General features: G+C 71.4%; 52 protein-coding genes and 1 tRNA gene (2 of these 53 only partly in view). 24 read left to right on the top strand and 29 right to left on the bottom strand.

The window, feature by feature from the left end; translation table 11 throughout:
- A protein-coding gene (locus ACIBO8_RS13555; protein ID WP_396115439.1) for a hypothetical protein crosses the window boundary here: on the top strand, nucleotides 1-243 show its 3' portion. Its footprint begins 189 nt before the window's first position; only the last 243 of its 432 coding nucleotides appear in the window; its start codon lies off the left edge, out of view; its stop codon occupies nucleotides 241-243.
- Nucleotides 244-790: 547 nt separating this feature from the next.
- Here the strand turns inward: ACIBO8_RS13555 and ACIBO8_RS13560 are convergent.
- From ACIBO8_RS13560 to ACIBO8_RS13575, 4 genes are all read right to left on the bottom strand, one after another.
- Nucleotides 791-1,321, bottom strand: coding sequence for a hypothetical protein (locus tag ACIBO8_RS13560; protein WP_396115440.1), 531 nt, complete (start codon nucleotides 1,319-1,321; stop codon nucleotides 791-793).
- A 149-nt stretch (nucleotides 1,322-1,470) separates the two neighbouring features.
- Nucleotides 1,471-3,687 carry a hypothetical protein gene (locus tag ACIBO8_RS13565; RefSeq protein WP_396115441.1) on the bottom strand — a complete coding sequence of 739 codons (2,217 nt, stop codon included), beginning with the start codon at nucleotides 3,685-3,687 and terminating at the stop codon, nucleotides 1,471-1,473.
- Nucleotides 3,688-3,887: 200 nt separating this feature from the next.
- On the bottom strand, nucleotides 3,888-4,208 hold the full coding sequence (locus ACIBO8_RS13570; protein ID WP_396115442.1) for a type VII secretion target: 321 nt from the start codon (nucleotides 4,206-4,208) through the stop codon (nucleotides 3,888-3,890).
- Nucleotides 4,209-4,404: 196 nt separating this feature from the next.
- The gene (locus tag ACIBO8_RS13575) at nucleotides 4,405-4,590 is read right to left on the bottom strand and encodes a hypothetical protein (protein WP_396115443.1); all 186 of its coding nucleotides are present in this window, start codon (nucleotides 4,588-4,590) and stop codon (nucleotides 4,405-4,407) included.
- 409 nt (nucleotides 4,591-4,999) lie between these two features.
- Here ACIBO8_RS13575 and ACIBO8_RS13580 point away from each other — a divergent pair, with 409 nt between their 5' ends.
- The 3 genes from ACIBO8_RS13580 to ACIBO8_RS13590 are packed head-to-tail and all read left to right on the top strand — an operon-like array spanning nucleotide 5,000 to nucleotide 8,045.
- Nucleotides 5,000-5,410, top strand: coding sequence for a hypothetical protein (locus tag ACIBO8_RS13580; RefSeq protein ID WP_396115444.1), 411 nt, complete (start codon nucleotides 5,000-5,002; stop codon nucleotides 5,408-5,410).
- The gene (locus ACIBO8_RS13585; RefSeq protein WP_396115445.1) at nucleotides 5,410-6,879 is read left to right on the top strand and encodes a hypothetical protein; all 1,470 of its coding nucleotides are present in this window, start codon (nucleotides 5,410-5,412) and stop codon (nucleotides 6,877-6,879) included. Before ACIBO8_RS13580 ends, ACIBO8_RS13585 begins: the two co-directional genes overlap by 1 nt.
- Nucleotides 6,876-8,045, top strand: a complete 1,170-nt coding sequence (locus tag ACIBO8_RS13590) for a S8 family serine peptidase (protein WP_396115446.1) — start codon at nucleotides 6,876-6,878, stop codon at nucleotides 8,043-8,045. Before ACIBO8_RS13585 ends, ACIBO8_RS13590 begins: the two co-directional genes overlap by 4 nt.
- A 294-nt stretch (nucleotides 8,046-8,339) precedes the next feature.
- Here ACIBO8_RS13590 and ACIBO8_RS13595 read toward each other — a convergent pair whose 3' ends face one another.
- Complete coding sequence (locus ACIBO8_RS13595; protein ID WP_396115640.1) at nucleotides 8,340-8,687, bottom strand: SAM-dependent methyltransferase; 348 nt, start codon at nucleotides 8,685-8,687, stop codon at nucleotides 8,340-8,342.
- Nucleotides 8,688-9,154: 467 nt separating this feature from the next.
- Nucleotides 9,155-9,227, bottom strand: a tRNA-Lys gene (locus tag ACIBO8_RS13600).
- A gap of 156 nt (nucleotides 9,228-9,383) precedes the next feature.
- On the opposite strand from ACIBO8_RS13600, the gene ACIBO8_RS13605 reads away from it, so the two are divergent.
- The gene (locus ACIBO8_RS13605) at nucleotides 9,384-10,655 is read left to right on the top strand and encodes an Ig-like domain-containing protein (RefSeq protein WP_396115447.1); all 1,272 of its coding nucleotides are present in this window, start codon (nucleotides 9,384-9,386) and stop codon (nucleotides 10,653-10,655) included.
- A 160-nt stretch (nucleotides 10,656-10,815) separates the two neighbouring features.
- Complete coding sequence (locus tag ACIBO8_RS13610) at nucleotides 10,816-12,054, top strand: Ig-like domain-containing protein (protein ID WP_396115448.1); 1,239 nt, start codon at nucleotides 10,816-10,818, stop codon at nucleotides 12,052-12,054.
- A gap of 9 nt (nucleotides 12,055-12,063) precedes the next feature.
- On the opposite strand, the gene ACIBO8_RS13615 is transcribed toward ACIBO8_RS13610, so the two are convergent.
- From ACIBO8_RS13615 to ACIBO8_RS13635, 5 genes are all read right to left on the bottom strand, one after another.
- Nucleotides 12,064-12,462 carry a hypothetical protein gene (locus tag ACIBO8_RS13615; protein ID WP_396115449.1) on the bottom strand — a complete coding sequence of 133 codons (399 nt, stop codon included), beginning with the start codon at nucleotides 12,460-12,462 and terminating at the stop codon, nucleotides 12,064-12,066.
- 27 nt (nucleotides 12,463-12,489) lie between these two features.
- Nucleotides 12,490-15,234: a tetratricopeptide repeat protein gene (locus ACIBO8_RS13620; protein ID WP_396115450.1), complete on the bottom strand. Its 2,745-nt coding sequence runs from the start codon at nucleotides 15,232-15,234 to the stop codon at nucleotides 12,490-12,492.
- A gap of 110 nt (nucleotides 15,235-15,344) precedes the next feature.
- Nucleotides 15,345-15,707, bottom strand: coding sequence for a nuclear transport factor 2 family protein (locus ACIBO8_RS13625; protein WP_396115451.1), 363 nt, complete (start codon nucleotides 15,705-15,707; stop codon nucleotides 15,345-15,347).
- Nucleotides 15,708-15,717: 10 nt separating this feature from the next.
- Nucleotides 15,718-16,059, bottom strand: coding sequence for a PRC-barrel domain-containing protein (locus ACIBO8_RS13630; protein WP_396115452.1), 342 nt, complete (start codon nucleotides 16,057-16,059; stop codon nucleotides 15,718-15,720).
- Nucleotides 16,060-16,101: 42 nt separating this feature from the next.
- Nucleotides 16,102-16,533 carry a response regulator gene (locus tag ACIBO8_RS13635; RefSeq protein ID WP_396115453.1) on the bottom strand — a complete coding sequence of 144 codons (432 nt, stop codon included), beginning with the start codon at nucleotides 16,531-16,533 and terminating at the stop codon, nucleotides 16,102-16,104.
- 147 nt (nucleotides 16,534-16,680) lie between these two features.
- On the opposite strand from ACIBO8_RS13635, the gene ACIBO8_RS13640 reads away from it, so the two are divergent.
- Nucleotides 16,681-19,362 carry a transglycosylase domain-containing protein gene (locus tag ACIBO8_RS13640; protein ID WP_396115454.1) on the top strand — a complete coding sequence of 894 codons (2,682 nt, stop codon included), beginning with the start codon at nucleotides 16,681-16,683 and terminating at the stop codon, nucleotides 19,360-19,362.
- On the opposite strand, the gene ACIBO8_RS13645 is transcribed toward ACIBO8_RS13640, so the two are convergent.
- Nucleotides 19,340-19,696, bottom strand: coding sequence for a DUF2750 domain-containing protein (locus tag ACIBO8_RS13645; protein WP_396115455.1), 357 nt, complete (start codon nucleotides 19,694-19,696; stop codon nucleotides 19,340-19,342). The genes ACIBO8_RS13640 and ACIBO8_RS13645 overlap by 23 nt on opposite strands.
- Nucleotides 19,697-19,727: 31 nt before the next feature.
- Nucleotides 19,728-20,342, bottom strand: a complete 615-nt coding sequence (locus ACIBO8_RS13650; RefSeq protein ID WP_396115457.1) for a DUF2238 domain-containing protein — start codon at nucleotides 20,340-20,342, stop codon at nucleotides 19,728-19,730.
- 70 nt (nucleotides 20,343-20,412) lie between these two features.
- Between ACIBO8_RS13650 and ACIBO8_RS13655 the strand changes: the two genes are divergently transcribed.
- Complete coding sequence (locus ACIBO8_RS13655; RefSeq protein WP_396115458.1) at nucleotides 20,413-20,901, top strand: GNAT family N-acetyltransferase; 489 nt, start codon at nucleotides 20,413-20,415, stop codon at nucleotides 20,899-20,901.
- A gap of 9 nt (nucleotides 20,902-20,910) precedes the next feature.
- Nucleotides 20,911-21,333 carry a hypothetical protein gene (locus ACIBO8_RS13660; protein WP_396115460.1) on the top strand — a complete coding sequence of 141 codons (423 nt, stop codon included), beginning with the start codon at nucleotides 20,911-20,913 and terminating at the stop codon, nucleotides 21,331-21,333.
- A gap of 45 nt (nucleotides 21,334-21,378) precedes the next feature.
- On the opposite strand, the gene ACIBO8_RS13665 is transcribed toward ACIBO8_RS13660, so the two are convergent.
- The 3 genes from ACIBO8_RS13665 to ACIBO8_RS13675 form a co-directional block, all read right to left on the bottom strand.
- Entirely contained in the window at nucleotides 21,379-23,967 is a 2,589-nt protein-coding gene (locus tag ACIBO8_RS13665; protein ID WP_396115461.1) for a lipopolysaccharide biosynthesis protein, read from the bottom strand.
- Between the two features lie 170 nt (nucleotides 23,968-24,137).
- Complete coding sequence (locus ACIBO8_RS13670) at nucleotides 24,138-24,644, bottom strand: GrpB family protein (RefSeq protein WP_396115462.1); 507 nt, start codon at nucleotides 24,642-24,644, stop codon at nucleotides 24,138-24,140.
- On the bottom strand, nucleotides 24,641-25,774 hold the full coding sequence (locus ACIBO8_RS13675; protein ID WP_396115463.1) for a magnesium and cobalt transport protein CorA: 1,134 nt from the start codon (nucleotides 25,772-25,774) through the stop codon (nucleotides 24,641-24,643). The genes ACIBO8_RS13670 and ACIBO8_RS13675 overlap by 4 nt, the downstream gene beginning before the upstream one ends.
- Before the next feature lie 101 nt (nucleotides 25,775-25,875).
- On the opposite strand from ACIBO8_RS13675, the gene ACIBO8_RS13680 reads away from it, so the two are divergent.
- Both ACIBO8_RS13680 and ACIBO8_RS13685 read left to right on the top strand, forming a co-directional pair.
- Nucleotides 25,876-26,859, top strand: a complete 984-nt coding sequence (locus tag ACIBO8_RS13680; protein ID WP_396115464.1) for a helix-turn-helix transcriptional regulator — start codon at nucleotides 25,876-25,878, stop codon at nucleotides 26,857-26,859.
- A gap of 189 nt (nucleotides 26,860-27,048) precedes the next feature.
- Entirely contained in the window at nucleotides 27,049-27,597 is a 549-nt protein-coding gene (locus tag ACIBO8_RS13685; RefSeq protein ID WP_396115641.1) for an NADAR family protein, read from the top strand.
- Nucleotides 27,598-27,603: 6 nt separating this feature from the next.
- On the opposite strand, the gene ACIBO8_RS13690 is transcribed toward ACIBO8_RS13685, so the two are convergent.
- Both ACIBO8_RS13690 and ACIBO8_RS13695 read right to left on the bottom strand, forming a co-directional pair.
- Nucleotides 27,604-28,404, bottom strand: coding sequence for an ATP-binding protein (locus tag ACIBO8_RS13690; RefSeq protein ID WP_396115465.1), 801 nt, complete (start codon nucleotides 28,402-28,404; stop codon nucleotides 27,604-27,606).
- Between the two features lie 311 nt (nucleotides 28,405-28,715).
- Complete coding sequence (locus ACIBO8_RS13695; protein ID WP_396115466.1) at nucleotides 28,716-29,255, bottom strand: GNAT family N-acetyltransferase; 540 nt, start codon at nucleotides 29,253-29,255, stop codon at nucleotides 28,716-28,718.
- Nucleotides 29,256-29,367: 112 nt separating this feature from the next.
- Here ACIBO8_RS13695 and ACIBO8_RS13700 point away from each other — a divergent pair, with 112 nt between their 5' ends.
- On the top strand, nucleotides 29,368-30,834 hold the full coding sequence (locus ACIBO8_RS13700) for a beta-N-acetylhexosaminidase (RefSeq protein WP_396115467.1): 1,467 nt from the start codon (nucleotides 29,368-29,370) through the stop codon (nucleotides 30,832-30,834).
- Here ACIBO8_RS13700 and ACIBO8_RS13705 read toward each other — a convergent pair.
- Complete coding sequence (locus tag ACIBO8_RS13705; protein WP_396115468.1) at nucleotides 30,831-32,045, bottom strand: cytochrome P450; 1,215 nt, start codon at nucleotides 32,043-32,045, stop codon at nucleotides 30,831-30,833. The two genes, ACIBO8_RS13700 and ACIBO8_RS13705, sit on opposite strands and share 4 nt — an antisense overlap.
- Nucleotides 32,046-32,481: 436 nt before the next feature.
- Here ACIBO8_RS13705 and ACIBO8_RS13710 point away from each other — a divergent pair, with 436 nt between their 5' ends.
- A complete protein-coding gene (locus ACIBO8_RS13710; RefSeq protein WP_396115469.1) occupies nucleotides 32,482-34,308 on the top strand; it encodes a M48 family metallopeptidase in 1,827 nt (608 codons plus the stop codon).
- A 197-nt stretch (nucleotides 34,309-34,505) separates the two neighbouring features.
- Nucleotides 34,506-34,988, top strand: a complete 483-nt coding sequence (locus ACIBO8_RS13715) for a hypothetical protein (RefSeq protein ID WP_396115470.1) — start codon at nucleotides 34,506-34,508, stop codon at nucleotides 34,986-34,988.
- Here ACIBO8_RS13715 and ACIBO8_RS13720 read toward each other — a convergent pair.
- From ACIBO8_RS13720 to ACIBO8_RS13735, 4 genes are read right to left on the bottom strand one after another with little or no spacing between them, the layout of a single operon-like run.
- Entirely contained in the window at nucleotides 34,985-35,401 is a 417-nt protein-coding gene (locus ACIBO8_RS13720; RefSeq protein ID WP_396115471.1) for a nitroreductase/quinone reductase family protein, read from the bottom strand. The genes ACIBO8_RS13715 and ACIBO8_RS13720 overlap by 4 nt on opposite strands.
- Nucleotides 35,398-36,396, bottom strand: a complete 999-nt coding sequence (locus ACIBO8_RS13725) for a helix-turn-helix transcriptional regulator (RefSeq protein WP_396115472.1) — start codon at nucleotides 36,394-36,396, stop codon at nucleotides 35,398-35,400. Before ACIBO8_RS13725 ends, ACIBO8_RS13720 begins: the two co-directional genes overlap by 4 nt.
- A 29-nt stretch (nucleotides 36,397-36,425) precedes the next feature.
- The gene (locus ACIBO8_RS13730) at nucleotides 36,426-37,370 is read right to left on the bottom strand and encodes a hypothetical protein (protein ID WP_396115473.1); all 945 of its coding nucleotides are present in this window, start codon (nucleotides 37,368-37,370) and stop codon (nucleotides 36,426-36,428) included.
- A gap of 11 nt (nucleotides 37,371-37,381) precedes the next feature.
- On the bottom strand, nucleotides 37,382-38,026 hold the full coding sequence (locus ACIBO8_RS13735) for a hypothetical protein (protein WP_396115474.1): 645 nt from the start codon (nucleotides 38,024-38,026) through the stop codon (nucleotides 37,382-37,384).
- Between the two features lie 268 nt (nucleotides 38,027-38,294).
- Here ACIBO8_RS13735 and ACIBO8_RS13740 point away from each other — a divergent pair, with 268 nt between their 5' ends.
- The 4 genes from ACIBO8_RS13740 to ACIBO8_RS13755 are packed head-to-tail and all read left to right on the top strand — an operon-like array spanning nucleotide 38,295 to nucleotide 42,538.
- Nucleotides 38,295-41,168: a nitrate- and nitrite sensing domain-containing protein gene (locus ACIBO8_RS13740; protein WP_396115475.1), complete on the top strand. Its 2,874-nt coding sequence runs from the start codon at nucleotides 38,295-38,297 to the stop codon at nucleotides 41,166-41,168.
- A complete protein-coding gene (locus ACIBO8_RS13745) occupies nucleotides 41,169-41,585 on the top strand; it encodes a roadblock/LC7 domain-containing protein (protein WP_396115476.1) in 417 nt (138 codons plus the stop codon).
- The gene (locus tag ACIBO8_RS13750; RefSeq protein ID WP_396115477.1) at nucleotides 41,575-41,961 is read left to right on the top strand and encodes a DUF742 domain-containing protein; all 387 of its coding nucleotides are present in this window, start codon (nucleotides 41,575-41,577) and stop codon (nucleotides 41,959-41,961) included. Before ACIBO8_RS13745 ends, ACIBO8_RS13750 begins: the two co-directional genes overlap by 11 nt.
- Nucleotides 41,942-42,538 (top strand): GTP-binding protein, encoded by a 597-nt coding sequence (locus ACIBO8_RS13755; RefSeq protein ID WP_396115478.1) that lies wholly within the window; start codon nucleotides 41,942-41,944, stop codon nucleotides 42,536-42,538. The genes ACIBO8_RS13750 and ACIBO8_RS13755 overlap by 20 nt, the downstream gene beginning before the upstream one ends.
- Before the next feature lie 11 nt (nucleotides 42,539-42,549).
- Here the strand turns inward: ACIBO8_RS13755 and ACIBO8_RS13760 are convergent, their stop codons facing one another.
- A complete protein-coding gene (locus ACIBO8_RS13760) occupies nucleotides 42,550-43,329 on the bottom strand; it encodes a ComEA family DNA-binding protein (protein WP_396115479.1) in 780 nt (259 codons plus the stop codon).
- An 82-nt stretch (nucleotides 43,330-43,411) separates the two neighbouring features.
- On the opposite strand from ACIBO8_RS13760, the gene ACIBO8_RS13765 reads away from it, so the two are divergent.
- Nucleotides 43,412-44,479: a lactonase family protein gene (locus ACIBO8_RS13765; RefSeq protein WP_396115480.1), complete on the top strand. Its 1,068-nt coding sequence runs from the start codon at nucleotides 43,412-43,414 to the stop codon at nucleotides 44,477-44,479.
- Nucleotides 44,480-44,723: 244 nt separating this feature from the next.
- On the top strand, nucleotides 44,724-46,421 hold the full coding sequence (locus tag ACIBO8_RS13770; protein ID WP_396115481.1) for a substrate-binding domain-containing protein: 1,698 nt from the start codon (nucleotides 44,724-44,726) through the stop codon (nucleotides 46,419-46,421).
- A gap of 49 nt (nucleotides 46,422-46,470) precedes the next feature.
- Here ACIBO8_RS13770 and ACIBO8_RS13775 read toward each other — a convergent pair whose 3' ends face one another.
- Nucleotides 46,471-47,601, bottom strand: coding sequence for a PP2C family protein-serine/threonine phosphatase (locus ACIBO8_RS13775; protein WP_396115482.1), 1,131 nt, complete (start codon nucleotides 47,599-47,601; stop codon nucleotides 46,471-46,473).
- A gap of 50 nt (nucleotides 47,602-47,651) precedes the next feature.
- Between ACIBO8_RS13775 and ACIBO8_RS13780 the strand changes: the two genes are divergently transcribed.
- Nucleotides 47,652-48,122: a MarR family winged helix-turn-helix transcriptional regulator gene (locus ACIBO8_RS13780; RefSeq protein ID WP_396115483.1), complete on the top strand. Its 471-nt coding sequence runs from the start codon at nucleotides 47,652-47,654 to the stop codon at nucleotides 48,120-48,122.
- A 13-nt stretch (nucleotides 48,123-48,135) separates the two neighbouring features.
- Here the strand turns inward: ACIBO8_RS13780 and ACIBO8_RS13785 are convergent, their stop codons facing one another.
- Nucleotides 48,136-49,278 (bottom strand): ROK family protein, encoded by a 1,143-nt coding sequence (locus ACIBO8_RS13785; RefSeq protein WP_396115484.1) that lies wholly within the window; start codon nucleotides 49,276-49,278, stop codon nucleotides 48,136-48,138.
- A gap of 90 nt (nucleotides 49,279-49,368) precedes the next feature.
- Here ACIBO8_RS13785 and xylA point away from each other — a divergent pair, with 90 nt between their 5' ends.
- Genes xylA through ACIBO8_RS13800 form a run of 3 tightly spaced genes read left to right on the top strand, consistent with a single transcriptional unit; the run spans nucleotide 49,369 to nucleotide 53,382 of the window.
- The gene (xylA, locus tag ACIBO8_RS13790) at nucleotides 49,369-50,544 is read left to right on the top strand and encodes a xylose isomerase (protein WP_396115642.1); all 1,176 of its coding nucleotides are present in this window, start codon (nucleotides 49,369-49,371) and stop codon (nucleotides 50,542-50,544) included.
- A gap of 8 nt (nucleotides 50,545-50,552) precedes the next feature.
- A complete protein-coding gene (xylB, locus tag ACIBO8_RS13795) occupies nucleotides 50,553-51,968 on the top strand; it encodes a xylulokinase (protein ID WP_396115485.1) in 1,416 nt (471 codons plus the stop codon).
- A 4-nt stretch (nucleotides 51,969-51,972) separates the two neighbouring features.
- Nucleotides 51,973-53,382: an MFS transporter gene (locus ACIBO8_RS13800; protein WP_396115643.1), complete on the top strand. Its 1,410-nt coding sequence runs from the start codon at nucleotides 51,973-51,975 to the stop codon at nucleotides 53,380-53,382.
- Here ACIBO8_RS13800 and ACIBO8_RS13805 read toward each other — a convergent pair.
- The 3 genes in view from ACIBO8_RS13805 to ACIBO8_RS13815 are tightly spaced (at most 43 nt apart) and all read right to left on the bottom strand, a layout consistent with a single transcriptional unit that may run on beyond the window.
- Entirely contained in the window at nucleotides 53,360-54,988 is a 1,629-nt protein-coding gene (locus tag ACIBO8_RS13805) for a glycoside hydrolase family 13 protein (protein WP_396115486.1), read from the bottom strand. The genes ACIBO8_RS13800 and ACIBO8_RS13805 overlap by 23 nt on opposite strands.
- A gap of 9 nt (nucleotides 54,989-54,997) precedes the next feature.
- Complete coding sequence (locus ACIBO8_RS13810) at nucleotides 54,998-55,717, bottom strand: HD domain-containing protein (RefSeq protein WP_396115487.1); 720 nt, start codon at nucleotides 55,715-55,717, stop codon at nucleotides 54,998-55,000.
- Nucleotides 55,718-55,760: 43 nt separating this feature from the next.
- On the bottom strand, nucleotides 55,761-55,802 hold the 3' portion of the coding sequence (locus tag ACIBO8_RS13815; RefSeq protein WP_396115488.1) for an MHYT domain-containing protein. 870 nt of this gene lie beyond the right edge of the window; the window shows 42 of its 912 coding nt (coding positions 871-912); its start codon lies off the right edge, out of view — the gene reads right to left on this strand; it ends in the stop codon at nucleotides 55,761-55,763.

The raw sequence follows: 55,802 nt of genomic DNA on the forward strand, positions 1-55,802 counted from the left end.
GACACGAGCGTAGAAGTCGAACTCGAGACCAAGACGCTTGACGCGCCCCTTCAAAACCTGGTGGCAGCAGCTGGCCTTGGCGCACCGAACCATGTCACGTCAAAAGCGGCCACGCTGAGCGGCCTACGACACACGCTCGAATTGCACGCCCGGTACGTGAGGCTGCTGGTGCCCCACATGACACCGGAGAAAGTCGTGGATCTCATGAGGGCGGCGGACGCTCGAGAATGGACTGGCAGCTGACCGCCAAACGGACCCTTAAATCCGGAGGTCGATCTCGGGGGCGGGAGCTCGCCGCTGACCCTTCCGCCCCGGTGCACGCCGCTAAGTTGCTGCCGCGCGAGACCATGCCCACCCGAACGGCAGCCGCCGTGGCCGCCAGTAGTACAGCGCTTTGGTGAGCCGACCGTCAGCACCTTGAAGATCGCCGGTGGGGTCTACGCCGAAGAATCGGTCGCTTACGAGCACGGCATCCGCCGCGTACATGAGGTCAAGGTCAAGTCCGAAACCTCGACCGGCACGGTCTCCAGCCGCATCTACGACTGGGAGATGAACCGCAACCTGCTGTTTCTCCCCGACACCCCGAACCGGGCAAAACCACCCCCCGACGACGACGTCATTCACCTACGACGCCGCCGGGAACATAATCACCACCCCGGGGGGCAGACCCTCGCCTGGGACAGCGAGCTGCCCACGAACTCGACGACGCCGCCGACGATACGACCCTTAACAAGAGCATCGCCCGGCTATGGCCGGCGTCATCCATCTCTGCATCAATGCAGGTGTTTCGTCAGCGTTTGTGCTGGGCCCACTGCTCGCATTGCTCGCCGTACTGCGCCTCGCGGCTCCCATCGTTGTCGATTCGCCTATCGGCGCGCCAATGATGTTCACCGTCGCCGGTCTCGACGTTCTTCATCACGTACGACTCGAGGTTTGCCCGGTCTTTGCGGACCTGAGGGTTGTCCTTGGCGTGGCGCCAGTAGCCGTGGTCTGTGCAGAACGTCACGGTTGCCTGATCCGGGCCGTTCTTCTCGACGCCCATGAATTTGACCCAGATCGGACCGACCAATGGGTTGTCGACGGACGAGGAGTTCGCGAACGGCGCTAGAACCTTCTCGTAGAATTCGTCGGTGTAGAGGAACCGTCCGATCGGAATGATCGGTGTCCAGTCGGTCGCCTGCCCCTCCCAGTACATGAACGCCAGGCTCCGCCGAGCAGCGAGGACCTCGTCGGCGACTGGCGCCCCCGCCAGATCCCAGGTGATCGGCACATCCTTGGTGCCGTCCATCGGCACTCGCCGATAAGCTTCGTCGAAGGTCATGGAAGGTTCGGCGGGGCCGCTCGAGGTGGCTGAGGGTGGGGTCTTGTCCACGGGCTGGTCGTCGGTGCAACTCGCCGTAGCAAGACCCACCGTCACGGCGACGACGGGTACAGCGAGCATCTTCAGGCACGGCGAGTCTGCATGGGTTCTCACTTGAGGATGTCTCCCGCCCACTCGTAGCCGTTCTGATAGGCCTCTCCAGCGTGGGTGGCCGCGTTACCCACCGTGCTCTGCCCAGGCCCAAGTTTGTAAGCCTGCCAGTCCTGATACTCCTTGTCGGTCCACTGGCTCACCGGCTTCAGGCCGTCGTCTCCGGTGAAGTTGTCCGGCAAGTTGTCGAGTTTGCCGCTGTGGTAGAGGGCCATCTCGGTGAGGTCGACCGTGGTAGTGCGGCCGGCGCCGAGCATGGCCCCGACCTCGTAGGTCGCCTGGCCGTGGTTGTCGACCTTCGCCTGTTCCTCGGCCTTGGTCATCAGGTCGCTGACGAACTCGTTGGCCAGGTCGCCGACCACGGGTACCGGAATCCTCCCGGTCGCCTTTCCCATGACCTCATCGACCACACGACCGACGATCTTGTACCGGTCTTCGACGCCCTGGTTGTACTTCTCGTCCAGCTCGGCGCTGGTCGCGTGGTGGGTCTCGGACGCCCCGAAGTCGAGAGCGCCCAGCACGCTGCCGTGGCGGTGGGCGACGTTCTCCATCGCACGGAGGTTACCGCTGAGGTCGTCGTGCGGGTTTTGCTTGCCGGACAGGATGTCGCTGTATTGGCCCGTGGCGTAGGCCGCTTCGGCCTTGGCGATCGTGTCGTGCGCACCGGGGTCCTTGCCGAGGTCGGCCAGGAATCGCACCAGATGGTTACGGTCGACGTTGACGTGCTGGTCGGGTACGGGGTGCCCGTCGGCGATGTTGAGGTTCACGTCGCCGATGTACGCCGACATGATGTTGCCCATCGAGCCGCGAAGCTGCGGTCTGATCACATCGGTGGTCGCGAAGTCACCGGTCTTGCCGTGGCCCGGGGTTTCGCCGTTGGCGTAGCCCATGGCCTGCTCGTCGACGTTGCTCTCGTAGATGATCGACTCGACGATGCGTCGCGCGTCCGGCCCGGGGTGGTCGGTCGTGGCGTGTTCGAGAGCGACGCCGAACTTGTCGAGAGCGCCGTTCTTGTAGTCCCCGCCGTGCTCCATGAGCTCCACCGTCCAGCCCGGCCCGCCGGGGACGTCCGCGGTCGCGCTCCAGTTGCGGTCGGTGAGCAGGTAGTCGAGCCGGGGCAGCCGACCGCCGTCGGGGCCGTCGCCGGTGTAGCTGGTGACGCCCGTGAGCAGGTCTCGGGTGGCGTCTCCATTGCGCGACAGGGCATCCATCAGCCCGTTCATCGGGTCGTAGCCGGCCGGCACGGTGTTGTCATCGTGGCCCTGGGTCCAGTCCAGGCGCAGGTTCTCGCCACGCGCCTCGGTCCATAGGGCGCTGTTCTTGCCCTGTGACATCTCGAAGTCGGTGATGTCGCCGCCCACGGTGGACAGGAATTGGGCGTCGTAGTCGCCGTTGTGCAGCAGCGGGCCTAGCAATTGGTAGCCGTAGACGCCCTCCACGTGCCGCGCCGGGCTGGAGGGGTCACCGATGTCCATCTTGCTGCGCCCGGCGACCATGAGGTCGGACACCCACTGGCTCGACAACTCGTACTCGCCGGGCACGTACTGCTCGCCGTGCGGGCCTGATTTGGTGCCGGTCGCGTGGGTCGCGGTGCCCAGCAGCGCGCCGAGATCGCTCTGCAGATCCCGTACGTCGTCGGCGATGTGGCGGTTGAATAGCATGCCGTCGGCATCTTTGCCGGGGTAGTCGAGCTGCAAGGTGGCCAGCGTGCCGCTGAGCTCCAGCAGACCCTTAGGCCCGGGGTCGTTGAGGAACTTATAGGCGAAGATCTTGTCCTTGCCGTACGCCTTGACTAGGTCCCGCAGCTCGTCAAGCTCTGCGGTAGTCGGCTGGTACGTCGGATCCTTGATCTTCTTCGCCAGCTCCTCAGCCCGGGCGATCTTGTCCGGTGGGGCGGCCCCGAAACCGTACTGAACCGACGGTACATTGCCGTTGATGACGGTGGCCGTCGCCTCGTCCTGCGCCTGCGCCCGCTCGACGACCGTCCGCAGCTCGTTGAGCAGCTCGCCGGTCTCCCGCCCGGTCTGATCCAGGTTGCCACCCATGTACGCGGACGCGGGCGCGGTAATCGTGCCGGCCGCGACATCCACGGTGTACCCGGCCTGCCGCGCCGACGCGACAATCCCCTCAGCCAGGTTCCGCAGCGCGACCATCGCGTACGCATGCTCGTCGAATGCGTCGCCCATACCCTTCGCCGGCAGATACGTGTTAGTCACCTCACCCCTCAGGCTGGCGACCTTCTCCGCAGCGGCGGCTGAGCCGGGGCCACGCGACCACGCCTCACCCAGATCACGGGTACCACTGATCAACTCATTCGAAGCGTCATCAACACCCTGGGCCAGCCGATGCCATGCATCGGCCGCGGAATGCCACGGCCCCTCATCGAACCCGAGCACATCCTGCAACGTCATAGCACTCACCGGCCCAGCCCCGCCCCGCTGCGCCGCACCCCATGAGCATTCGCCTCGTCAGAGGCCCGATAATTCTGCGCCGCGGTAACCAGACTCTTGCCGCATTCATCGACTTCACCGGTAAGCCGCCGCAAATCGGCAAGCCACACCTTTTCCGCGGCCCGCGCCGCAGCAGCGGCTGAAGAACCCGACGGCCCCGCGGGCGCTAGCCCGTAGCCGGCCGCCCTTACCGCCTCCCGCAACGCCTCGGCGACTCCCGCCACGTTCCTACTGATACCGCGCAACGCCTCGACATCAACCTCGAAATCCCCCGCTTGCACCAGCACCCCCCGTCCGACTGCGAACCCGGGCCCTACCGGAGCGACCAGCCGGACATCATGCATCGGCTTCTTGGTCGCGGTGTTGCCCGGGCAGGCGATAACTGACCCGACAGCTCGCTGTTACGGTGCGCTACGAGGCCCGTTCGTCGCTGACGGTCAAGCCCTGACTCTAAGCTGCACAAACACTCCAGCGCGATGATCATTACTTGCCGCTGATGCTAACGCTTGGTGGGGATTTCGGGGGTACGCGGGGACCGGCCATCCGTGCGTCGACCGTCTCGGGCTCACCGGCGGGCAGGTCCGCGGCCGCCGAGGCGGCGCCGACGGCACCGAGGTAGCCCACTTCCTCGAGCGCGAAGACGACGCCCGCGCGATGCTGCAAACGCATGCTCAACCCCGCCTTCCGAGCTGTCGACTGGGCGAAGATGTCGCCACATCAACGGCGATAGCCGCGTTGCCTGTCGTCGCGGCAGCGTATGGGGCAGTGGAGCCGCGGCGCTCTCGTGCATGGCCCGAAAAGACGGGGGCGGCTCCACTGCGGTGATGCGCCAACCCGTCGCACTCGCCATGCAGCCTGCTATCTATGGGACCGGAGCTGGCCTCGAGCGGGCCGCGTCGCTTGCTTGTGTAGTCATGCTCGTGCGGCAAACATGGCTCTCCTGTACGGGTGGGCAGGATCGGTGACGTGGACCGCCACGCGGGGTGGTATTTGATCTTGGCGTCCTGGCGGTGGTTTTCCGGTTCGGTACAGTGGCCGGCGAAGATTGCGCGATACGCCTGCGGGGAGGGGTTTTGCGATGTTGCCGGTTGATGCGGTGATGCAGCAGATCGCGGTGGAGATCGACGGCTTGAAGCAGGTCGCCGCTGGTTTGCGCAGCGAGTTGGAGGACAGCTTCCGGTTGCAGGTGCCGAAGGTGCACGATGCCGTGCAGCCCGGCGCGACGCTCGGCGCGTCGATTGCTGGAGATGCCTGGATCCGCCTGCAGGACTCGCTGCACGCCGGCCTGCAGGGCACCAGTGACGCGTTGTTCAACCTCGACAAGGGCACCCAGGCGGTCACGAGCGCGGCCGAACAGATCGCCAAGGATTACGGCGACGCGGATGCCTTCTCGAAGGCCCGGGTCGAGGACGTGAACAAGATCATGGTGCCGCCGCCGCAGGAGTATCTGGGCCCGCTGGCCTCGACGATCCCCGCCGGGCAGCAGTGATGGGCGACTACAGCGGGTTCGACGTCAAGCAGTTGTGGAGCATGGTCGACGCGGCGCGGTCGTCGCTGCAGCCGAGCCGGGCTCAGGCCGACGCGTTGAACAAGGCCCAGCAGATGCTCAACGGGCACGGCCAGGCCTTGAAGCAGGCGCGGGCCCAGCTCGCGGATCGGTGGCCGCCGGAGACCAACGCGGCCGCGGCCGCCTACCTCGTCGAGCTGGACCGCCTGATCACCGCGGTCGACGCCACCGCTCTCAACTGCGCGGTGAACGTGGCGCACATCAATCTGGTCAGCGACGCCATCGTTCAGTCTCACGAGACCCTGAAGCCGCTGTACGAGGAGTACGTCGCCAACGAGGGTGCCCTGGCCCAGTACGAGAAGGACGTCGACGAGTTCGGTGACGGCGCCTCGATCATCCCGGGCGGTAAGACGATCGCCGAGGGCGCGAAGCGGCTCTTCTCGTCCCCGCCGGTCGCTGACGGGCGTCAGGACGAGCTCACCCGCCGGGTGCAGCAGGAGATGACGTCGCTGGCCGGTGCCGCGCAGGACGGCGCCACCCGGATCCAGCCCCCGCCGCCGTACGAACCGCCGACCGTGACACCCGGCATCGAGGACGACGCACAGAATATCGGCGGTGGTGGCGGCCGTAGGTCGTCTGGTGGGGCTGTCCGGCCGCCGCGCATCGACCCGCCAGCGCACACTCGTACTTCCCCCGGCGGTGCCGCATCCGACGGCACCTCTGCATCTGGTGGCCACCTTGGCGGCGGGGCCGTGCCGTCCCCGGTCCCCGGTCTGCACTCGAGCCCGTCGGGTGCATCGGGGAGCGGCCCCGCCCTGTCGGGTATCGGTGCCCCGCCGGTGCTGCCCACGCCGGTCCAGCCACTGCCGGCCACAGGGGCCGGACCTGTGCCCGTGCCGCCCGCGGGTCCTGGGGTCCCTGTGCCGGGGCTGCTACCCGGTGTGCTGCCCGGCGCTGGTGGTGGACTGCCGGCAGGAGGTCTTGGCCCGGTCGGGCCTAACAACCGGATTACTAGTGGTGTCCCGGCTGGGCGGCCCGCAGCGCTGCGGGGCCCGGGTGGCGCGATCGGTGGCCTGCGCAACGGTGTCATCGGCGGCGTCCCCGGCACAGGCGGTCTCCCTGGCGCAGGCGGCCTACCCGGCGGGGGCGGCATGCAGCTGCGTGCCGGGGCCCAGTCGAGGATCAACCCGGTGGGCGGCGTCATCGGCCAGCAGCACGGGCCCGCGGTCGCCGGCGCCGGTCGTGGATCCGTCCGCGGCACCGCTGCGAACGCTGGAGTAGCCACGGCCCCGGGCGGCCGCCGTCGGCCCGGCGGCAGTCCCGATGGCGGTCAGCGCTGGGACCCCGACAATCCTTGGGAAACCGCGGAGGGCGTCGACCCGGTGATCGCGCCCGATCACTCGGGCGACCGCATCGATCCCGGACCCGGCATCATCGGACTCCACCGGTGAGCCCACCCCCACACCGCCACACCCGCCTGGCCGCTGCGGCGGCTGGCGGCGTCTTACTGGCATTGATCGGTGCGTCACCGGCGCTGGCGGATTCGATCCGCGAGCGCCAGTGGCACCTCGACGCGTTGCAGGTCACTGCGGCCCACAAGATCACCCAAGGTGCCGGTGTCACCGTCGCCGTCATCGACACCGGCGTCCGCGCCGATCATCGCGACCTTGCCGGCAACATCCTTCCTGGCATCGACTTCCGGTCAGCGGGGACCAAAGGATGGGTGGACACTGATGGACACGGCACCTCCATGGCCGGCCTCATCGCCGGGCACGGTCACGGCGGAGGCCACGCGGACGGTGTCATGGGCATCGCTCCGAAAGCCAAGGTTCTGCCCATCCGCGCTCTCAATGACGACGATCTGCCCAGCGAGAAAGTTCCCGATGCGATCGTCGCCGCCGTTCGCCAGCATGCCGATGTCATCTCCATGTCTTTCACCGCGACACCCAACGACCACCTGCGAAGCGCGATCCAACAGGCGATCGATGCGGATATCGTGCTCGTTGCCGGTGCCGGTAACCGCCCGGGTGACGTTTTCCTGCAATACCCGGCCAAATACCCGGGCGTCGTCGCGGTCGGTGCAACTGGACGTGACGGCAAGGTAGCCCCTATCACGGTCACCGGTCCGGAGATGGCCATGGTCGCGCCTGGCGTCGACATCGTGTCCACCGGCAACACCGGCGAATACCGCAAAGCCAATGGAACAAGCGACGCCACCGCGATCGTCGCTGGGGCCGCGGCTCTGATCCGGGCCGAGTACCCGGACCTGTCCGCCGCCGAGGTCGTGCACCGGCTTACCGCCACCGCCACCGACAAGGGCGCCCCTGGCCGGGACAACGACTACGGCTACGGCGCGCTCAACCTCACCGCCGCGCTCACCGCCGACGTGCCTGCCACCACCGGGCAGCCTTCCACGGCCGCAAGTGACCCCGCAGCCTCCGTCGGGGAACCACCATCGGAGGCTGACCGTCAAGCAGCCCCGTCCACTACGACGACCGCCTCGACGAACTGGGTGGCCATCAGCACTGTCGTCGCCGTCCTTATCGCGGTGATCCTTCTGATCGTCGGCTTGCCCACCTGGCTGATCATCCGCAACCGTAAAACCCGCAGAAGCTGACACCACGCTGCTGCAATTCGGCGAGACGTACGGTCGGGTCGGCCTTGGTTAGCTCGGTAAGCGCGTATCACCCGGGGCATGATCGAAGGCCGGGCAGCCCATCAGGCGCCGCCATAGGACGGGCGAGACGGTGCCCAGGTGGCGCCGCCGGGCGCATTTGCGCCCGCCGGACTTCTCTGCGGCATGTGGACGCAGATGGCGGACAGCGGGATGTCGGCGAGTTTGAGGTGCATGAGCCCTTCGATGACAGGGTCGTAGCTACCGCGGCCGCAATGATCGGTTGTCCGTCGAGATTCACGAATCGTCCGAGCCGGACAGCGCTTGCGGGCGATGCCGGCATACGCCGCCACTTGCCCCGGCGCGGGTGGAGTGCTCGCGGGCTCCAGGTCGAGGCCGTCGAAAGCGTGCAACTTGCTGGTATGTGCGGCTGGTGAAGTCGCCGCGGCCGGGCACGTCGCCGCCCGCGAGCGCGGCGGCTGCTTCCGGGGGCAGGAGTTCGAGGGTGGCGTGGGACACGACGAGGTAGCTACCAGGGGCGAGCCGGTCGAGCAGGCGGGTCACCACGACGTAGGGGTCATCGTGGCCGGTGAGGAAGTGCAGCACGGCGACGAGCCGCAACGCGACCGGTTGGGTGAGGTCCAGCTGGCCTTGAGGAGGGGGTCGTAAGGATCGTCCCCGGGTGTCTGAGGTCGCCGTCGATGTACGGAGTCCTCAGCCATGAGCACTCACCGTTCGGTGCCGCCGCGAAGCGCGCTGTCTGCAATTTCCCGCAGAGCCTCAACCATTACACGCTGTGGCGGAGAGCCAGGAGCCGTTGAACCCCGGCGGCACCGCCGAAGCAGCCTGCCGACCTGGGCGACACGATCAGGCACACCACTACGACTGGAGCACCAGAGGGGAGCGGGCACGCGAGCGACGAATCCGGGCAGCCGCAGCGACCTCTTCGCGACGTGAGCTGGATCACCTAGGGGTCGCCATGGCGGCGAATCTGCCCCGCGTCGCCAGATGACAGCGTCGCTGGATCACGCATGGATCCCGCGTGCGTCCACCACGGACGGAAAATGACCCTGACCAGTCGTAAAACACCTGGTCAGGGCCATGATCACCTGTGCGCCGCGTAGGACTTGAACCTACAACCCGCGGATTAAGAGTCCGCTGCTCTGCCAATTGAGCTAGCGGCGCTCGCCTGGCGACGGGAGAAACATTAACACGACCTTCCGGCGCCCCCGAAATCGGGGCTCCGGCATGATCGCTGTCGGCATGCCGCCGCTCGGTGGACCTGTTCTGTTGCCGCGGTAGGGCAGGATGTGCGCGCGGAACGTGAGAACGGGGCAGAGGATGGTCGGGATGCGGCGGCGCTCGCTACTGGCGGTTGTGGCACTGGTGGTGGTGGCGCCGCTGGCGCTCGGCGGGTGCGGGAAGGGCCGGGAGAAGCCGGCTCAGGCCGCCGGCCCCTCCGGAGCGCCTGCGGCCGCAACGCCCGGGTCCGGGGTTGCCGGGCAGAACGGTGGAAGTGCGGCCCTCGCGCTGAGCGTGACGCCCGCCACGGGGAAGAAGGGCGTACCGGTCAGCGCCGAGATCGGGCTCAAGGTCGCCGGCGGGAAGGTGACGGCCGTCTCTCTCAAGGACGACAAGGGCAAGGACCTCCCCGGTGAGCTGCGCGAGGACGGTTCCGCCTGGGTGCCGGGCAAGACCCTGAAGAACAGCCGGAAGTACGTGGCCACGGTCACCGCTGTCGGCGACGCCGGGCAGTCGAAGACCGAGACCACCACCTTCACCACCATGGGCAGGCCGGGGCGGGAGACCGGTACGGGCCTGTACCTCTTCGACGACCGCACGTACGGGGTCGCCATGCCCGTCGTGGTCGAGTTCAACCCGGGCATCAAGAAGAAGGACCGGGCCGCCGTACAGAAGCGGATGTTCGTCAAGAGTGAGCCCGCGCAGCCCGGAACCTGGTCGTGGACCTCGAGCGGCACCCAGGCCTACTACCGCGCCCCTCGGTTCTGGCAGTCGGGCACCAAGCTTGCCGTTCGCATCGCGGTCGGCGGGTTGCCGACCGGCGGGGGACGGTACGGCGACCGGGACCGGGCCGCGACCGCGAAGATCGGGCGCAGCTTCGTCATGAAGGTCGACAACAGGACGAAGAAGATGACCGTGATCGAGGACGGGAAGACCGTACGGACGCTTCCCGTCAGCCTCGGCAAGAAGAGCACTCCCTCGTCGAGCGGGACCATGGTCGTCATGGACAAGCAGGCCTCGACCGTCTTCGACACGATCGCGGAGCTGGGGCCCGAACGGGGTTACCGGACCGAGATCGAGTACGCCCAGCGCCTGACCTGGTCCGGCCAGTTCATCCACGCGGCGGCGTGGTCGGTCGGTGCTCAGGGTCACCGGAACGTGTCACACGGATGTGTCAACGTCTCTCCCTCGAACGCGCGGTGGTTGTTCGGCAAGACGCTCATCGGTGATCCGATCACCGTTCGGGGTACGGAGGACGAGCTGAGGTACGGCAACGGGTGGACGCCGTGGGACGTGAGCTGGGAAGAGTTCGTCAAGGGTAGTGCTCTTCCGGTGCCTGCTGAGCTGGCTGCTCAGGCAGGTCAGGACTGACGGGCCGCGAGCGGTCGGAAACCCGTCAGTGAAGGGCCCGCGCCCGTCGCGAAGGCGCCTGGCCAGGCGGGACGGGTGTTCGCGGCACGAATCCGGGATTGGAGCTCCGGCATCCATGACGGATGATGGTCGCCGGGACGACAGCGCGGTGAGAGGGATCATGAGACTTCGCAGAGTGACCGGCCGGGCCGGGCGACGCCAGTGGCGCACCGCCGCGGTGGCCCTGGTGGCCGCGGGTGTGCTGCTGAGCGCCGGCTGCAGCGGTGACGACAAGTCGGGTTCCCCCAGCTGGCAGGGCGGATCGGCCGGGCCCGGCGAGTCGGGCTCCCCCTCTCCCGCACCCACGCTGAGCACTGTCGCCGTCACGTCGCCCGCCGCGAATGCGACCGGGGTCAAGGCCATCACCGAGATCAAGTACGAGACCGAGGACCCGGCCAACACCTCCGTCGAGGTCAAGGACGCCGACGGCGACGAGGTCAAGGGCACCCTCGACAAGGACAAGAAGGTCTTCCGGCCGGCGGTGGCGCTGGGCTGGGGCAAGACCTACACGGTGACCGTCAACGGCACGCCGTCGGGCGACAAGGGTGGCTCCACCACGAGCTCCTTCACGGTGATGAAGAAGCCGTCGAAGCTGGTGCGGGTGTCGAGCTTCCTGGGCGACGGGCAGACCGTGGGCGTGGGCATGCCGATGATCGTCAGGTTCGGCCGTTCGGTCCCGCAGAAGTACCGCGCGGACGTCGAGCGCCGGATGACCGTCACGGCCACGCCGGCTCAGGAGGGTGTCTGGCACTGGACCAGCCCCACCGAGGTGCACTACCGCCCCAAGAGCTACTGGAAGCCCAACACGAAGATCTTCTACAAGGTTCAGCTCGCCGGCGTCCCGATGGGTGACGGCTGGTACGGCCGCTCCGACCTGACCGTGGACCTGAAGGTCGGCCGCTCCTTCGTCCTGACGGTGGACAACAAGACCAAGCACATGACCGTCAAGCAGGACGGCAAGACCATCAAGAGCATCCCGGTCAGCCTGGGCAAGAAGTCGACGCCGTCGTCGAGCGGCACCATGGTCATCATCGAGAAGAAGCGGCACACCGTCTTCGACACGATGGACGAGCTGCCCAAGGGTCAGGGCTACCGCACCGAGATCGACTACGCGCAGCGGATCACGTGGAGCGGTCAGTTCATCCACGCCGCCCGCTGGTCGGAGGGCGTGCAGGGCCACTCCAACGTCTCGCACGGCTGCGTCAACGTCTCCGAGGCGATGGGCAAGTGGCTCTTCGACCGCACGATGATGGGCGACCCGATCACGGTCAAGGGCACCGAGGCCAAGCTCCAGAACGGCAACGGCTGGACCGACTGGAACATGAGCTGGGAGCAGTACAAGCAGGGCAGCGCCCTCTGAAAGGCGCCCCTAGCCTGCCGTCTCCAGCCCGGAGTCGGTGCAGACCGAGACCATCTCGGCCGCGGCGGCGCTGACCGCGGCCACCAGGTCCGGTTCGTCGTCGCTGCCCTGAGCCTTGACCGCCTTCTCGTACGCCTGCTGGAGGCGGGCCGCCGCGTCCGCGACCGGGGCGTCGGCGGTCGCGGTGGACGCGTTCACGCCGGTGATCACGCCGGGTTGCATGAGCGTGCCGGCCTTGACAGCCTCCGCGATCCTGCCGCAGGCGATGGTGCCGGGTGGCTCGTCCGCCGGGGCCAGGGAGGCCGGCGATGGGGCGAGTGAGGCGGCCACCAGCGCGGGGCCGTTGCCCGAGCAGCCGGCGAGAGCCAGGACCGCCGCGCAGCTGATTACGGTGAGTCGTCGCGACACCATCTCACCGTAAGGGAATGCCCTTGATCATTCACGCAGCTTGGCGCGTACCTCTGCGGCGTCCGGGTGGTCGAGGTCGGTGAAGAACTGCAGCGCCTGCCGCCACGCCTGCCGCGCGGCCGCCGGATCTCCCGCGGCCTGATGCGCGTCGCCGAGGTGGCTCAGGATCGTCGCTTCGAGGCGCCGGTCGCCCTGCCGGTGGAACAGCTCCTGGGAACGCCGGTAGCACCGGATCGCGTCGTCGTAGTCGCCCAGGTGATGGTGGACGTAGCCGAGGCTGTCCCACGAGTGGGCCGCTCCGGGCCAGTTCGCCACCGCTTCCTGAATGGCGACCGCACGCTGGCAGTAGCCGAGCGCCTCCGCGAAGTTCCCCAGCGTCACGTGGCACCATCCCAGGTTGTTCAGGGCCGACGCCATACCGGGCCGGTCGCCCAGCTGGCCGTATCGTTCGAGGGCCTGTTTGCCCTGGCTGAGGGCCTCCTCGTAGTGGCCGAGCCGGCGGGCCGTGGTGCCCAGGTTGAGGTGGACCAGGGCCCGCTCATCGAGGTTGCCGGTGTCGCCGAAGAGCTCGAGGGCGCGGGTCAGGTGGGTGTGTGCCTCCTCGGGCCGGCCCAGCTCCCGATAGGCGTTTCCCAGATTGCACAGGATGCGGGCCTGCCAGAACGCGTCGCCGGCCCGCTCGGCCGCCGCCAGCGAGACGCCCAGGCAGGCGAGCCAGTCCCGGCCGTTCCACTGCCGCTCGAAGTACGTGGACATCGCCCACGGCAGCAGCCAGGCGTGGGAGTCGAATCCCTGCGCGGCGGTCAGCTCGACGGCGGCGCGCAGGCTGCGCTCCTCGGCGGCGAACCAGGCGAGTGCCGCGGGGATGTCGGGCAGGTCAGCCGGGCGCACCCCGGGCGCGACCGCCTCCGGCCGGTAGTGGAACCGGTGGCGGTGCGGATAGAGCCGCTCGTCGCCCACCAGAGCGGTGTGCAGGTAATAGTCCAGGATGCGGCGGGTCGCGGCCCGGCGGTCCGCTTCCGGGTCGTGGCTGTCGGCCAGTTCCCTCGCGTACGCCCGCAGCAGGTCGTGACATCCGTACCGTCCGGCCGGCTGCTCGACCAGGAGGTTGGCCTGCACCAGCCGGGCCAGCGGGGCGCGCGCCTCGGCGGCCGGCACACCGAGCAGGGCGGCGATCCCGGCCAGGCCGGCGTCGGGGCCGGGGTGCAGCGCGAAGAGCCGGAACAGCCGGGCGGCCGGCGGGTCCAGGGTCCGGTACGACCACGAGAACACCGCCCGGACGTCGGTGGCGGGGTCGGTGTCGGCCAGTGCGTCGAGGCGGTGCCGGGAGTCGGTCAGCTCGGCGGCCACCGTACCCAGGGTGAACCCCTCGTCGGTGGCCGCGCGGGCCGCCGTGATGGCCAGGGCCAGCGGGAGGCCGGCGCAGGCGGCGACGATCTCCGCCACCGCGGACGGTTCGGCGTCCACCCGGCGCGGCCCGATGCGGCGGGCCAGCAGGTCGCGGGCCTCGCCGCCGGAGAGCGTCTCCAGCCGTACGGGACGGGCACCCTCGGCCGCGACCAGCCCACCCAGCCGGCCGCGGCTGGTGATCAGCGTCAGGCACCCCGCCGCGCCCGGCAGCAGCGGCCGCACCTGCCCGGCGTCGGCGGCGTTGTCCAGCAGGACCAGCATCCGGCGGCCGCTGAGCAGGCTGCGGAAGAGCGCGGACTGACCGGCGACGTCGGCCGGCATGCGCTGGGGGAGCACGCCGAGCGCCTCGAGGAAACCGCGCAGCGCCTCGGCCGGCGGGGCCGGTGGACCGCTCGGATCGAAGCCGCGCAGGTTGACGTAGAGCTGACCGTCCGGGAAAGCGTCCTGGACGCGGTGCGCCCAGTGCACGGCGAGCGCGCTCTTGCCGACGCCCGCCGTGCCCGACAGCGTGGCGACGACCGCCTCCCGCCCGGTGCGTCCGAGGAGGTCGTCCAGGCGCTCCAGCTCCGCCCGCCGGCCGGTGAATCCCCGGACGTCCATCGGGAGCTGGCGGGGCCGGCCGGCCTCCGGCGCGGGCCGGCTCTGTATCGCCTGCCGCAGCTCGGTACCCGGTGCCGTGCCCAGCTCGTCGTGCAGGCGCCGGCGGGTCCGGGCGAACACCGCCTGGGCCTCCGCCTCCCGGCCGTCCCGGCGCAGCGTGCGGATCAGCAGCGCGGCGAGCGGCTCCACCAGCGGATGCTCGTCCAGCAGTGGCCGCAGCAGCTCGGCGACGGCGGCGGGGGCGGTGCCGAGGCCGAGCTCGACCGGGGCCAGCGCGAGGGCCGCGGCCAGCCGCTGCTGAGCCAGGTCGTCGCGCAGTCCGGCGGCCCAGTCGCCGCCCAGGCCGGTGAGCGGCTGGTCCGTCCACAGCGCCAGCGCCTCCCGCAGGTACGCCGCGACCTCGGACGGGGCGAGCCCGCTCCGGCGGGACCGGGCGATCAGGTCACGGAAGCGGCTCAGGTCGACCCGGTCGGGGTCGGCGGCCAGTGCGTACCCGCCGTTGCGGAACTCCAGGCGTGGGGCGTCCGCGCCGATCTCCTCGAAGACCCGGCGCAGCCGCAGCACGTACGTGTGCAGCGCGTTGCGGACGGTCCGCGGGGGCGTGCCGTCCCAAACCCGGTCGATCAGCTCTTCGAGCGGCACCGCGCGACCGGCCTCGGCGGCCATCCCGGCCAGCACCGCACGCTGCTTCGCCGGCCCCAGGTCGAGCCGCCGCCCGTCCACCCAGAGCTCGACCGGACCGAGCAGACGTAACTCCCACATGGGTTTCAGTCTTCATCAATCCGGATTTCAGCGTAAGCGGGCAGGATCGGGCCCGCTCGATACACGGGGGTGGGTGGCGCCGTCGATGCCCCTCGCGGCGCCACCCAGAGTCACACCACGCTGGCGTGTGCGGCCAGGATGCGCCATCCGCGGGCGTCGTCGCGGATCCAGGTGCGGGTGTAGCGCATCCGGGCGTCGAACGGCGTCCCGTCGATGCTCCCGGTGAGGCGGCCGAGGAACCACGTCACGCCGGTGTCGCCCGCGACGACCACGTCCAGGTGTTCCTCGTCGAGGGAGTCGATGACCTGGGTGCCCTCGCGGTGCACCCGCAGATCGTCGGCCTTGGAGTAGAGCCGGCCGTCCGGGCCGGTGAAGATCAGCCGGTCGTCGAGCAGCCGGTCGAGTTCCGGAACATCGGATGCGACCTGGGCGGCCTGCAGCCGCCGTTCGGCGTCGCGGAGCTCATGGTCCATGTCCCTATCATCACTTGGGCTGGACGAGCCAGTTCCAGGCGCGCCGCAGGCCGTCGGCGAGGGAGTCGTCGTCCGCGGCGTTCTCGCTGGGCTCGGCGAGCCGGCCGGCCGGCACGGCGACGATCACGCCGTGGGCGTAGATGCCGTCGATCTGGTCGGCGGACGCGTACCGGTGGCCGTCCCCGGTCTTGACGACGAGGCCGTGGAAGATGTCCTGCTTGTCGTCGGCCAGGACGTGCGCCACGGTGCCGACCCGGTCACCCGCGCGGTCGTAGACCGGGGTGCCGTCGGCCAGGACGAGGAACGACTGCGGTGCCCCGAGGTCCTCGGGTGCGGAATCGGTGTCGGGCATGCGTGGGGACGTACCCACGCATGCCGACGGATAACCGGGCCGTCAGTCGCCCGGCGGCAGGACGGCCACCTCGCGGTAGAAGCGGTCGATCGTGCGTACGGTCGTCTCGAAGTCGTCCAGGGTGAACGGCTTGGTCACGTACGCGTTGGCCCGGTGCTGGTAGCTCGCGGCGATGTCCTGGTCGGCGCCGGACGTGGTCAGGATGACCACGGGGATGGCCTTGAGCCGGTCGTCGGTCTTGATGGCGGCCAGCGTCTCGCGACCGTCCATGCGGGGCATGTTCAGGTCGAGCAGGATGAGATCCGGACGGTGCGCGTCGCCGTACGGCGCGACACGCCGCAGGTAGTCCAGCGCCTCGCGGCCGTCGGAGACGCGGTTGACCGTGGTCTGCGTCTCCGAGCTCTCCAGCGCCTCCGAGATCATGAAGGCGTCCGCGTCGTCGTCGTCGACGACGAGGATCTCGAGACTTCGCAATCTGCCCCCTTGTTTGCAGTTCGGCAAGCATAGGGGCGGCTCGCCCGGAATACCACCTCCGCCAGGTATGAAATACGGCCGGGCGAGACATGTCTCATAAGCGGCCATCGAATGCCACTGATGAGGTGCCTGCCGCGTCTTGTCGGCGTGAGGAAAGAATCGGTCCGCAAGCCGCGGCGGCGCTTGCTCCGTCGCGTCGTCACCCGCCTGCTGGTGATCGTCCTCTTCTACTGCGGTACGGGCGCGGCCGCGGCGGAGGCGTACGTCGAGTCGGTGCCGGTGCCCCCGGCGCCCGTGGCACCCCAGGCGTCGACGCTGTACTTCCGGGACGGCCGGACGATCCTGGCGCGGGTCGGCACGATCGACCACAGTGACGTGCCGCTGTCGGCGGTGCCCCCGGCGGTCCGCTCGGCGGTGCTGGCAGCCGAGGACCGGGACTTCTACGAGCACGCCGGCGTGTCTCTACGCGGCGTGCTGCGCGCGGTGGTGGCCGACGCGAGCGGCGCGCGGCAGGGCGCCTCGACCATCACCCAGCAGTACGTCCGCAACGCCTTCCTCACCCAGGACGTGTCCGTCGAGCGCAAGGCGAAGGAGGTGGCGCTGGCGATCCGGCTCGAGCGCGAGCACTCCAAGGACGAGATCCTCGAGCGCTACCTCAACACCATCTACTACGGACGCGGCGCCCAGGGCATCGCCGCGGCGGCCCACGCGTACTTCGGCATCACGCCGGACCGGCTGACGGCGGCGCAGGGTGCCGTGCTCGCCGCGGTCATCAAGGACCCGTACCGCTACGACCCCGCCCACGACGCCGCCGCGGCCCGCAAGCGGTGGAACTGGGTGGTGAAGGCGCAGCGGAACCTGGGGTGGCTCGCCGAGGAACCCGCGTACCCCCGCGTGGAGCCGCCGTCGGTCAAGGATCCCGGGCCGGACGGCCTGGTCATCGACCGGATCGAGGCGGAACTCGCCGCGCACGGCGTGAGCTCGCAAGCGCTGCACACGCAGGGGCTGTCGGTGGTCACGAGCGTGGACCGGGCCGCGCAGCGGGCCGCCGCCGGCCAGGTCGCCGGGCACCTCGCCGGCCAGCCGCGGGACCTGCGGGCCGCGCTGGTCGCCGTCGATCCCCGGACCGGCGGTGTGCGCGCGTACTACGGCGGGAAACGGGGGCGCGGCTTCTTCGACGACGCTTCGGCGGCTCACCCGGCCGCGTCCACGTTCAAGCCGATCGTGCTGGCGGCCGCCCTCCGCCGCGGAATCAGCGCGAAATCGCGGTGGGACGGCAGCTCGCCGCGCCAGTTCCCGGGCCGGCTCGGGGTGCCGCTGCGGAACCAGAAGAATCTGCAGTGCCCGGACTGCACCCTCGAGAAGGCGATGGTCGAGTCGCTGAACACGCCGTTCTACGCGGTCACCGAGGAGATCGGCGCGGACACGGTCCGGGACATGGCCCACGCGCTGGGCATCTCCGAGCGGTACGCCGGAACGCCCACCCTGGTCGACGCCAAAGGTGACCCGCGGCCCGGGAAGACCCGTCCCGACATCGCGATCGGCCGGTACCCGGTGACCCCGGCCGACCTCGCGACGGTCTACGGCACGTTCGCCTCGGGCGGCGTACGCCACGAGCGGTACTTCGTCGAGACGGCGGCGGATGCGCAAGGGCGGCAGCTCTGGACTGCGGCGCCGGGTGTCCGTACCGTCCTCGGCCCCGACGTCGCCGCGGACGTCGGCTCGGTGCTCGGTGCGGTCGTGACCGCGGACCGGGTGCGGCCCGGGCGGCCCGCGGCGGGCAAGACCGGTACGCAGCAGTGGCGCGACACGAAGGACAACCAGGACGCGTGGATGGCCGGCTACACCCCGGAGCTGGCGACGGCGGTGTGGGTCGGTCGCGAGCGGCCGGGGCCGATCCGGGATGCGGCCGGCAAGCCGATCCAGGGCGACACCGTGCCGGCGAAGCTGTGGAGTGCCTTCACGCGCGACGCGCTGGCCGGGACCCCGGTCCGGAAGCTGCCGGCGGCCGCGCACGTGGGGCGTACCGATGCCGGCGATGCGGGCCGGTCGCGCCCCCGGCACGACGCGGCCCCGGAGAAGGGAGCCGCGCAGCCGGGATTCGGTACGCCGGTCGTGCGCACCCAGGGCTCCGGCAAGCGGCTGGCGCTGACCTTCGACGACGGCCCGTCGGCGTACACGCCGCAGGTGCTCGACCTGCTCGACCGGTACGGCATCAAGGCGACGTTCTGCCTCGTGGGCGAGGAAGCGCAGCGCTACCCCGCGCTGGTGCGCCGGATCGTGGCCGAGGGGCACGCGTTGTGCAACCACTCGTGGAAGCACGACGACCTGGGAGCAGTGCCGGCCGCCGCCGCCCGCGCCGACATCGAGCGCACCGACGCGGCGATCGCGGCGGCGGCCCCGGGTGTCACCGTGCCGTTCTTCCGGGCGCCGTACGGCTCCTGGGGCGCCTCGGCCCGTGAGGGCGCGAAGCTGGGACACACCCCGCTCGGCTGGGTGGTCGACCCCGACGACTGGCTGTTGCCCGGCGCGGACGTCATCGCCGAGCGGATCGAGAAGCAGCTCGAGCCCCGGTCGGTGGTGCTGGTCCACGACGGCGGTGGCGACCGGAAGCAGACCGTGGCCGCGCTGGGCAAGCTGATCCCCCGGCTGAAGGCGGACGGATGGCGGTTCGATCTGCCGGAGCGCACGGTCCGGTCGAAGGCCCTGCCGTCGCCGGCCGCAACACCGTCGCCGGCCGCAACACCGTCGCCGGCCGCGACACCGTCCCCGTCGCCGAGCGGGTCGCCGTCGACGGTGCCCGAGGTCAGCGGGTCGCCGGCTCGCTGAACCAGCCGGCGACCTCGGCGGGCGTCAGGTCCCACCCGGTCGCCCGGGCGCCCGCCCAGTTGGCTCCCACGAGCAGCCCGTCCTCGCGGAGGCCGGGCAGCCAGCTGCCGAGCCAGTCCGGGAGGGGGATCTCGACGATCTCGAAGTCCCGGTACGCCTCGACGGCGCCGACGACCCGTTCGGCGCGGGATCGCTTGGACCAGAAGGGCATCGCCCGCGTACCGTCAGCGCCGCGAGGGGCCGGGAAGCCGCCGGCGTCCCGGATGGACCAGACCCGGCCCTCCAGGGGTGCCTCGCGGCGGAACGCCTTCGAATGGGCCGCGCTGAGCGACATTGCCGTTCCTCTCCTCCGCCACCGTTTGTCCCTATCGTCGCTCTCCGGGCGGTGCCGCGTGCTTCGAACGGGCGAAAACCAGCTGGCTGAGGATCGCGCCCACCATGGCGAGGAACATGTCCCACTGCGTGTCCCAGACATCGCCCTGCGTACCCAGGAAGTCGTCGGCCGCCGACCCGCCGATCAGCGCGGACCACCACTCGAAGAACTCCCAGCAGGCGCTGATGGCGAGCACCACGCAGACCACGAGGGCGAAGAGCCATCGGCCCGGCCGCAACGGGGTCCGGCGCAGCAGGATCTCGCGCGCGACGATCGCCGGCGTGATGCCCTGGAACAGGTGGCCGAGCCGGTCGTACGGGTTGCGGTCCAGCCCGAACAGGTCGCGTACCCAGTTCCCGGCGGGCACCTCGGCGTACGTCCAGTGGCCGCCGATCATGAGGATCAGCGCCTGGGCGAGGATCAGCCGGTACGCCAGCGGCGAGAGCGGGAACCGCCGGTACGTCAGCACCAGCACCGGCGCCGCGATCAGCGCGGGCAGGACCTCGAGCAGCCAGGTGCCGTACGAGGCGGGCCGGATCGCCGACACCGCCAGCGCGACCGCACCGGCGGCGAGCAAGATCGCCGGTTCACGGCGTGCCTGAGTCATGCGGGGAATGCTGTCAGCCGGCGCGAGCGCCGGTATGAGTATCCGTACGGGTTCGCTCTAGGGTCGGTCCATGGACATCAGGGTGGCGACTCCTCAGGACTGGCCGGCCATCTTCCCGTTCTGGTCGGCGATCGTCGAGGCCGGGGAGACGTACGCGTACCCGTTGGGTGCCGGCAGCGACGAGGCCCGGGCATTGTGGATGGAGGAGCCGCCCGGGCTGACCGTGGTGGCGGTCGAGGACGACGAGGTGCTGGGCTCGGCCAAGATGGGCCCGAACCGACCGGGGCGCGGCGCGCACATCGCCACCGCCAGCTTCATGGTGAATCCCGCCGCGCGGGGGCGCGGGGTGGGGCGGGCGCTGGGCGAATACGTCCTGGACCGGGCGCGCCGGGAGGGCTACCACGGCATCCAGTTCAACGCGGTCGTCGAGTCGAACACGGCAGCCGTCCACCTCTGGAAGTCGCTCGGCTTCGAGGTCATGACGACGATCCCGGAGGCCTTCGACTCGGCCTCGCGGGGACGGGTCGGTTTGCACGTTATGTACCGGAAGCTCCCCTAGTCTGGATTCATGATCAAGGTGCTTCCGACGGTGCTGGGCCTGGCCGCGGCCCTGCTGACGGGTACGCCCGCCGCCGCGTCGAGCGGAGAACCGCACCCGCTCACGCCCTGGGTACGCGCGGTCGAGGCGCACGAGCCGACGTGGGTCGACATCTACTGGCAGACCGGCAGGAAGATCTGTGACGCCGAGGTGACCGTCGACGGCCGCAAGGTCGACGTGGGCTATCCGAGCAACACCGGCACGTACACGTCGTTCTCGCAGAGCGACCGGCTCGAGCCGGGCCGGGTCGACCGGACCGCGATCAACGTGACCGCGCACTACCGGAAGTCGGCGTTCGCGCCGATCGAGGCGACGATCACCTATACGAACTGCCGGAACGACACCGAGAAGTCCAAGAGCTTCCGGCTCACGTTGCCGGTGCTGGTCCAGTAGAGGATGCGCGCGGCCGGCGGGGGCGGCCGGCCGCGCGCAAGTCAGCTACCGCGTGGCCATGATCAGCGCGGCCGGGTCGGTGCAGACCAGCTGCAGCGCCCGGGCCACGACGGCCGGGTCGTACGTCGAGGCGTGGAACGTGGCCTCCAGGTGCAGCACGCCACCCATCTCCGAGGTGGTCAGCGTGATGCCCTCCGGGCCGTTGAGCGTCGGGACGCTCTGGTTCACCCGCTCCGCCGCCTCGGCCGCCCACGGCAGGTCGGCGAGCACGTCGTGGCGTCCCTGATTGCTGAAGGTCAGCCGCGGCCGCGGCTCGGCAGGCGCCTCGCCCGGGTACGGGTCCGGCATGCCGGGCGCCCCGGTGACCAGGAGCTTCGTCTCGCGCAGCAGCATCATGGTGAGGATCCGGCCGGTCGCCAGCTCGGCCTTGAGTGTCGTGTGGATCGCCTGCGGGTCGGTCAGGCTCGGCGGCGTCAGGTACGGGCCCATGCAGAAGTTGCTGTCGATGCTGACGCCCTTGTCGACGTAGCGCCGCGCGTCCGCGAGGAACGTACCGCCGGTCATGTCGGGGTTCAGCCCGAGGTCCTGCAGCGCCGCGGTGAAGGCCGCGAAGGTGATCGCCGAGGTGGTGACGCCGGGGGCGTGCTCGTCGCGCCACACCCGCATCTTCGCCAGCACGTCGGCCGAGCGCGCCGTCTCCACCGTCAGGTTCGCGGTCCAGGGCCGGGTCGCGGACTCCTCCGGGTGCGGCGGCCGCGCGAAGCTCAGGCCTTCCTTCCACCGTCCCGGCTTGGTGCCGAACTGCTTCCACCAGGCCTTCGGCAGCGCCCAGCGGTGCCGCTGCGAGGGGGCGATCACCGCGGCCCGCTCCTCGCCGGCCGCCCGGACCAGCTCCCGCAGCAGCGTGTTCACCGGGCCTGCGTCGCCGTAGGCATGCGCCACCTTCATGGCCACGTAGCCGCCGCCGACGAGGATCCGCACCGGGTGGTGAGCACGCGGCTCCGCCTGCAGCTGCCGGGTCATCGCGTCGAAGTCGGCCGGCCCGTCGCCGAGGTCGGTCACGGCGTCCTGGACGTACGCGGCGAACGCGTCGGCGTCCATGTGCAGCCACCGCGCGCCGCTGCGGTCGAGGCGCGACACCGCCCGGTGCGTCGGGTCGGCCGCGTGCAGACCGATCAGCGCGGCGCGCAACCGCGCGGCCGTCACCCCGGTAAGCGGACCGACGGTACGGATGTACTCCAGCGGCAGCCACGCGCGCTCGCGCAGGGTCAGGCTGGTGCTCGACATGATGTTCTCTCCTTCGGGAGCTGCCTTGGCGAAGACCACTCGCAGCACGGTCGGGGCGACGAGGACCGTCTCCGCCGCCATCACCAGCGCCACCCAGGTGACGAGCTCGGTGAGGCTGCCGCGGCTGCCGCCGTACCAGGCCGCGACGAGCTCGGCGACCCCGGCGAAGACCGAGAAGATGCCTGCGCCGCGGACGGTGCCCTGCACCCGGGAGATCGCCAGGAAGAAGTGGTGGAAGACGAACGGCACGTAGGTCAGCGCCAGGATGGTCAGCGCCGTGCCGGCGGAGCCGGCGTACGCGGCGCCGAAGATCGACATGATCGGGCCGGCGGCGATGGCGACCACGAGGGAGACGGGCAGGCCGCCGCCGAGGCAGATCAGCAGGCCCATCCGGACCTTGGAACGCAGCGCGGCCTTGTCGCCGCTGGCCACCGCGAACAGCGTCAGCGCCACGTTGCCGGGCACCATGGCCAGGAACGACAGCACCATGAACGCGGTGTAGAAGGACGCGTTCGCCTCGGCCGACAGCACCGCGGTGACGACCAGGGGCAGCGCCGCCCGGGGCAGGTACGTCGCCAGGTTCAGCAGGTTGTGGTCGAACGTCGACCGGCCGCGGCCGCGCAGCAGCGACGCGCGGGGGCGTACCGAATCGACCATGCCCTTGCGACGTAGCGCCCGGCCGAGGATCGCGACCGAGAGCACCATGCCGGCCACCCAGGTCAGCAGCAGTTCGCCGCCGGTGAGGGTGAGCGGGAGCAGGGTGAGGACGCCGAGCAGCACCAGCTTGATCACCGAGAACCAGGCGTTGCGCATGAGCTGCAGGGGGCCCTGGAGGAGGCCGACCAGGGCCTCGTCCAGCACCAGCGTCATCGCGTTGAGCGCGATGCCGAAGACCAGCAGCGCGGTGGCGGCCGTGCTGCCGAGCGCTTCCCGCAACCCCGGGACGGCGAAGTGGGCGACCCCGACGTAGATCAGCCCGCCGAGCGTCGCGGCGCTGCCGGCGACGAGCAGGCAGGTGCTGATCAGCTCCCACTTGCGGCCCTTGAGGGCGGGCAGATCCGAGATCAGCATGGTGCCCATGCCGAACATCCCGATCGTCCCGATGAGGGTCATGGCGGACACCGCGGCCGAAGCCTGCCCGACCGCCGCGGCCGGCGCGGTGCGCGCCGCCAGCCACCAGTAGGCGAAGCCGAACAGGGAGGTGATCGCGGTGGTCGCCATGAGCGAGCCGGCGTTCAGGAACAGGTCGAGGTGACCCTTCAGAACGGTGATCAGGCCACCGCGGCCCGGGCCCTCGGGCCCCGCATCAAGGCTCTCCGGTACGGCCTCGGTTACCGTGCTTTCCACTACTACCGCCCCCAGTGCAGTGATCGACTCGCAACGGTAGTTACGCGGCGTGTTGATCGGCCATGGCAATGTGGGGTAGATCGCGGGTTCCGTCCGGTGTGGAGAACATGCGGTCCGGGGGAGGGGACCGGGACCGAACGGACGAGGTTTGTGACGGGTGTGAAGAGGGGTTATTCCTCCCACACCGGAACAGAAGGCAGCCCGCGCCCGGCCCGGGCGGCATCGGTCAGCTCCTGGATGAGCTCGGTCTTACCGCGCGTATACGACTCACCCGGCCCGAATCGGTCCATCAGCTCCCGCTTCAGGGCCGCGTAGCGCTCCCGCGCCTCCGGGTGGGCGAGCAGATGGTCCCGCAGCAGCCGCTCATTGCGGGTCGCCCACGTGTCCGTCGTCACGATGTGCAAGTGGTACGCCGTGCTGTCGTAGTCCTCGCGCCGGTAGAACAGCCGCTCCGGCATGTCCGCCGGCTGGATCCGGTAACCGAGCGACTCCAGAGCGCTGCCGTTGACGTCGTCGAGCTCGTCCACCGCGGCCATCAGGTCGATGACCGGCTTGGCGGGCAGCCCCGGCACGGCGGTGCTGCCGATGTGCTCGACGGCGGAGAAGAGCGGTGCGAGCGTGACGCACGCCTGCCGGCCGAGCTCGGCCCAGCGCTCCTCCGGCTCCGCGATCGTCACAACCAGCCCACCCTCTTCAATCTGCGGTACAGCACCACCGATGCGACCGCCATCAGCAGCAGGACGGCGGGATAGCCGTACTGCCAGTCCAGCCCGGGCATGACCTTGAAGTTCATCCCGTAGATGCCGGCGATGGCGGTCTGCACGGCCGCGATGGCCGCCCAGGACGCGATCTTGCGCATGTCGTTGTTCTGGTCGACGGAGACCTGGGCCAGCCGGGCCTGGAGGATCGAGTTCAGCAGATCATCGAACCCCGCGACCCGGTCCACCGCCCGCCCCAGGCGACCCCGTACGTCCACAAGGTACGGATAGAGCGCGTCGGGCACCACCCCGTGGTCCAGAAGGCGCTGCAACGGCTCCTGCAGGGGCAGTACGGCCCGCTTGAACTCCACCATTTCGCGCTTCAGCTGGTAGACGTGGGCGATATCAGGCGCCTTGTCGGCCGCGAAGGCGACGGCCTCCAGCGCCTCGAGGTCCCGCTCGACGTGCCCCGCGACCTCCAGATAGAGATCGACCATCCGATCGCAGACCGCGTACGCCACCGACCACGGACCCGCTGCCAGCATTGCCGGCCGGGCCTCCAGATCGTTCCGTACGGGCTTGAGCGCGCCCGCCGCCCCGTGCCGGATCGTGATGACGAAGTGCGGCCCGATCAGCACCGTGACGTCACCCGTGTCGACCACCTCGGAGGTGGCGGTCAGCTCCTCGTGCTCGACGTAGCGCGCGGTCCGAAGCACCAGCCGGGTCACGTCGCCGAGCGTCTCGGCGGCCGGCCGGTGACCCGCGGCGGCGGCCTGGTCCGCGGTCAGGTGGTGCAGCCCGAACACCGCGGCGATCGACGCCATGGTGCTCTCGTCCGGCTCGTGCAGGCCCAGCCAGACGAAGGCGTCGCGTTGCCGGCGGGCGGCCTGGGCGGCGTCGGCGTAGTGCGACAGCCCCGGCCGCCGCTTGCCGCCGTGGTAGACGGCGCAGTCCACGACGGCGCCGGGATTGTGCCGCCGGGGCTGCGGGACGGCGCGTTCCGGGCGGCTCAGTCCCTCGATGATCCGGCCGAGCGTGCGAGGGATCAGGTACGGCTCCCGCCGTCGCCAGCCGAACATCCGCCGCGCCCTCCCACCCTCGACGATCATCGGCCCCGACGGTATCCGGCGGGTGCCCGTACCCGCCGCACTCGCCGCCCGACGTCCGATACCGGCCGGTTCCTGACCGCAATCGGTGGGATCCTCGGGTCATGGCGAACACGAGCGCGCGGATGCTCCGGCTCCTCTCCCTCCTGCAGACCCACCGCTACTGGCCCGGCTCCGAGCTCGCGGAGCGGCTCGAGGTCAGCCCCCGCACGCTGCGCCGCGACGTCGACCGGCTGCGCGACCTGGGCTACCCGGTGGACGCCGCACGGGGCGTCGCCGGCGGATACCAGCTCCAGGCCGGCGCCGCGGTGCCGCCACTACTGCTCGACGACGAGGAAGCGGTCGCCATCGCGGTCGGGCTGCGGACGGCAGCCGCCGGCGCCGTCGCCGGCTTCGAGGAGACATCGGTACGCGCCCTCGCCAAGGTCATCCAGCTGCTCCCGCCCCGCCTGCGCCGCCGCATCGACGCGTTGCAGGCCGTGACGGCCCCGGGCGTCCTCGGCAGCGGCCCGGTGCTGGACCCGGCGGCCCTGACCACCATCGCCATGGCCTGCCGCGGCGAAGAACGGCTGCGCTTCGACTACGCCCCGCGCGAGGGCGAGAGTGGCGGCCGGCACGTCGAGCCCCACCGCCTCGTGGCCCTCGGCCGCCGCTGGTACCTGATCGCGTGGGACGTGGACCGTGCGGACTGGCGCAGCTTCCGGGTCGACCGCCTGACCGAGCCGGTCCTCACCGGCACCCGCTTCCGGCCGCGCGACATCCCGGGCGGCGACCCCGTCGCCTTTATGCGGCAACGACTCGCCGCGGTGCCCAGCCGGCACGACGTCTCGGTCGTGGTGGCTCTGCCCGCCGCGGCGGTGCGGCAGCAGGTCGGCCACTGGGCCGCGGTGGACGCGGTCACCGACGACACCTGCCGGATGCGGATGAGCGTCGACGACCTGGGCTGGCCGGTGATGATCCTCGGCGTGCTCGGCGCCCCCTTCACCATCGAGTCGCCGCCGGAACTGCACCAGCGCGCCCGGCAGGCCGCGGACACCCTCCTGGAAGGTGCTGCGGATCGGCGCCCCCGTGGCGCCGATCCGCACTGAGAAACCTAGCGGCACCCTCTGACACTTTTCGCGCGTCGGCGTCCACTGTGGTGAAAGCCCAAGGCCTCGGCGGCGCTCCGGGCGCACCGAGGAGTGCTCGTCCCGAACCGGCTGAGGGGAGTACAGCTGTCGTCCGAGGCGCATTCGCCCAGCAGGCCGCCGACGGGCATACTGCCGGGCGTGAACGACATGCCCCGCACGGTGGATGACCTGCTTGCTGCGCACCGCTCCGGCAAGCGGATCAAATACGTGTTCTTCTGGGGGCATCGTCCTCAGCGCGACGGCGGTATCGGCACCGGCTGCCTCAGCCAGTGGTGGCCGTCCGCCTTCACCGTCGACGGCGTGCGCTTCGCCACTGCCGAGCACTACATGATGTGGCGCAAGGCGCTGCTCTTCGGCGACGAGGAGGCGGCCGGGCGAATTCTGGCCGCCGGTCACCCGCGGCAGGCCAAGATGCTGGGCCGTCGGGTCCGCGGCTTCGATGAGGCGGCCTGGGTCGCGGAGCGATACGAGATCGTCGTCGATGCGAGCGTCGCCAAGTTCGGTCAGCGTGCCGAGTTGCGGGAGTTCCTCGCCGGAACCGGGAAGCGCGTCCTCGTCGAGGCGAGCCCCACGGATCGAGTGTGGGGGATCGGCCTGGCGGCGACCGACGAGGGGGTCGGCGACCCGGCTCGGGGGCGCGGGCTCAATCTGCTGGGTTTTGCGTTGATGGAGGCGCGCGGCCGGCTCAGCGGCTGACCGGCCTCACCACCGTCGGGGGCGGCCGGCGCGGTCGCGCACCGTCGCCCAGACCATCTTGCCGCCGGCTGTCGGGAGGGCTCCCCAGGCCGTCGAGTCGGCGTGGACCACCCGCAGGCCCCGGCCGCGTTCGTCGAGGGGGTGGCCGAGGCGGACCGGGGGCAGGTCGAGGATGCGGGGGAGCATCGGGTCGCGGTCGCGTACGGCGAGGTGCAGGGCCGCCCCGCGCCGGGAGACGGCGACGTCGATCTGGGTGCGGGCGTGTTCCACGGCATTGGTGACCAGTTCGGACAGCACCGCTCGGGCGGGGTGGAGCAGGGTGGTCAGCCCCCATTCCTGGCAGGCGCTGCCGACGAGATCGCGGGCCCGGCTCGGGGACATCGGGGACGGCGGGAGGGAGATCCGGACGACGTCGTGCGCCAGGTTCTCGGTCAGGGACGCTCGCGCCTCTGCGGCGGTCGCGTGGATCGGTGGCGCGCCGGCGCGGCCGAGCTGGGCCGCCAGCGAGGCGCCGGGTGGCAGGCACAGCGCCAGACCCGCCGCAGGCGTGGCGGCGGCGGTGGCGCGGGCGGCGCCCAGCCAGGTCGGCACGCTGATGGCCTGGGGGTCCTCGATCCCGGTGAGGTCGACGACGATGCCGGCCGGGCTCTCGGCGAGGCACATGCGCAGCGTCCGGGAGGCGGCGCCGTGCAGGGACGCCTTCCAGGTGCCGCGTACGGCCACGTCGATCACCGCCCCGTCCGCGTCCGTGGTGACCCTGAAGTGCTCGTCGCCCGGATCGAACAGGTACGGGGGTTGCTCGTGCATGTCACGGCCCTTTCGCCGCAGGGTACTCGGAGTCTTCGGTCCGGGTCGGTGTCCGTCAACGCCGGTGTCACCCGAACAGGCTCGTCCGATCAGTGGTATTGACATGCGGCCATGGCTGGGGTCGGCCGATCCGGTGTGGACCGACGGGCGGACGGGCGGCCTAGCTTGTCCGGTATGCCGATTCCGCCGTACATCGCTCGCGGTCGGCTGGTTCGATCCGGCGCAATGCCGCCCGCCGCCGACCTGACCCGGCGGCGCATCGAGTGTGCGATGCGCCCCGGGGGCGTGGTTCGAGGTGCCGGGCCGGTGAGTCAGATGTGGCGGGCCCGTACGTGGTCGTCGTGCCAGACGTCGCCGACCAGGAACTTCTTCGTGCCGATGATCTCGAAGCCGTGTTTGGCGTAGAACTTCGCCGCGCGCTCGTTGCGCTGGTTGACGCCGAGCCAGCACACCGTCGCACCGGTCGCCGCGGCGGCTGCGAGGGTCTCCGCCATCAGCGTCGCGGCGACGCCCGAACCGTGGTTGTCGGGTGCCACGTAGAACTTGCTCAGCTCGATGCTGTCCGGGCCGGCGGTTGCCACGGTGGCCGCCAGTTCCGGGTCCTGGATCGGGCCGCCGACGAGCATCGCGTAGCCGACGGGCTTGCCGTCCTCCTCCTCGGCCACCAGCAGGATCCGGTCGGGATCCGCGAGGTACTGCTCGAAACTGGACTGCGAGAGGTGCCGTGCGATGAAAGCGTCGATGTCTGCCTGTTGTGTGCCCGGCGGGGTGGCCAGGCCGAAGGTGCGTGCCGCGAGGTCGTGCAGGGCCGGGGCGTCCGCCGGGGTGGCGCGACGGGTGGAGATCGCCATGCCGCCACGATAACGGCGACGTGACGAGCTTCATCGGGCCGCCCGGAAACTGGAAAGAGGGTTTAAAGTTTCCGGCGGGCCGAAGACCGGCCTCTACGAGAAGGGCGTAGTGGTGACGAGAGAACTGGGCGATGTGATTCCGGCGCCGGCCGAGGTGCGGCCCGACCCGGCCGCACATTTCACGATCGGCGACGGTACGGCGATCAGCGCCGCACCCGGCACGGAGCAGGTGGCGGCGTACCTCGCCGGCGTCCTGCGCCCGGCGACGGGCTTCGGCCTGCCGGTGAGCGACGGGCCGGCCGCGATCGTGCTGCGGCTGGACGGGGCGCTGGGCGACGAGGAGTACCGGCTGGAGATCACGGGTGCCGGCGTGACGCTGACCGGCGGTGCGCCGGCGGGGCTGTTCCACGGCGTGCAGACGCTGCGCCAGCTGCTGCCCGCCGAGATCTTCGCCGCCGAACCGCGGCAGGTGACCTGGCGGCTGCCCGGCGGCACCATCGCCGACCGGCCGCGCTTCGGATACCGGGGCGCGATGCTGGACGTGGCCCGCCACTTCTTCACCGTCGACGAGGTGAAGTCGTACGTCGACGGCCTGGTCCAGTTCAAGATCAATCACCTGCACCTGCACCTCACCGACGACCAGGGCTGGCGCCTCGAGATCGACAGCTGGCCCAAGCTCACCGCGATCAGCGGCGGCGACGGCACCGGCGTCGACGGCACCGGGCCCGGCTACTACACCAAGGCCGACTACGCGGAGATCGTCGCGTACGCGGCCGCCCACTTCGTGACCGTCGTTCCGGAGATCGACATGCCGGGGCACGTGAACGCGGCGCAGGTGGCATACCCGGAACTCACCGCCGACGGGGTCGCGCCGCCGCAGCGTACGGACGTCGAGGTCGGCTACAGCTCGTTCGTCGCCGGCAAGGAGGAGACGTACGCGTTCGTCGACGACGTCCTGCGCGAGGTGGCCGAGCTGACCCCCGGCCCGTACCTGCACATCGGCGGCGACGAGGCGCAGGCCACCACGGCCGAGGACTACCGCGCCTTCATCGAGCGGGTGCTGCCCCTGGTCACCGCGTACGGCAAGCGCCCGGTCGGCTGGCACGAGATGGCCGCGGTCGACCTGCCCGCCACGGCGGTGCCGCAGTTCTGGCGCATCGAAGCGGCCGATGACGGTACGGCGCGAGCCGCGGCCAACGGCAGCAAGGTGCTCATGTCGCCGGCCGACCGCACCTACCTCGACATGAAGTACACGGCGGAGAGCCGGCTCGGACTGGACTGGGCGGGCACGCTCGACGTCGAGAAGGCGTACGGCTGGGACCCGGCCGAGCGGCTCCCCGGCGTCGGCGAGGAATCGGTGCTCGGCGTCGAGGCGCCGCTGTGGTCCGAGACCCTGCGCAGCCTCGCCGACGTGCAGACGATGACGTATCCCCGCCTTCCCGCGATCGCGGAGATCGGCTGGTCCCCCCGCGGCCACCGGGACTGGGAATCCTTCCGCCGGCGGCTCGCCGCCTTCGCCCCCCGATGGCGGGAACAGGGCGTCGCCTTCCACCCGTCGCCCGAGATTCCCTGGATCTAGGGAACCACCAGCTGGAACCCGCTCGCGACCCGGGCCGGGATCCGGCTCAGATCGATCGAGAGATCCTGCGGGGGCACGTAGTAGTCCAGCCGCGCGAGCCGCTGCACGAGCGTGCCCAGCACCGCAACCGTGATCTTCTCGCCGGGGCAGCGGTGGCCCGTCCGCGGGTCGCCGCCGCCCTGGGGGATCAGCTCGAACTCCCCGATCGGCCGCCCGGCGAAGCGCTCGGGCCGGAACGCGTACGGCTCCGGCCACAATGCCGGGTCGTGGTTCTGCCCGTACACATCGAGCAGCACGAGCGCGCCCCGCGGCACCGCCTCACCCCGGAACGTGAGATCCCGGGTGGCCCGCCCACCCAGGAACGGCGCGAACGGGTAGAACCGGCGCACCTCATGCGCGAACGCGGCGGTGAACTCGTCGTCACCCTCCCGCAGCGCCTCCCGGTACCGGGGCTGACGGTCCAGCGCGTGCGCCGCGTACGCGAGAAACCACGCCACCGCGGTCGTCGGCCGGATGATGTTGAGCATCTCGACGGCGGCGGTACGCGCATCCAGCAGCCCGTCCTCGTCCTCGAAGCGCGCCACGGCCGCCAGGGCGGAGTCCGGGGCGGCATCGAGCTGCTGTGCCCGTACCTTCGACATCAGACCGGCCAGCCACCGCTCGCGCCGGCGCCGGGCCGCCAGGGCCCGCCAATGCCGCGGCCCGGCCGTGGCGAAACCGTCCACCAGCGCCACCAGGTCGGCAGCCAGGCGGTCCACCTCGCCCTCAGCCACCGGTACGCCGGTCCACCGGGTGACGCCGTTCGCGATGGCCCGCGCCGACTCGTCGAAGAGACTGACCGGCGGCCCGCCGCGCCACGACTCCGCGGCCCGGTCGAACGCTTCACCGGTCAGCTTGGCGACCTCACCGATCCCGTCGCCGAGCAGCAACGACAGGAACAAGGCCTTACGCGCCCGATGAGCCTCGCCGTCGAGGGTGTGCACGGCCCCCTTGCCGAAGAGCGAGCTGACGACCGGGTGCGGCAGCGCGGTGTGCCGTTCCAGGTTGCCGTCGGCGTAGAAGAACTCGGTGGCGTCGGTGCCACAGATGCCGACGGCGGGCCGGCCCATGACGCGCATGCGTACGGGGCTGCCACCGGCCTCGCGGCGCAGGTCCGGGAGCCAGGCGTACCCCTTGATCGCGAGGGCGAGGGTCTGATCGAGCTGAGCCATGCGCACCTGCATCCCCGGTGGACCGCCCCCGAAACGATGATGTTCGTCGCTGAGATGTTCGGATCGCGTCGCCGAGATCGCCGCCGCGCCGGACGGTGCGCTCGGCGCCGGCGGAGAGCTCGAGGCACTCGCCGAGCAGTTCGCCTCCGGCCGGTGGGAGCTGAGATGCGCTCCGGGCGTCGCGTCGGCGGGAACGAGACGTACGCGATGGTGGCCGGGTCCGCCCGGGCTGATGATCGAGTCGCGGCGATCGCCGCCCAGGTGAACAAGCGCGGGGAAATGTCGCGGACGGGTGAGAGGTTAAACAGGTCTTAAATCTGGCTTCGCCACCCAGGCGACGTTTCTGCACGTCAAGCGCGTGGTCGGGCCGTGCGGCCGAGCCGGACGGCGGGACGGCGGCGGTGGCGTCCGCCGGGACCGGCCCTAGGCTTGCCGGGTGCAGAAGAGGGTGTGGGCCTCCGTCGCCGCGCTGGCCGGATTCCTCGCGGTCGCGGCGCTGCAGCTGGCGCTCGTCGTCGTTCCGGTGCTGCTGGTGCTCTCGATGCTGTCCGGCGTCACCGCGCTGCGGATCGGGCTGCCCGTGTGCATCGCCACGGTCGGTGTCATGGGGTACGCGACCCGGCGCGCCCTGAACGCCCGCCGGCCGCAACCGGTCGGGATTCCGGTGGGACGGGCGGACGCTCCGGGGCTGTGGGCGCTGGTCGACGGGGCCGCCGCGGCCGCCGGGACGCGGGCGCCCGACCGGGTGACGATCGTGGCGGACGCCGTCGCCCGGGTCATCGAGCACACGCGCCTGCTGGGGTTCGTCGGCGGCCGCCGTGACCTGTACCTGGGGCTGCCGCTGCTGCAGGCGTGGGACACCGCGCCGCTCAAGGCGGTCGTCGCGCACGAGCTCGGGCACTTCTCGCCCGCGCAGGGCCGGCTCGCGCCGGTGGCGTACCGGGGCCGGATCGCGGTCGGGCGGGTGGTTCCGCGCATCTCGCGGCGTAATCCGGCGGGGCCGCTGCTGCGGGCGTACGCCGGTTTCTACCGCCGGGTCGACGCGCCGTTCAGCACCGCGCAGGAGTTGGGCGCCGACCGGATCGCCGCCGCGTACGCGGGCACTGCCGCCGCCAGAGCGGTGCTGCGTGACCTTCCGGTGCTGGACGGGCTGGTACGGATCTTCCACGCCGAGTATCTCGGGCCGGGGTGGCAGGCCGGGCATGTCCCGGACGACATCTTCGGCGGCTTCCTGCGCGCTCTGGCCGCCCGGGCGGAGGACGTGGCCGTGCTGCGCGCCCGGGAGCCGGTGCCGCCCTCGGGGTGGGACACCCACCCGCCTCGCAGCGAACGCCTGGCCGCACTGACCGGAGACGAGGGGGGTCAGGGCGAAGAGCCGGGAGAGCTGGTGCCCGATCTTCCGGGCTTGGGCCGCGCGCTGCAGGCGGTCGCCTTTCCCCCGCAGGGCCGGACCGCGGTCGGATGGGACGAGTTCTTCAACGCCGCCCGCACGGCCGAGGTCGAACGCGAGGCCGGCGCCGCCCTGACCACGCTGAGCCGGGTGGCCGGCAGCCCGGTCCAGTCCGCGGCTGACGTCCTGGACCTCGCCGGCGACGGGCGGCTGCGCAAGCTCGCCGAGTCCGTCTTCCCGGGCCTGCCCGACGACGAGACCGCGCTGCGGGTCACCGAGCTCGTGACCCTGCTGCTGGCGCTCGCCGCCCTGCGCAGCGGTGCGGCCCGCTGGCGGCACAGCTGGATGGGTACGGCGGAACTCGTGGCGCCCGACGGCGGACACCTGGATCTCGGTGGTCCGGCCGCGCTGGCCGTCGACCCGGCGACCGTGGCGACCGCGCGGGAGCGGCTGGCCGAGCTCGGGATCGACGTCTCGGCCGGCCCGGCGGCGGAGGGTGCGCATCCGCGCGCCGAGGTGGTGGGCGGGGTGGTCAATGTCGTGGTCGACGGGGCACGGACCGATCTGCTGATCGTCGATACCGGGCTGTTCCTCGTGCCGGGGCTTCCCCGGTCGCAGAACGGCTCGGCGAAGCGGCGGCTGGCCGAGTTCGCCGCCGCCGACGTGCCGCGCCGGGAGGTCATCGCGCCGGAGACGCGGTTCGTCGCGTACGCGGACGTGGCCAGGGCGACACAGGTCAAGCGGCGGAGCTGGGATCTGGAGCTGCGGGACGGCGGGACATTGAGAGTGCGCGGTGCCCTGGACTCCGACGAGCTGCCGGGCGGCTGGAACGCGCTCGATGATGCCGTGGCGTTTCTGTCCCGTACCAGATAGTCACGCTCGACGATGAACCGTTCCGCCGGGCTGACCGTGTTCTCCACTGGACGGTCGTATGTCCGACGAAGGCGTAGTTCGATCATCACGGGTCGTCACACTGGGATGAGGCGCCGTTCGCTTACCGTTCGCTGAAATGGGTAGAGAAAGCTCACGCGGACCGGCGAAAATCGCCATGACAGGGGGGAGGGGCGCTGATGGAACGGGGACCCATGGCGCTCTTCGGGGCCATCCTCGCGGTAGGCCTCGGACCGGCGATGTGGCTGGGCGCGCAGTTCGGTGAGGCGACACTGACGCCGCAGCGGCCGCCCGCGGTGACCGTGCAGCACAACGACGCGACCGAGCCGCAGGGTGGTTCGGGTGCCGGAGACGCGCCGACCGACCAGACGGAGATCGTGCGCACCGAGCCCAAGGCGCAGACGCGGCCGCTGCGGCCCCGTGCGAAGCCGTCGCCGTCGGCCTCCTCGGTCTCGCCGTCACCGTCGGAGTCCGAGCCGAGCGACCCGCCCACGGAGTCCACGCCGCCCGCCGACGACGAGTCGGACGAGCCCAGCACGCCGCCGACCGAGTCGACCACCGAGCCGACCAGCCCGCCGACCGCGGACGACCCGGACGAGCAGCAACTGCCGCCGGACCCGCCGGCCGACGACTCCGACACGGAGACGGTCGCCGAGGCTTAGGCGGGCTCGAGCGCGACGACGGGGATCCTGCGCGCGCCGGCCTTCTTCTGGTGCTCGGTGAAGAATGCGTACTGCCGCGCGATCCGGGCCCAGGCCTGCTCGTATTCCTCGCCGGTCAGCGGGGTCGCCCGAGCCTGGAACGTGCGGCCCGGCAGCTCCACCGTGACGGCGGGATCCGCCAGCAGGTTGCGGTACCACTGCGGGTGGTCGGCCGCGCCGGCGTTCGAGGCGATCACGAGCAGACGGCCGTCGTCGTCGACGTACATCATCGGGCTCGTCCGCTGCTCGCCGCTCTTGCGCCCGCGCGTGGTGAGCAGCAGCAGCGGGCGGTCCTGCATCGAGGCGCCGCCGTCCGCCCGGAACTGGGCGATCAGCTGCCGGTTGTGAGCGAGAAGATCCTCGGGCATCGTCATGCGTCCGATCCTGCCGCGTCGGCGTCCAGATACGTCGCCGCCAGGCCGCGGGCCGTCGCGGCGAAGCACTCGCGCAGCTCCGGCGGCTCCAGGACCTCGGCGTCCGCGCCCAGTTTGAGCAGCTCGATGTGCCCGTGCCGGACCGACTCGATGGGCACGACCGTGGTCAGCCAGCCGTTCTCGTCCGGCGGCGAGGCGGATTCCCGGGCGACGCGCGACATCTCCGGCGGGAACACGAACGCCATCCGATCCAAGGCCTCCGGCTTCATCCGTACGGTCGCAGCCGCGGTATAGACGCTGCGCTCGTACCGTTCGGTCCACTCCCGCCAGAAGGCGGCGAGGTCGAAGCCCGGCGGCCGGACGACAGCCTCCTCCCGCACCGAGGCCTCGAGGATGTTCACGACCCGGTACGCCGTGACGCGCTCGCCCGACGCCGCCACCAGATACCAGCGGCCGGCCTTGAGCACCACACCCAGCGGCGAGAGCGTACGGCTGACCTCGCGCGGAGCCTTCCACCGCCGGTACCGGAGCTCGAGCTGCCGCTCCCGCCACACCGCGTCCGCCACGGTGGCGAGGTGCGGGGTGGGCTCGTCGGCCCGGAACCAGCCGGGGGCGTCGAGGTGGAAGCGTTCCCGTACCCGATCCGCCCGGTCGGCCAGCTCACCCGGCAGCGACGCCCGCAGCTTGAGCTCCGCGGCGGCCAGGACCGACCCGAGGCCGAGCTCCGCGGCCGGGCCCGGAACCCCGGCCAGGAAGAGCGACCCGGCCTCCTCGCGGGTGAGGCCGGTGAGCCGGGTGCGGTAGCCGTCGAGCAGCCGGTAGCCGCCCGCCGGCCCGCGGTCGGCGTAGACGGGCACGCCCGCCGCTCCCAGCGACTCGACGTCGCGGTAGACGGTGCGGAGCGAGACCTCGAGCTCGTCGGCGAGCTCCTGCGCGGTCATCCGGCCACGGGTCTGCAGCAGAAGCAGCAGGGAGACCAGGCGGGCGGCGCGCACCCGCCCAGTCTCCCAGGGCCGGCCGGTGGCTAGAGACCCAGAATCCGGTTGAGGATGTCGCGGTAGCCGCGCAGCTGCACCCGCAGCGTCTCGGTGTCGTCGCTCTCGGCGCCGAGGCTCTCCTTGCGCGACCTCAGGCCGGCGGTGAGCTTCTCGACGGCCTCCTCGACCAGCGCGGCGGCCTCGGTCGTGGCCTCCTTCGGGCTGTCGACGAAGCGGAGCTGCACGTCGCGCCACCGGTCCTGGAGGGTCTGCGCGTCCGCGGCGGCGAACAGGGTGTCCGGCTGGTCCGCGGGCCTTTCGTCCTCGGCCGGCGGCCGCTCCGTCACCGGGTCGACCACCTTCGGGTCGTCGAAGCCGCCGTCGTCCTTGAGCGCCGGAGCGGCCTCGGCGGCGTCGGTGGCCCTGGTGGCCTCGCGGTCGCCCTCGTCCTTGAGCGCGTGGGCGGCCTCGCGGTCGCCCTCATCCTTGACCTGGGGGTCCTCGAAGGTGCCACGGTCGTCGAGGGCCACGTCGACCGGGTCGTCCTGAGGGCGCTCGGCGGTGTTGCCCGCGTACGTGGTGGTGTTGGCCGGCGAGGGCGACTCCACCGCACCGTCGCCGGGGGCCACGCTGCGGTCGTCGGCCACGCCGGAGGCCGCGTCCGTGTCGCGGTCCGTGGCGTCCCACCGGTCGTTCACCGGGTTCGCCGTCGCGGACGCGGCAACCGCGCCGCCGACCGTGGACGCACCGAACGCGGTGGGCTGCGGGCCCGGCTCGTGGAACTCGGTGCGGTCCGGGTCGTCGTCCGCGGGGTTCTGCGCCGGACGCTCGCGCTCCGTGGTGTCGCGCGCCTCCTCGCCGGGGGCGTCGGACCAGGGGGACGGCGGGCGCTGACCCGGCACCGCCACGGGCTCGGACTGGACCCGCTCCGGGCGGTCGTCCGGCGCCGGGTCGTCGGTGGACTCGCGGGCGTCGTTGGAGAAGAAACGCATCGTCGGACTCCTCAGCGGCTCGTGGCGTCGGGACGGGAGCCCGCGACGTCGCTGTCGTGGTCATTGATCTTCTGGGACGGCACCTTCGGGTCGGTGCCGGGGGCGGTGGCGCCCTCGGACCGCACCGGATTCTCGCCGAGCAGGTCGGCGAAGAGGGCGCGGTAGTGCACCAGAGCCTGACGGAGATCCTCGGTGTCGGCCTCGCCGTTGCGGCTGCGCTCGCTGATGGCGTGGGCGTCGCGGTAGTGCTCGAGCGTGCGCGCGTGCTCGACGGAGAGGGTGGCGAGCTGCTCGTCGTAGTCGCCGGTCGGGTAGCCGCGCTCGGCGATGAGCCGGGTCACCAGCTCGTCGGCCGTCGCCACGGCCTGCTCCGGCGCGTCCACGAACTGGATCTGCACCTCTTCCCAGGCCACCGAGTACTTGGCCTTGCTCTCCGCCGACAACGGCTTGAGCTCCAGCTCGGCATGCCGCTTCCGGCGCTCCTCGAGCTCGCGCTCGCCGGCCGTCCGGCTGTCCGCGTCACCGACGACGCGGTCGTACTCGGGTCCGAAGGTCTTCTGCAACTTCCTGCGGCGGCTGGCGCGCACGCCGAACACGATCGCGGCGATCACCAGCAGCACGACGACGATGAGAATGATCACGAGTGTGGGGGACATCGGGCCGCCTCCTTCTTCACCCGCTGGTATTCCCACCCAACCAGGGTCATCAATCCTCCGGTCCGATCAGGCTCTGTACTGGACCGGTTCCAGAAAATGGGACTGTCGTGAGATTGACAGTGCGACCGATCCGGCACGGAACGGAACTGGCTCGGACCGCCCTGGTTACGTATTCTGCCGAGGGCGTACGCAGCTCATAGACGGTTGTTGACCCCTCAACCATCGTCCGCCGCGTGTGCCGTCCCGCACATCCCTCGGGCGGAGTCTGATGAGAACCCGCAATTGGTCGATCCGTTCGAAGATCATTGCGCTGGTGGCGGTGCCCCTCACGGCGCTGCTGGCGCTCTGGGCCTTCGCAACGGCAATCACCGCCGGCCCGGCGGTCAATCTGCTGTCGGCGCAGACGCTGCTCGACACGGTCGGTACGCCGGGCGAGGTCCTCATGGGCGAGGTCCAGCGCGAGCGACGGCTCTCCGTGGTGTTCCTCGCCGACCCCAAGGTCGCGCCGACGGACCTCACCATCCAGCGCGCCGCCACCGACCGGGCCGCGGCCGACTTCCGGCGTACGGCCGGCAGCGCCGAGGCCCGCCGCGCCGCGGGCGCCACTCTGGAGTCCCGCATCCAGCAGATCTTCACCGACCTGGACGGCCTGGGTGCCGCCCGCGGCTACATCGACCGGCGTGAGATCGACATCGTCGGGGCGCAGAACCTCTACAACGGCATCGTGGACACCGGTTTCCAGATGTTCGCCGCCACCGCCACGTTCGGCGACGAGCGCGTCGACCGGGAGATCCGTGCCCTGATCACGGTGGGGCGCGGCCAGGAGTATCTGAGCCGGATCGACGCCCTCCTGGCCGCCACGCACGCCGCCGGCCAGTTCAGCGCCGAGACCCGCGCGGAGGTTCTGCAGGCCGTCGGCACCTCCCGGTTCCTCCTCTCGCAGGGCGTCAACGACCTTCCCGAGCGTGACCGCGGGGCGTACCAGCGGCTCAGCACCGGCGCCGCCGTGAACCGGCTGCGCGAGCTGGAGAACCAGATCGTGTCCGAGAGCAAGGCCGGCGCGCCGTCGCCGGTGGCCGCCGAGGCGTGGCAGCCGGCGTACGACACGACCGCCCAGCAGCTGCGCGCCTTCGAGATCAACGCCACCGACTCGTTGGCCGACGAGGCGCGCCCGGTCGCGGTCGGCATCCTGGCCCGCCTCGGCGTCGCGGGCCTGCTCGGGCTCGCCGCTCTGATCGTCTCCGTGGTCTTCTCCGTACGCATCGGGCGCTCGATCGTCGGCCGCCTGATCCGGCTGCGCCGCGAGGCGCTCGCGATGGCGGGGGAGCGGCTGCCCACGGTGGTCCGGCGCCTCCAGCGCGGCGAGCCGGTCGACGTCGACGCCGAGACCCCGCCCCTCGAGTACGGCCGCGACGAGATCGGCCAGCTCGGCCACGCGTTCAACGAGGTCCAGCGGACGGCGGTGCAGTCGGCCGTCGAGGAGGCCGACGTCCGCCGCGGCATCAACGAGGTGTTCCTCAACATCGCCCGGCGCAGCCAGACGCTGCTGCATCGCCAGCTCGCCCTGCTGGACAAGATGGAGCGCCGCGAGACCGAGCCGCAGGAGCTGGAGGACCTGTACCGCGTCGACCATCTCGCCACCCGCATGCGCCGGCACGCCGAGGACCTCGTCATCCTCGCCGGAGCGGCGCCGGGCCGCGGCTGGCGCAACCCGGTGTCGTTGATCGACGTGGTGCGCGGCGCGATCAGCGAGGTCGAGGACTACAAGCGGATCGACATCGTCTCGATCGAGGCCTCCGCGGTGCTGGGCCGGGCCGTCGGCGATGTCATCCACCTGCTGGCCGAGCTGCTGGAGAACGCCGCCTCCTTCTCACCGCCGCAGACCCGGGTGCAGGTGGTCGGCCAGGCGCTGCCCAACGGGTACGCCATGGAGATCGAGGACCGCGGTCTGGGCATGTCCGCGGACGCGCTCGCCGAGGCCAACCGCAAGCTGCTCGAGCCGCCGGACTTCGACCCGTCGGACAGCGCGCGGCTCGGTCTCTTCGTGGTGGCCCAGCTCGCCGCCCGGCAGGGTATCCGGGTCTCGCTGCGGCCCAGCGCGTACGGCGGGGTGACCGCGGTGGTGCTGATTCCCGAGGAGCTGATCACCGCCGCCCCGCCCGGCCCCGGAGCGCTCGCCCTGCCGGCGGGCCCCGCACCGGCGGCCGACTCCTGGGACCGCCCGGACGCCGCCTCGCTGAACGACGCGGAAGTCGTCGCGGAGGAGGCACCGGATGCTGTGCGGCCGGTGACCGGGCCGACCCCGAGCGCGGTGATCGACGGCCTGACCGCGGACGGCCTGGTGCAACGCCGCCGGACGGTGCCCCGCCGCCGCAAGGACGGGCCGGCCGAGCCGCCGGCCCAGCTGCCGCCGAACCTCACCTCGCCGGCCGGACTGGGCGGGCCGAGCGACGTCACCGAGCTCATACCGCAGGTCACCGGCGACGGCCTCGACGTCGACTGGCCCTCGGGCAGCGACCACCACAACGGTCACAGCCTCGGCACGCCGGGCCTGCTGCACGGCGAGGGGCCGGCGCTCCTGCCCGGACCGGGCACCGCGGAGACGCCGATGGCGCCGCCTCGCATCCCCGCCCAGCGGCGTCGCCGCGCCCCCGAACCGGTGTCCCCGGTCCCGGCCGCCGACCCGCCCGCGCCGGCCGCCGGGCCGCCGACAGCTGCCGAATCGCTTCCGCCGGTTGCGGAGCCGCTTCGGCCCGCTGCTGAGCCGCTTCTCCCGGCTGCCGGTCGGGCCCCCGAGCCGGCGCCGACGGCCGACGAGGCCCTGCTGCCGCGGCGGGTGCGGCAGGCCAGCCTCGCGCCGCAGCTGCGCGGACCGGTCGTCGAGCGGGCCGAAGCCACCACCGTGCGATCGCCGGAGGAAGTGCGCAATCTGATGAGCGCCTTGCAACGGGGCACCGCCAGGGGACGCCGGGAGGCGGCCGCCCTGACTGACGAACAACAGACGGCGGGGCAGCCGACGTGGTCCGATGCGGCTACCGTCACCATCCCGGCCGTGCCGAGCGGCGTGACCGGGCCCGAAGGCACCACGGACAGCGCTTTCGACGACAACCACCAGATCCACCGGCCGGAGAAGGACGCATAAGTGGCACAGACGACGAACCAGAGCGCCAACCTCACCTGGCTCCTCGACGAGCTCGTCGAGCGGGTGCCGTCGGCGCGGCAGGCGGTGGTGCTCTCCGCCGACGGGCTCATGCTCGGCGCCTCGGCCGGGATGAGCCGGGAGGACGCCGAGCACCTGTCGGCGATGGCCGCCGGGTTCCAGAGCCTCGCCAAAGGCGCCAGCCGGCACTTCCGGGCGGGGCCCGTGCGCCAGACCGTCGTGGAGATGGAGGACGCGTTCCTCTTCGTCACCGCGGCCGGGCAGGGCGCCTGCCTCGCGGTGGTGGCGGGCAGCGACGCGGATCTCGGGCTGGTCGCGTACGAGATGGCCATGCTGGTCACCCGGGTCGGCCAGACGATGGACGCGCCGGAACGGCTCCCCGGGTCCGATGCCCGCTGACCCGAGGCGCGCGCCGCACGACTGGCTGGACCACGACGCGGGTCCGGTCGTGCGCCCGTACGCGATGACCCAGGGCCGCGTGGCACCGGCCGGCGGCGAATTCGACCTCGTCGCGTTCGTCGTGGCGACCATGCCGGACGCACCACCCGCTCCGTCGCTGCAACCGGAGCATCACGCGATCGTCGGCGCGGCGTGGGAGCCGACGTCCGTCGTGGAGTTAGCCTCCAAACTGGACCTCGCCATCGGGGTCGTCCGGGTGCTGCTGGGTGATCTACGCTCGGCCGGACTCATCTCGCTCTACGAGCCTCCCGCGGCCTCGCAGCCGCATGACGTCGACGTACTCAAGGCGGTTGTCAATGGACTCCGTGCGCTCTGACCGTGACGGCGCGCGTTCGCGCATCCCGGTCGCGCTCAAGATCCTCATCGCCGGCGGCTTCGGTGCGGGCAAGACCACCATGGTCGGCTCGGTCAGCGAGATCCGGCCGCTGCAGACCGAGGAGGTGCTGACGGGGGCCGAGGGCGCCGACGACACCGCCGGGGTCGAGGCCAAGCGGACCACCACGGTGACGATGGACTTCGGTCGCATCACCATCACCGACGACCTGCAGCTCTACCTGTTCGGCACGCCGGGTCAGGACCGCTTCTGGTTCCTCTGGGACGAGCTGTCGCAGGGCGCGCTCGGCGCGGTGGTGCTCGCCGACACCCGGCGTCTCGCCGACTGCTTTCCCTCCATCGACTACTTCGAGCAGCGCGGTACCCCGTTCGTGGTGGCCGTGAACTGCTTCGACGAGCGCCGGTTCGGCGCCGACGCGGTGAGCCGCGCGCTCGATCTCGACCCGGACGTGCCGGTGGTGGAGTTCGACGCCCGCGAGCCGCTGGCGGCCCGCAACGTCCTCATCGAGCTGGTCGAGTACGTGGCCCGCCGGCAGCTGGCGGCCGCCGGAGCCCGCTGACCCCGCGCGGCTCAGCGCGGCTGGTGGACCGGCGGGATGCAGAGCAGGCGTGAGCCGATCCGGTTCATCGTCTGCGCCGTCACCAGGCCGCGCACGACCAGCTCGTCGGGGTGCGCGTACGCCCGCTCGAACCGCCCGAGCACGATCCGGTGCGCCGCCTCGGGCGTGATCCCGGGCAGCCGGGCGAGCTCGTGGCCCGGCGCGTGGTTGAGGTCGACCAGGCCACCGTCGTCGAACGGGCGTACCAGGTCCGGGCGGCCCACGCCGAGCCGGCGGGCCTGCGCCGGGTCGAAGGCGGCGAACTGGCGGGCCTGCTCGCGCAGATGCCGGCCGTACGGTGTGTCCCCCGGGTGCGCCGCCAGGATGCCACCGTGCACGGCCGACGCCACCGCGGTCGCCATGAACAGGAAGAAGCCGGTCCATTCGGCGCTGCTGAGGTTCTCGCTCTCCACCGGTGTCGGGTCGATCGCCATGAACACGCATGCCATCCCGAAGAGCGAGGCGTAGCCGGCGGCGACCAGGAACTGGCGCTTGTCTCGGCGGTGGAAGCCCGCGTACACGAAGTAGATCCAGCTGCCGAACGAGCAGATGATGATCGGCAGGAGCGAGGCGAAGACCACCTCGCCGATCGGGAACCGTTGCGGCGGCGGCCCGGGCAGCAGGGGCGCCGGTCCCCAGGACGGCGGTGGGGTCGAAACCGTCACGTCAGGGGGGACGTACTGCGGGGGCGGCGGGGCGATCTCGTCGCTGTCCGCCCAGGGGTCGACCGGCTCGGAGTAGAACGCCTCCACGACACCCCCTCGGAGCAGCACAGCTGCGAAACGGCAGCGGGCAGCAGCATAACCGCAAGGGTGAGGCTCCTAGGATGGGTGCATGGGCCCGAACGACGAGTACCTCTTCCTCGGCTGCTATACCGGCGAGACCGGGGGAGAAGGTGAGGGCATCGCGTTGCTGCGGCGTGACGGCGCCACCGGCTCGCTGACCCGGCTGGGTGTGGTGGCCCGTACGCCGTCGCCGTCCTTCCTCGCCCCGCACCCGGTCCTGCCGGTGTTGTACGCGGTCAACGAGCTGAGCACGGGCACCGTGAGCGCGTTCGGGGTCGCCGACGACGCCTCCCTGTCCCCGCTGGCCGTGCAGCCGACCGGCGGTTCGGCGCCGTGTCACCTCGCGGTGTCCGCCGACGGCCGGCACCTGCTGGTCGCGAACTACGCCAGCGGCAACGTGGCCGTGCACCCGCTCGACGCCGACGGCGTGCCGGGTCCGCGCTCCGATCTGCTCGATCTCGACGGCAAGGGCCCGGTGGTCGACCGGCAGGAGGGCCCGCACGCGCACATGGTCGCCCCCGATCCGAACGGCCCGGACGTGCTGGTCGCCGACCTGGGCTCGGACCGGGTGTGGCACGCCCGGCTGGATCCGGTATCGGGCCGGCTCACCCTGGTGGGCGCGGCGATCGAGGCGGAGCCCGGCACCGGTCCCCGGCACCTGCTGCGGACGACGGACGGCGCCGTGCTGCTGGTCGGCGAGCTGAAGGGCGACCTGGGCTGGTACCGCCCCGGCGGCAGCGGCACGCTGGAGCGCGTGGGTGACAAGGCGACCAGCGCGATGCGGCCCAACCAGCCGTCGGAGCTCATCGCCGGCCGCGACGGTCGTTTCGTGTACGTCGCCAACCGTGGCCCGGACACCGTCTCCGTCTTCGCCTGGGAGCCCTCGGGAGCCACGCTCGTCGCCGAGGTGACCACGGAGGGCGAGTGGCCGCGGCACCTCACGCTGATCGGCGATCACCTGTATGTAGCGAATGAACGTTCACACACCGTCACCGTCTTCCGGGTGGATCCGGACACCGGGCTCCCGCAGGCACAGGGCAAGCCGGTGCCGGAGGGCAGCCCGACATGCATCCTGCGGTGGACCGCGCGCAAGGCGGTTCAAGGGATGCCGCGGTAGCGACCGGACACCGCCGGAGTGTCGTGATCTTCACCGGATAAACCGCAAGTCAGACACGGTGTCGGCCACGCATCGAGATGACGCGATCACGCAAGGTGAATTAGGCACGCGGAATTTCCAATCCGAGTAACTTTCGTCCGAACGTATATGGCATTCGGGTCTCGCGATGCGCAGTATGGATCGCGTGTCAGGCCGCCATCGCAGAAACTTCAATCTCAGAGGAGCCGGCGTCGTCGCATCTGCGATGGCGATCGTGGTAGTCCTCGCCGGGTCCTGGCTTGGCTATCAGCGTCTCGCCGACAAAGGTTGCTCAGGCCAGATCAAGCTCACCGTCGCCGCCGCGACCGAGATCGCGCCTGCCGTGGAGCAGGCCGCGCAGCAGTGGACCTCCGGAGGTGCCGCGGTCAACGGCACCTGCGTCGCCGTGAGCGTCACCGGGGTCAACCCGGCCACCATGGCGTCCACCATCGCGCTCAAGCACGGCGTCGCGCTGACCGGCCTCGGTGCCGCCAGCAAGAACGGCACCATCCCCGACGTCTGGATCGCCGACTCGACCACCTGGCTCATGCGCCTGCGGTCGGAGGCCTCCGGCTTCGTGCCGACCGACGGCAAGTCGGTCGCCACCAGCCCGGTCGTCGTGGCGATGCCCGAGCCGGTGGCGCAGAGCGTCGGCTGGCCGGACCGCAAGCTCGGCTGGAACGATCTGCTCAAGCGGATCACCACCGGCAACTCGCTGCGCACCGGCGTCGTCGACCCGACACGGGACGCCGCCGGCCTGGCCGGCCTGCTCGCCCTCGGCAGCGCCGCGGGCGGCGGCCCGGAGGCGAAGGCGGCGCAGGTGGGCGCGCTGCGTGCGCTCGCCGCCGGCAGCTCCTCCCTGCGTGAGGACCTCCTGCAGAAGTTCCCGACCTCCACCGACCCGGCCGACCTGGCCAGCGGCATCAGTGCGGCGCCGCTGTCCGAGGAGGACGTGGTCCGGTACAACGCGGACAAGCCGGTCGTGCCGCTCGCGGCGCTCTACCTCGACCCGCAGCCGCCGTCGCTGGACTACCCGTTCGCCGTCATGCCCGAGGTCGACCTGACCAAGTCGGCGGCCGCCACCGGCCTGCGCGAGGCGCTGCAGCAGCCGGGCTTCAAGAACGAGCTGGCCAAGGTGGGCCTCCGGGCGCCGGACGGCACCGTGGGTGCCGGCTTCGCCGCTCCGGTGGGCGCGCCGCAGGCCACCCCGGCCGCGACCACCGCCGCCAACGGCACCGAGGGCACCGCCGCGGCGGGGCTCGACGCCGGCTCGATCAACCAGGCGCTGGGCAGCTGGGCGGCCATCACGCTGCCGGGCCGGGTGCTGGCGGTGTTCGACGTGTCGGGCTCGATGAAGACGAAGGTCCCGACCGCCGGCGGCATCGACCGGGCCGCGGTGACCCGGGCAGCCGCATCGCAGGGTCTGGCCCTGTTCGACGACAAGTGGGCGGTCGGCTTCTGGGTCTTCTCCACCGAGATGGACGGCAAGAAGCCATACAAGGAGATCGTGCCGATCACGCCGCTGACGTCCGGCCGGGCGAAGCTGCAGGGCGCGATCAACGCGATCCGGCCCAAGGACGGCGGGGACACCGGGCTGTACGACACGGCGCTCGCGGCGTACCGGTCGGTGCAGGACAGCTGGCAGGCCGGCCGGGTCAACTCGGTGCTGCTCTTCACCGACGGCAAGAACGACAACCCGAGCGGCATCTCGCGGGCGACGCTCATCGCCGAGCTCAAGAAGCTCGCCGACCCGAAGCGCCCGGTCCGCATGGTGATCATCGGTATCGGTGACGAGGTCGACGCCAACGAGCTGGAAGCGATCACCAACGCGACCAGCGCCGGCGGGGTGTTCATCGCCCCCGACCCCGCCAAGATCTCCGACATCTTCCTCGAGGCGATCTCCTCGCGGTCCGGAGCCCGCTGACCTCAGCGCCGAGAAGCCGCTCCACCTCAGGCGGGGTGGGGCGGCTTTCTCATTGACCGGGCCGGGTCCAGTCCAGGCACACCGCGACCGCGTCGTCCTCGAGGTCCGCGCTCACGAAGACCCGGAGGTCGCCGAGCAGGGAGCGCACCGCCTGCAGGGGTGCCATCGGCCCGGTACGCCGCAGGAACCGGTGCAGGGCCGCCTCGCCGTACCGCCCGCTGTGGCCGACGGCCTCGGACACGCCGTCGCTGACGACGAAGAGCCGGTCGGCGGTGCGCAGCTGGACGGTACGCGTCTCGAAATCCGACGACTCGAACATCCCCAGCGGGAACTGCGACTCCAGCGGCTGGTCGATCACCTCGCCATCGCGCAGGATCATCATGCGCGGCGACCCCGTGTCCACGATCTGCAGCTCGCCGCTCGCCACGTTGAGCTCCAGCAGGAGCGCCTCCACGTGCGCGTCGCCCCGGTGCTGAGAGAAGATCGCTTGGTCGGCGAGCGCGGCCTGGTCGGCCAGGCTCAACCCGGCGCGGCGGGCGTTGCGCAGGGCGTGCACGGCCAGCGACGTCAGCAGCGCGGCGTTCATGCCGTCGCCCATGCCGTTCAGCACGGTCACGAAGAGCCGGCCGTCGTACTCGGCCCAGTCGAAGCTGTCGCCGCGCACGGCGTACGCCGGCTCGAGCTGCCCGGCGAGGCTGAATGAGGGCTCGACCCGGCACCGCCCCGGCAGGAGCTCCCACTGCATCTCCGCGGCGAGGGTGAGCCGGCGGGTGCGGGAGGCCACCGCGTACCGGTCGGTGCCGGCCTGCGCCGCCTGCAGCTCGTGCGCGAGCAGCGTGGCGATCTCCGCGAGCTCGGCGCGGTCCTCGGCCGTCGCCGGGGTGGGGGAGTGGCGCAGCACGCCGATCCGCTCACCCCGCGCGGTCACCGGCAGGTACGTGACGTGTCCCGCGTTCACTTCCGACTGGTGGTCGAAGCAGCGCCATGCCGGGTCGCCGGGCCGGGTGACCGGGGCGCCGTCCAGCAGTGGGAGGAGGGCGGCGAGGCGGTAGTCGACGAGGAGCAGGTCGAGCTCGCTGACCGCGTACTCCTTGGCGACGATCTCGGCCAGGCATTCCACCACCCGGTCGGCGGAAGCGTCCGCCAGCGCGCGTCGTACGGCGGTCAGGCGATCGGACACGCTCTCACTCCCTCCACCCGGTGCACCGTACGGGTAGTCTCGGCTGCACCATGGCCGAACACCATGGGCCGGATGGGCCACTCCATGCCGCGGCGGTCGACGACGCCGCGCCTGCCTTGCTGGCCGCATGGGACGCCGCCCGCGAGCGCGCCACGCCCCGGCTCTCCTGGCCCCAGCTGAACGCCCTGCTGGTGGTGGAGCGTTCGGAGGGCATCAATCTGCGCGGCCTGGCGGGCCAGCTCAAGATGATTCTGTCCTCCGCGAGCCGGCTCTGCGACCGGCTCGTCGCGTCCGGCATGGTCGAGCGGGTGCCGGGCCGGATGGACCGGCGGGAGATTGCGCTCTATCTGACGCCGTCGTCCCGGCAGCTGCTCGACGACCTGCGCCGGACCCGCCGCGAGATCCTCGCCGACGTGCTGGGCCGGATGAGCCCGACGGGCCGGGCGGCCCTGATCCGCGGTCTCACGGAGTTCAGCGCGGCCGCCGCTGCCGAGGGTGATCCGGAGGCGCGCACCGCCTGAGGCCGCCGGCAGCTCAGGAGCGGTCACGGGCGAGCCGGCTCGCCGGGTCGTCGAGGACCGAACGGATCACCGCGCCGGCTGCGCCCCGCATCGCCGCGTCGGGTCCCAGCCGGGACGCCCGCAGCTCGACCGGAGACCAGTCGGCGGTGAGCACCCGGCGATTCACCTCCGCGCCGATCGCCTCGCGCAGCTGGGGCAGCAGCGGTGCGTAGATGCCGCCGAGCACGATCGTGCCGACGTCCAGCAGGTTCACCACGGCGCTGATCGCGGTGCCGAGGGCCCGGCCGGCCACGCTCAGGTCGGCCCCGGCGAGCTCGGCGACCGTGGCGACCCCGGCCGCCCGGAGCATCGCCTCCTGGCCCGCGTACTGCTCGAGGCAGCCGTGGGCGCCGCAGCGGCACGGCGGCCCGCCGGGGTCGATCGCGAGGTGCCCGATCTCACCGCTCCAGCCGCGGACGCCCCGGAAGAGCGTGCCGTCCAGGACGATGCCGGCGCCGATGCCGATCTCGCCGGAGACGTAGACGAAGCTGGGCGGCAGGTCGCCGGCGCCGAGCTCGCTGAGCGCCGCGAGGTTCGCCTCGTTGTCGACCGTGATGGGCAGACCGTCGAGCAGGTCGCCCACGGCGACGTCGTGCCAGCCCAGGTTGGGTGCGACGCGGACCGTGCCGTCGGCGGCGACCAGGCCGGGGACCGCGAGCGCCGCCCCGGCCACGGTGAGCCCGTCGGCCTCCGCCCTCCGTAGCGCCTCGCGGGCGAGGTCGGAGAGCCCGGCCAACGCGGCGGCGGCGTCCGTCGGCCGTTGGTCGCCCGGTTCCAGCAGACGGTGCCGGACCCGGCCGGTGAGGTCGACGACGCAGGCGGCGCGGTAATCCACGTTGATCTCGAGACCGAGCCCGGCCGGCCCGTCGGGGGCGAGCCGGAGGCCGGCCGCGGGCCGGCCGGCGCCGTTGCGAGGGGCCGGTTCGACCTCCGTCAGCAGGGAGCCGGCGATCAGGTCGTCGACGAGCGCCGAGACGGTGGCCCGGGTGAGGCCGCTGACCGCGGCGACCGCTGCCCGAGATATCGGATCTGGGCTGTTTGCCACGAGTTGCAGCACCAGCGCGAGATTATGGGCGCGCACGCTCGACTGCCGGACAGGAGCGCGGGATGCAGTCATCAGCCGGCCGGTCACGCCCTTGACAATGCCACAGCGCGGCCAAATAATTCAACCAATAAACAAATCCATCCTGCTTCCGTGGAGGTAGCCGTGCCGGTCCAGCCCACGCGCGACGACAAGTTCTCCTTCGGCCTCTGGACCGTCGGGTGGGAGGCCCGCGACCCGTTCGGCGATGCCACCCGGGCCCCGCTCGACCCGGTCGAGGCCGTGCACAAGCTCGCCGAGCTGGGGGCCTACGGCGTCACGTTCCACGACGACGACCTGGTCCCGTTCGGCTCGGACGCGCACACCCGCGACGGGATCATCGCCGGCTTCAAGAAGGCGCTCGACGAGACCGGCATGGTCGTGCCGATGGTGACCACCAACCTCTTCACCCACCCCGTGTTCAAGGACGGCGGCTTCACCAGCAACGACCGCGGCGTCCGCCGCTACGCCCTGCGCAAGGTGCTGCGCAACATGGACCTCGCCGCCGAGCTGGGCGCCAGGACCCTGGTCCTGTGGGGCGGCCGCGAGGGCGCGGAGTACGACGTCGCCAAGGACGTCCACGCGGCGCTGGACCGCTACCGCGAGGGCCTCAACCTGCTCGCGCAGTACTCCGAGGACAAGGGCTACGGTCTGCGTTTCGCCATCGAGCCCAAGCCGAACGAGCCGCGCGGCGACATCCTGCTGCCGACGGCCGGGCACGCCATCGCGTTCGTCCAGGAGCTCGAGCGGCCGGAGCTGTTCGGCATCAACCCCGAGGTCGGCCACGAGCAGATGTCCAACCTCAACTTCACCCAGGGCATCGCCCAGGCGCTGTGGCACGGCAAGCTGTTCCACATCGACCTGAACGGCCAGCACGGCCCCAAGTTCGACCAGGACCTGGTCTTCGGCCACGGCGACGTGCTCAGCGCGTTCACCCTGGTCGACTTGCTGGAGAACGGCGCACCCAGCGGCGGCCCGCGCTACGACGGTCCCCGGCACTTCGACTACAAGCCGTCGCGCACCGAGGACTACACCGGGGTGTGGGAGTCGGCCAAGGCCAACATGCGGATGTATCTGCTGCTCAAGGAGCGCGCCGCGGCCTTCCGCGCCGACCCGGAGGTGCAGGCGGCGCTCGCCGAGTCGAAGGTTCTGGAGCTCGCGCAACCGACCTTGAACGAGGGCGAGACCTACCAGGACCTGCTCGACGACAAGACGGAATTCGACGTCGATGCGGCCGGCGCGCAGGGTTACGGTTTCGTGAAGCTGCACCAGCTCGCCATCGACCACCTTCTCAAGGCCTGAGGAGCGCCATGACACTGGTCGCCGGGATCGACAGCTCCACGCAGTCCTGCAAGGTCGTCATCCGCGACGCGGAGACGGGCAAGCTGGTCCGGCAGGGCCGGTCGAGCCATCCCGAGGGCACGGAGGTGCATCCCGACGCCTGGTGGTCGGCGCTGCGGCAGGCCATCGAGGAGGCGGGCGGTCTCGAGGACGTCGCGGCCGCGTCGGTGGCCGGCCAGCAGCACGGCATGGTCGTCCTCGACGAGAACGGCGAGGTGGTGCGCCCGGCGCTGCTGTGGAACGACACCCGCAGCGCCGGCGCCGCCGCCGAGCTCATCGAGGAGCTGGGCGGCGGGGACGCCGGCCGCCGGGCCTGGGCGGACGCGGTCGGCATCGTCCCGGTCGCCAGCTTCACCCTCACCAAGCTGCGCTGGCTGGCGCGCCATGAGCCGGAGCACGCGGCCCGCGTGGCGGCGGTCTGCCTGCCGCACGACTGGCTGACCTGGAAGCTCTCGGGCGCCCGCAGCCTGGACGCTTTGCGGACGGACCGCAGCGATGCGAGTGGCACCCTCTACTGGTCCGCGGCGACCGGCGAATACCGGCCGGACCTGCTCGAGCTGGGCTTCGGGCGGCGCATCCAGGTCCCCGAGGTACTCGGCCCCACCGGCGTCGCCGGCCACCTGCCGAACGGTGCCCCGCTCGGGCCGGGCGCCGGGGACAACGCCGCCGCGGGACTCGGCGCCGGCGCACTGCCGGGAGACGTGGTGGTCTCCATCGGTACGTCGGGCACGGTCTTCGTCTCCTCCGAGGTCGCACCGGACGACCCGAGCGGGACGGTGGCCGGATTCGCCGACACCACCGGCCGGTTCCTGCCCATCGTGGTGACGCTCAACGCCGCCCGGGTCCTCGACGCGGCCACCCGGCTGCTCGGCGTCGACCACGCGGAGCTGTCGCGGCTCGCGCTGTCCGCGCCGGCGGGGGCCGACGGGCTGGTGCTCGTCCCGTACCTGGAAGGGGAGCGCACCCCCGACCGGCCGAACGCGACCGGGGCGATCCACGGCCTCACGCTGGGCACGTCCGACCCGGCGCACCTGGCCCGGGCGGCGGTCGAGGGCATGCTGTGCGCCCTCGCCGACGGGCTGGACGCGCTGGTCACGCACGGTGCCACCGCCAACCGCATCGTGCTGGTCGGCGGGGGCGCCCGCAGCGAGGCCGTACGCCGCATCGCGCCCGCGCTGTTCGGGCTGCCGGTCCTGGTGCCGCCGCCGGGGGAGTACGTCGCGGACGGCGCCGCTCGGCAGGCCGCCTGGGTGCTCGCCGGTGGAGACGCGCCCCCCGCCTGGTCGGCCGAGACCCCCGAGCGGTACGAGGACACCAGCGTCCCGCTGATCCGTGAGCAGTACGCGGCGGCCCGGGACAAGGTCGTCGACCGCGCCGCCCGCTAACCTTCTGCGCGTGACCAAGGGTGGCCCGGCGCATCGCGCGTACAGCGTGGTGGTCTTCGTCATCCTCGCCTCGCTCGACAACGTGGCCATCGGGCTGGTGCCGCCGCTCTACGGCAGCATCGGCGCGGATCTCGGCGTCGGCGAGGCGCACATCGCGCTCGCCACCACGGTGATGTTCCTGCTCAGCGCGGTGGCGGCGGTCGGCTGGGCGTACGCGGGGGACCGCACCGACCGCAAGCCGGTCCTGATCGCCGGCACCGTGATCTGGGTGGCCGGCACCGCCTGGTCCGGTATGGCCGGCTCATATCCGTCGTTCCTGCTCTCCCAGGTGCTGGCCGCCGTCGGCCTGGGCGGCGTGGCGAGCGTCAGCTTCGCCGTGGTCAGCGATCTGATCTCGCCGCGGCGGCGCGGCCTGGCGATGAGCTTCTGGGGGCTGTCGCAGGGCGTCGGCACGCTCGCCGGCACGCTGGTGGGCGGCCTGCTCGGCTCGGACGACTGGCGCCGGCCGTTCCTCGTGGCGGCCGCGGCCGGCGTGATCGCCACGGTCGCCTACCTCTTCACGTACGACGTGCCGCGCGGCGACAGTCAGCCGGAGCTGAGCGGGGTCGCGTACGACGAGCGCATCCACCGCGACGACCTGCCGAAGATCCTGGCCCGCCGGACCAACGTGTGGCTGATCCTGCAGGGCCTCTCCGCCCAGGTGGCGTTCGGCTCGCTGGTCTGGCTGCCGGTGCTGTTCCGGGCGCGGGCCGAGGACCAGGGCTACTCCACCCCGACCGCCATCGTGGTCGGCAGCGTCTTCGCCACCCTGTTCCAGCTGGGCGGGGCGCTGTCCATCCTCGGCGGCCTGGCCGGCGACCGGCTGCAGCGGCGTACGCCCCGGGGCCGGGCCCTGGTCGCGGCGATCGGCATCCTCGCCGCCGTCCCGTTCTACGTGGTGCTCTACTTCGTGCCGTTCCGCATCGACGTGCCCGACGGCGGCAGCACCGGCGCGGTGATCCGGGCGGTCCTGACGGACGTGTGGACCGAGCCGTCGGTCGGTCTCAGCCTGGCGACCGCCGTCTTCGCCCTGGCGCTGACCTCGGCGAACTCACCGAACTGGTTCGCGTTGATCGCGGACGTCAACCCGCCGGAGCACCGCGGCACCGTCTACAGCCTCGGCAACCTGGTCAACGGTGCGGGCCGGGCCGGGGGCAACGCGCTCGTCGGCGTCGCCTTCCGGGCGCTCTCCGGCGCCTTCCCGCCGCCGCTGAACTACGCCGTCGGCCTGGCGGCTTTCCAGTTCTTCTTCATCCCGACAGGGATCATGTACTGGCTGGCCAGCCGGACGGTGGCCAGGGACATGGCGGACACCCATGCGGCCCTGGCCACCTACGCCGACCACGAGGCGGCTACGCGCGCGCCCAGACCGTGACGTCCTGCGGCACCCGGCCGTCCTCGTCCAGCGGCTCGCTGGTCAGCAGCACCCGGGTGCCCACCGGCAGCTCGGCCGGCGCGTCGCCGAAGTTGGTCAGCACCAGCACGTCGCCGTTGCGGAACGCCAGCACGTCGGCGGGCGTGTCGAGCCAGGCCAGCGTGCCTGTGCCCAGCCCGTGCTCGGCCCGCAGGCGCAGCGCCGACCGGTACAGCTCGTATGTCGATCCGGGCACGTCACGCTGCCGGTCGAGGGCGTACTCGGCCCAGGACGCGGGCTGCGGCAACCAGCTCGCGTCGGACGGGCCGAAGCCGTAGGAGGGGGCGTCGGCCTCCCACGGGATCGGCACCCGGCAGCCGTCGCGTCCCCGCTCGCAGTGGCCGGACCGTTCCCACGCCGGGTCCTGCCGCAGCTCGTCCGGGATCGAGGTGTGCTCCGGCAGCCCGAGCTCCTCACCCTGATACAGGTACGCCGACCCGGGCAGCGCCAGCATCTGCAGCGAGGCCGCCCGCGCCCGGCGCAGCCCCAGCGGCGCGTCCGGCTGCGGGTCGTCCGCGCCGATGCCGTGCCGCCGCGGCTCGCCGACCGGGTAGCCGAGCCGGGTCGCGTGCCGCACCACGTCGTGATTGGAGAGCACCCAGGTGGTGGGGGCACCGACCGCTGCGTTGGCGGCGGTGGTGGTGTCGATGACGTCGCGCAGCGGGTCGGCGGACCACGGCGTGTCGAGGTACTGGAAGTTGAACGCCTGGTGCATCTCGTCGGGCCGGACGTAGTGCGCGAGCCGTTCCGCCGGCTGCACCCACGCCTCCGCGACGAGGATCCGGTCCCCGGCGTACGTGTTCAGCACCGTGCGCCAGTGCCGGTAGATCTCGTGCACGCCGTCCTGGTCCCACATCGGCGGCGGCGGGGCGCCTTCGGGGGCCAGGCCACCCAGGACCTCGCCCGCGTACTCGTAGTCGGCGAGCTCGGCGTCCTTGATCAGGCCGTGCGCCACGTCCACGCGGAAGCCGTCGACGCCCCGGTCGAGCCAGAAGCGCAGGATCGCGTCGAACTCCGCCCGTACCCCGTCGTCCCCCCAGTTCAGGTCGGGCTGGGTGACGTCGAAGAGGTGCAGGTACCACTGGCCGTCGGGAACCCGCTCCCAGGCCGGGCCGCCGAACACGCTGCACCAGTCGTTCGGCGGCTCGCTGCCGTCCGGGCCGCGGCCGTCGCGGAAGATGTAGCGCTCACGCTCGGCGCTGCCCGGGCCGGCGGCCAGCGCGGCGCGGAACCACGGGTGCTCGCTGGAGGTGTGGTTGGGCACCAGGTCGACGATGACCTTGAGACCCAGGGCCTTGGCCTCGGCGATCATCTTGTCGGCGTCGCCGAGGTCGCCGAAGCGGGGGTCGACCGAGCGGTAGTCGGCCACGTCGTAGCCGGCGTCGTGCTGCGGCGACGGGTAGAACGGCGACAACCACACCGCGTCCACGCCTAGGTCGCGCAGGTCGCTCAGGCGCGCCGTGATGCCGGGCAGGTCGCCCATGCCGTCGCCGTTGCCGTCGGCGAAGGAGCGCGGATAGATCTGGTAGATGACGGCGCTGCGCCACCATTCAGTGGGGGAGGGCATACTCCCAGGCTAACCGTCCAGGATGGCGGCGAACCGTTCCTCCGCCAGGTCGAGTTGATCAAGGATGTGGTCCTTGGCGGCCAGCGAGAGCGGCGTGTCCGGGCGCCCGACCAGCTCCCGCAGCTTGGGGACCAGCGGCCGGTATTTGATCGCCGAGCTGCGCGCCTTGTCGTACGTGGTGTGGATGATCCCGACGCCGTTGTCGGTGAAGTCGCTGACCTTGATGACCCGGGCCCACGGATCCTTGTCCAGGCTGGCGGCTACGTGGGTGCGGTACTGCTCGTGCTTGTCGCGCTGCGGGTCGTACTCCGGGTTGGTGACCGAGCGGACCAGCCCGGCCACCCGCGGGTTGTAGCGCCGGGCCAGTTCGGCGATCGCCCCCTCGGTCAGCTCCTGATGCCCGAGGTCGGCGGGGAGGCCGGCCAGCTCGGCGGGATGGTCCTCGACCGCGTCGTGCAGCAGCGCCGCCGTGACCACGTCCACGTCCTGGATGCCGTAGTACCGCATGATCCGGATCGCGACCCGGAGCAGGTGGTTCAGGTACGGCTCGCGGACCCGCCGGTCGTCGGCGTGCAGCCGGGACGCCAGTGCCAGCGCGTCCTCCAGCTGCCTCCGGTCGCCGGCCGGCAGGTCCTCGATCTCCAGCAGGAACCGCTGCCGCAGGCCGTCCTCGCCGTACACCTCGGTGATCGCGTGCAACGGCATCGACAGCAGCATCCTTGGCGCCATGCCGATCAGGTATACCCGACTCGATCGCCGCGCGGGGCCGCGATCAGGAAGGAACGTCGATCAGCGACTCGTCGCTGACCGCCGG

The sequence above is a fragment of the Actinoplanes sp. NPDC049681 genome, from assembly GCF_044465265.1.
In the GTDB taxonomy this organism is placed as follows: domain Bacteria; phylum Actinomycetota; class Actinomycetes; order Mycobacteriales; family Micromonosporaceae; genus Actinoplanes.

Bases quoted from the DNA above. Each gene is read 5' to 3' on its own strand.
- ACIBO8_RS13650 (WP_396115457.1), bottom strand. From the start codon at position 20,342: ATGACTCAGGCACGCCGTGAACCGGCGATCTTGCTCGCCGCCGGTGCG.
- ACIBO8_RS13660 (WP_396115460.1), top strand. From the start codon at position 20,911: ATGATCAAGGTGCTTCCGACGGTGCTGGGCCTGGCCGCGGCCCTGCTG.
- ACIBO8_RS13705 (WP_396115468.1), bottom strand. From the start codon at position 32,045: ATGGCTCAGCTCGATCAGACCCTCGCCCTCGCGATCAAGGGGTACGCC.
- ACIBO8_RS13675 (WP_396115463.1), bottom strand. From the start codon at position 25,774: ATGATCGTCGAGGGTGGGAGGGCGCGGCGGATGTTCGGCTGGCGACGG.
- ACIBO8_RS13610 (WP_396115448.1), top strand. From the start codon at position 10,816: ATGAGACTTCGCAGAGTGACCGGCCGGGCCGGGCGACGCCAGTGGCGC.
- ACIBO8_RS13805 (WP_396115486.1), bottom strand. From the start codon at position 54,988: ATGCCCTCCCCCACTGAATGGTGGCGCAGCGCCGTCATCTACCAGATC.
- ACIBO8_RS13730 (WP_396115473.1), bottom strand. From the start codon at position 37,370: ATGCGTTTCTTCTCCAACGACGCCCGCGAGTCCACCGACGACCCGGCG.
- ACIBO8_RS13580 (WP_396115444.1), top strand. From the start codon at position 5,000: ATGTTGCCGGTTGATGCGGTGATGCAGCAGATCGCGGTGGAGATCGAC.
- ACIBO8_RS13735 (WP_396115474.1), bottom strand. From the start codon at position 38,026: ATGTCCCCCACACTCGTGATCATTCTCATCGTCGTCGTGCTGCTGGTG.
- ACIBO8_RS13770 (WP_396115481.1), top strand. From the start codon at position 44,724: ATGGCGATCGTGGTAGTCCTCGCCGGGTCCTGGCTTGGCTATCAGCGT.
- ACIBO8_RS13620 (WP_396115450.1), bottom strand. From the start codon at position 15,234: ATGTGGGAGTTACGTCTGCTCGGTCCGGTCGAGCTCTGGGTGGACGGG.
- ACIBO8_RS13785 (WP_396115484.1), bottom strand. From the start codon at position 49,278: ATGACTGCATCCCGCGCTCCTGTCCGGCAGTCGAGCGTGCGCGCCCAT.
- ACIBO8_RS13755 (WP_396115478.1), top strand. From the start codon at position 41,942: ATGGACTCCGTGCGCTCTGACCGTGACGGCGCGCGTTCGCGCATCCCG.
- ACIBO8_RS13625 (WP_396115451.1), bottom strand. From the start codon at position 15,707: ATGGACCATGAGCTCCGCGACGCCGAACGGCGGCTGCAGGCCGCCCAG.
- ACIBO8_RS13630 (WP_396115452.1), bottom strand. From the start codon at position 16,059: ATGCCCGACACCGATTCCGCACCCGAGGACCTCGGGGCACCGCAGTCG.
- ACIBO8_RS13715 (WP_396115470.1), top strand. From the start codon at position 34,506: ATGGAACGGGGACCCATGGCGCTCTTCGGGGCCATCCTCGCGGTAGGC.
- ACIBO8_RS13605 (WP_396115447.1), top strand. From the start codon at position 9,384: ATGGTCGGGATGCGGCGGCGCTCGCTACTGGCGGTTGTGGCACTGGTG.
- ACIBO8_RS13765 (WP_396115480.1), top strand. From the start codon at position 43,412: ATGGGCCCGAACGACGAGTACCTCTTCCTCGGCTGCTATACCGGCGAG.
- ACIBO8_RS13645 (WP_396115455.1), bottom strand. From the start codon at position 19,696: ATGTCGCTCAGCGCGGCCCATTCGAAGGCGTTCCGCCGCGAGGCACCC.
- ACIBO8_RS13740 (WP_396115475.1), top strand. From the start codon at position 38,295: ATGAGAACCCGCAATTGGTCGATCCGTTCGAAGATCATTGCGCTGGTG.
- ACIBO8_RS13685 (WP_396115641.1), top strand. From the start codon at position 27,049: ATGCCCCGCACGGTGGATGACCTGCTTGCTGCGCACCGCTCCGGCAAG.
- xylB (WP_396115485.1), top strand. From the start codon at position 50,553: ATGACACTGGTCGCCGGGATCGACAGCTCCACGCAGTCCTGCAAGGTC.
- ACIBO8_RS13575 (WP_396115443.1), bottom strand. From the start codon at position 4,590: ATGCGTTTGCAGCATCGCGCGGGCGTCGTCTTCGCGCTCGAGGAAGTG.
- ACIBO8_RS13780 (WP_396115483.1), top strand. From the start codon at position 47,652: ATGGCCGAACACCATGGGCCGGATGGGCCACTCCATGCCGCGGCGGTC.
- ACIBO8_RS13560 (WP_396115440.1), bottom strand. From the start codon at position 1,321: ATGACCTTCGACGAAGCTTATCGGCGAGTGCCGATGGACGGCACCAAG.
- ACIBO8_RS13690 (WP_396115465.1), bottom strand. From the start codon at position 28,404: ATGCACGAGCAACCCCCGTACCTGTTCGATCCGGGCGACGAGCACTTC.
- ACIBO8_RS13750 (WP_396115477.1), top strand. From the start codon at position 41,575: ATGCCCGCTGACCCGAGGCGCGCGCCGCACGACTGGCTGGACCACGAC.
- ACIBO8_RS13695 (WP_396115466.1), bottom strand. From the start codon at position 29,255: ATGGCGATCTCCACCCGTCGCGCCACCCCGGCGGACGCCCCGGCCCTG.
- ACIBO8_RS13680 (WP_396115464.1), top strand. From the start codon at position 25,876: ATGGCGAACACGAGCGCGCGGATGCTCCGGCTCCTCTCCCTCCTGCAG.
- ACIBO8_RS13655 (WP_396115458.1), top strand. From the start codon at position 20,413: ATGGACATCAGGGTGGCGACTCCTCAGGACTGGCCGGCCATCTTCCCG.
- ACIBO8_RS13585 (WP_396115445.1), top strand. From the start codon at position 5,410: ATGGGCGACTACAGCGGGTTCGACGTCAAGCAGTTGTGGAGCATGGTC.
- ACIBO8_RS13720 (WP_396115471.1), bottom strand. From the start codon at position 35,401: ATGACGATGCCCGAGGATCTTCTCGCTCACAACCGGCAGCTGATCGCC.
- ACIBO8_RS13810 (WP_396115487.1), bottom strand. From the start codon at position 55,717: ATGGCGCCAAGGATGCTGCTGTCGATGCCGTTGCACGCGATCACCGAG.